The sequence below is a fragment of the Caulobacter sp. FG7 genome (assembly GCF_057808875.1).
The window spans coordinates 55,508-100,215 of record NZ_JBMDIW010000021.1; the positions used below are offsets into that span (position 1 = coordinate 55,508).

The 44,708-nt window shown below is 69.1% G+C and carries 46 protein-coding genes (1 of these 46 cut by a window edge); 28 read left to right on the forward strand and 18 right to left on the reverse strand.

The features are described 5' to 3' along the window. The 10 genes from ACODR1_RS17275 to ACODR1_RS17320 form a co-directional block, all read left to right on the forward strand. Nucleotides 1-36, forward strand: partial view of a 2-hydroxyacid dehydrogenase gene (locus tag ACODR1_RS17275; RefSeq protein ID WP_488881555.1) — the end only. Its footprint begins 924 nt before the window's first position; the window shows 36 of its 960 coding nt (coding positions 925-960); its start codon lies beyond the left edge, outside the window; the stop codon is at nt 34-36. A 23-nt stretch (nt 37-59) separates the two neighbouring features. Next, complete coding sequence (locus tag ACODR1_RS17280; RefSeq protein ID WP_488881556.1) at nt 60-425, forward strand: VOC family protein; 366 nt, start codon at nt 60-62, stop codon at nt 423-425. Between the two features lie 139 nt (nt 426-564). Continuing rightward, the gene (locus ACODR1_RS17285; protein ID WP_488881557.1) at nt 565-1,542 is read left to right on the forward strand and encodes an ArsR/SmtB family transcription factor; all 978 of its coding nucleotides are present in this window, start codon (nt 565-567) and stop codon (nt 1,540-1,542) included. After that, nucleotides 1,539-2,489, forward strand: coding sequence for a methylenetetrahydrofolate reductase [NAD(P)H] (metF, locus tag ACODR1_RS17290; protein ID WP_488881558.1), 951 nt, complete (start codon nt 1,539-1,541; stop codon nt 2,487-2,489). Before ACODR1_RS17285 ends, metF begins: the two co-directional genes overlap by 4 nt. After that, a complete protein-coding gene (gene blaCAU, locus ACODR1_RS17295) occupies nt 2,486-3,346 on the forward strand; it encodes a CAU/MBL1b family subclass B3 metallo-beta-lactamase (protein WP_488881559.1) in 861 nt (286 codons plus the stop codon). Before metF ends, blaCAU begins: the two co-directional genes overlap by 4 nt. Next, the gene (locus ACODR1_RS17300) at nt 3,343-4,419 is read left to right on the forward strand and encodes a homocysteine S-methyltransferase family protein (protein WP_488881560.1); all 1,077 of its coding nucleotides are present in this window, start codon (nt 3,343-3,345) and stop codon (nt 4,417-4,419) included. The genes blaCAU and ACODR1_RS17300 overlap by 4 nt, the downstream gene beginning before the upstream one ends. A 14-nt stretch (nt 4,420-4,433) precedes the next feature. Further along, nucleotides 4,434-5,438 carry a D-alanine--D-alanine ligase family protein gene (locus tag ACODR1_RS17305; RefSeq protein WP_488881561.1) on the forward strand — a complete coding sequence of 335 codons (1,005 nt, stop codon included), beginning with the start codon at nt 4,434-4,436 and terminating at the stop codon, nt 5,436-5,438. A gap of 2 nt (nt 5,439-5,440) precedes the next feature. Next, nucleotides 5,441-5,842 carry a DUF4259 domain-containing protein gene (locus ACODR1_RS17310; RefSeq protein ID WP_488881562.1) on the forward strand — a complete coding sequence of 134 codons (402 nt, stop codon included), beginning with the start codon at nt 5,441-5,443 and terminating at the stop codon, nt 5,840-5,842. Then, nucleotides 5,839-8,514 carry a methionine synthase gene (gene metH / locus ACODR1_RS17315; protein ID WP_488881563.1) on the forward strand — a complete coding sequence of 892 codons (2,676 nt, stop codon included), beginning with the start codon at nt 5,839-5,841 and terminating at the stop codon, nt 8,512-8,514. Before ACODR1_RS17310 ends, metH begins: the two co-directional genes overlap by 4 nt. Nucleotides 8,515-8,619: 105 nt before the next feature. After that, nucleotides 8,620-10,068, forward strand: a complete 1,449-nt coding sequence (locus ACODR1_RS17320) for a GH1 family beta-glucosidase (protein ID WP_488881564.1) — start codon at nt 8,620-8,622, stop codon at nt 10,066-10,068. A 139-nt stretch (nt 10,069-10,207) separates the two neighbouring features. On the opposite strand, the gene ACODR1_RS17325 is transcribed toward ACODR1_RS17320, so the two are convergent. Next, nucleotides 10,208-11,062, reverse strand: a complete 855-nt coding sequence (locus ACODR1_RS17325; protein ID WP_488881565.1) for a hypothetical protein — start codon at nt 11,060-11,062, stop codon at nt 10,208-10,210. Between the two features lie 294 nt (nt 11,063-11,356). On the opposite strand from ACODR1_RS17325, the gene ACODR1_RS17330 reads away from it, so the two are divergent. Continuing rightward, on the forward strand, nt 11,357-12,052 hold the full coding sequence (locus ACODR1_RS17330; protein ID WP_116487518.1) for a J domain-containing protein: 696 nt from the start codon (nt 11,357-11,359) through the stop codon (nt 12,050-12,052). Between the two features lie 124 nt (nt 12,053-12,176). After that, the gene (locus ACODR1_RS17335; protein ID WP_101716627.1) at nt 12,177-12,476 is read left to right on the forward strand and encodes a hypothetical protein; all 300 of its coding nucleotides are present in this window, start codon (nt 12,177-12,179) and stop codon (nt 12,474-12,476) included. A 9-nt stretch (nt 12,477-12,485) separates the two neighbouring features. Here the strand turns inward: ACODR1_RS17335 and ACODR1_RS17340 are convergent, their stop codons facing one another. After that, nucleotides 12,486-12,803, reverse strand: a complete 318-nt coding sequence (locus ACODR1_RS17340; RefSeq protein WP_488881566.1) for a DUF6966 domain-containing protein — start codon at nt 12,801-12,803, stop codon at nt 12,486-12,488. 111 nt (nt 12,804-12,914) lie between these two features. Here ACODR1_RS17340 and ACODR1_RS17345 point away from each other — a divergent pair, with 111 nt between their 5' ends. Continuing rightward, the gene (locus ACODR1_RS17345; RefSeq protein WP_488881567.1) at nt 12,915-13,205 is read left to right on the forward strand and encodes a putative quinol monooxygenase; all 291 of its coding nucleotides are present in this window, start codon (nt 12,915-12,917) and stop codon (nt 13,203-13,205) included. Between the two features lie 126 nt (nt 13,206-13,331). Then, nucleotides 13,332-14,423, forward strand: a complete 1,092-nt coding sequence (locus ACODR1_RS17350; protein ID WP_488881568.1) for an NADH:flavin oxidoreductase — start codon at nt 13,332-13,334, stop codon at nt 14,421-14,423. 205 nt (nt 14,424-14,628) lie between these two features. On the opposite strand, the gene ACODR1_RS17355 is transcribed toward ACODR1_RS17350, so the two are convergent. The 7 genes from ACODR1_RS17355 to ACODR1_RS17385 all read right to left on the reverse strand — a co-directional run bounded on the left by ACODR1_RS17355 (nt 14,629) and on the right by ACODR1_RS17385 (nt 20,379). Then, nucleotides 14,629-15,540: an SMP-30/gluconolactonase/LRE family protein gene (locus ACODR1_RS17355; protein WP_488881569.1), complete on the reverse strand. Its 912-nt coding sequence runs from the start codon at nt 15,538-15,540 to the stop codon at nt 14,629-14,631. A 134-nt stretch (nt 15,541-15,674) separates the two neighbouring features. Next, nucleotides 15,675-16,751 (reverse strand): NAD(P)H-dependent flavin oxidoreductase, encoded by a 1,077-nt coding sequence (locus ACODR1_RS17360; protein WP_488881570.1) that lies wholly within the window; start codon nt 16,749-16,751, stop codon nt 15,675-15,677. A gap of 14 nt (nt 16,752-16,765) precedes the next feature. Next, on the reverse strand, nt 16,766-17,137 hold the full coding sequence (locus ACODR1_RS17365; protein WP_488881571.1) for a hypothetical protein: 372 nt from the start codon (nt 17,135-17,137) through the stop codon (nt 16,766-16,768). Then, nucleotides 17,134-17,652: a dihydrofolate reductase gene (locus ACODR1_RS17370; protein ID WP_488881572.1), complete on the reverse strand. Its 519-nt coding sequence runs from the start codon at nt 17,650-17,652 to the stop codon at nt 17,134-17,136. Before ACODR1_RS17370 ends, ACODR1_RS17365 begins: the two co-directional genes overlap by 4 nt. A 39-nt stretch (nt 17,653-17,691) precedes the next feature. Continuing rightward, on the reverse strand, nt 17,692-18,531 hold the full coding sequence (locus ACODR1_RS17375; RefSeq protein ID WP_488881573.1) for a thymidylate synthase: 840 nt from the start codon (nt 18,529-18,531) through the stop codon (nt 17,692-17,694). 269 nt (nt 18,532-18,800) lie between these two features. After that, entirely contained in the window at nt 18,801-19,745 is a 945-nt protein-coding gene (locus ACODR1_RS17380) for a CsgG/HfaB family protein (protein ID WP_488881574.1), read from the reverse strand. Nucleotides 19,746-19,824: 79 nt separating this feature from the next. Then, nucleotides 19,825-20,379: a DUF924 family protein gene (locus tag ACODR1_RS17385; protein ID WP_488881575.1), complete on the reverse strand. Its 555-nt coding sequence runs from the start codon at nt 20,377-20,379 to the stop codon at nt 19,825-19,827. A gap of 104 nt (nt 20,380-20,483) precedes the next feature. Between ACODR1_RS17385 and ACODR1_RS17390 the strand changes: the two genes are divergently transcribed. Both ACODR1_RS17390 and ilvC read left to right on the forward strand, forming a co-directional pair. Beyond that, nucleotides 20,484-21,464, forward strand: a complete 981-nt coding sequence (locus tag ACODR1_RS17390) for an RcnB family protein (RefSeq protein WP_488881576.1) — start codon at nt 20,484-20,486, stop codon at nt 21,462-21,464. A gap of 243 nt (nt 21,465-21,707) precedes the next feature. After that, nucleotides 21,708-22,727, forward strand: coding sequence for a ketol-acid reductoisomerase (ilvC, locus tag ACODR1_RS17395; RefSeq protein WP_116487528.1), 1,020 nt, complete (start codon nt 21,708-21,710; stop codon nt 22,725-22,727). A 67-nt stretch (nt 22,728-22,794) separates the two neighbouring features. Here the strand turns inward: ilvC and ACODR1_RS17400 are convergent, their stop codons facing one another. Continuing rightward, nucleotides 22,795-23,595, reverse strand: coding sequence for a CAP domain-containing protein (locus ACODR1_RS17400; RefSeq protein WP_488881577.1), 801 nt, complete (start codon nt 23,593-23,595; stop codon nt 22,795-22,797). Between the two features lie 63 nt (nt 23,596-23,658). Here ACODR1_RS17400 and ACODR1_RS17405 point away from each other — a divergent pair, with 63 nt between their 5' ends. Further along, nucleotides 23,659-24,222, forward strand: coding sequence for a nucleoside 2-deoxyribosyltransferase (locus tag ACODR1_RS17405; protein WP_488881578.1), 564 nt, complete (start codon nt 23,659-23,661; stop codon nt 24,220-24,222). Nucleotides 24,223-24,390: 168 nt separating this feature from the next. Continuing rightward, nucleotides 24,391-25,758, forward strand: a complete 1,368-nt coding sequence (locus ACODR1_RS17410; protein WP_488881579.1) for an MATE family efflux transporter — start codon at nt 24,391-24,393, stop codon at nt 25,756-25,758. 117 nt (nt 25,759-25,875) lie between these two features. Here ACODR1_RS17410 and ACODR1_RS17415 read toward each other — a convergent pair whose 3' ends face one another. Both ACODR1_RS17415 and mdoH read right to left on the reverse strand, forming a co-directional pair. After that, nucleotides 25,876-26,772 carry a cobalamin biosynthesis protein CbiG gene (locus ACODR1_RS17415; protein WP_488881580.1) on the reverse strand — a complete coding sequence of 299 codons (897 nt, stop codon included), beginning with the start codon at nt 26,770-26,772 and terminating at the stop codon, nt 25,876-25,878. A 169-nt stretch (nt 26,773-26,941) separates the two neighbouring features. Beyond that, the gene (gene mdoH, locus ACODR1_RS17420; protein WP_488881581.1) at nt 26,942-28,936 is read right to left on the reverse strand and encodes a glucans biosynthesis glucosyltransferase MdoH; all 1,995 of its coding nucleotides are present in this window, start codon (nt 28,934-28,936) and stop codon (nt 26,942-26,944) included. A 304-nt stretch (nt 28,937-29,240) separates the two neighbouring features. On the opposite strand from mdoH, the gene ACODR1_RS17425 reads away from it, so the two are divergent. After that, nucleotides 29,241-29,573: a copper-binding protein gene (locus ACODR1_RS17425; protein WP_488881582.1), complete on the forward strand. Its 333-nt coding sequence runs from the start codon at nt 29,241-29,243 to the stop codon at nt 29,571-29,573. Between the two features lie 197 nt (nt 29,574-29,770). Here ACODR1_RS17425 and ACODR1_RS17430 read toward each other — a convergent pair whose 3' ends face one another. Further along, on the reverse strand, nt 29,771-30,796 hold the full coding sequence (locus tag ACODR1_RS17430; RefSeq protein ID WP_488881583.1) for an NADP-dependent oxidoreductase: 1,026 nt from the start codon (nt 30,794-30,796) through the stop codon (nt 29,771-29,773). Between the two features lie 102 nt (nt 30,797-30,898). On the opposite strand from ACODR1_RS17430, the gene ACODR1_RS17435 reads away from it, so the two are divergent. Continuing rightward, on the forward strand, nt 30,899-31,828 hold the full coding sequence (locus ACODR1_RS17435) for a Gfo/Idh/MocA family protein (RefSeq protein ID WP_488881584.1): 930 nt from the start codon (nt 30,899-30,901) through the stop codon (nt 31,826-31,828). A 174-nt stretch (nt 31,829-32,002) separates the two neighbouring features. Here ACODR1_RS17435 and ACODR1_RS17440 read toward each other — a convergent pair whose 3' ends face one another. Continuing rightward, a complete protein-coding gene (locus ACODR1_RS17440) occupies nt 32,003-33,364 on the reverse strand; it encodes an MFS transporter (protein ID WP_488881585.1) in 1,362 nt (453 codons plus the stop codon). A gap of 98 nt (nt 33,365-33,462) precedes the next feature. Between ACODR1_RS17440 and ACODR1_RS17445 the strand changes: the two genes are divergently transcribed. The 4 genes from ACODR1_RS17445 to ACODR1_RS17460 all read left to right on the forward strand — a co-directional run bounded on the left by ACODR1_RS17445 (nt 33,463) and on the right by ACODR1_RS17460 (nt 37,888). After that, nucleotides 33,463-34,017 (forward strand): sugar O-acetyltransferase, encoded by a 555-nt coding sequence (locus tag ACODR1_RS17445; RefSeq protein ID WP_488881586.1) that lies wholly within the window; start codon nt 33,463-33,465, stop codon nt 34,015-34,017. 91 nt (nt 34,018-34,108) lie between these two features. Then, on the forward strand, nt 34,109-34,516 hold the full coding sequence (locus ACODR1_RS17450) for a VOC family protein (protein ID WP_488881587.1): 408 nt from the start codon (nt 34,109-34,111) through the stop codon (nt 34,514-34,516). Nucleotides 34,517-34,595: 79 nt separating this feature from the next. Continuing rightward, nucleotides 34,596-36,767, forward strand: coding sequence for a TonB-dependent receptor (locus ACODR1_RS17455; RefSeq protein ID WP_488881588.1), 2,172 nt, complete (start codon nt 34,596-34,598; stop codon nt 36,765-36,767). Continuing rightward, on the forward strand, nt 36,767-37,888 hold the full coding sequence (locus ACODR1_RS17460) for a PepSY-associated TM helix domain-containing protein (protein WP_488881589.1): 1,122 nt from the start codon (nt 36,767-36,769) through the stop codon (nt 37,886-37,888). The genes ACODR1_RS17455 and ACODR1_RS17460 overlap by 1 nt, the downstream gene beginning before the upstream one ends. On the opposite strand, the gene ACODR1_RS17465 is transcribed toward ACODR1_RS17460, so the two are convergent. Both ACODR1_RS17465 and ACODR1_RS17470 read right to left on the reverse strand, forming a co-directional pair. Next, complete coding sequence (locus ACODR1_RS17465) at nt 37,885-38,403, reverse strand: MOSC domain-containing protein (protein ID WP_488881590.1); 519 nt, start codon at nt 38,401-38,403, stop codon at nt 37,885-37,887. The two genes, ACODR1_RS17460 and ACODR1_RS17465, sit on opposite strands and share 4 nt — an antisense overlap. Then, nucleotides 38,403-40,820, reverse strand: a complete 2,418-nt coding sequence (locus tag ACODR1_RS17470; RefSeq protein WP_488881591.1) for a DUF3553 domain-containing protein — start codon at nt 40,818-40,820, stop codon at nt 38,403-38,405. The genes ACODR1_RS17465 and ACODR1_RS17470 overlap by 1 nt, the downstream gene beginning before the upstream one ends. 110 nt (nt 40,821-40,930) lie before the next feature. On the opposite strand from ACODR1_RS17470, the gene ACODR1_RS17475 reads away from it, so the two are divergent. Together ACODR1_RS17475 and ACODR1_RS17480 are read left to right on the forward strand one after the other, a co-directional pair. After that, nucleotides 40,931-41,137 (forward strand): hypothetical protein, encoded by a 207-nt coding sequence (locus tag ACODR1_RS17475; RefSeq protein ID WP_488881592.1) that lies wholly within the window; start codon nt 40,931-40,933, stop codon nt 41,135-41,137. Nucleotides 41,138-41,152: 15 nt separating this feature from the next. Beyond that, complete coding sequence (locus ACODR1_RS17480; protein ID WP_488881593.1) at nt 41,153-41,389, forward strand: hypothetical protein; 237 nt, start codon at nt 41,153-41,155, stop codon at nt 41,387-41,389. Nucleotides 41,390-41,502: 113 nt separating this feature from the next. Here ACODR1_RS17480 and ACODR1_RS17485 read toward each other — a convergent pair whose 3' ends face one another. Next, entirely contained in the window at nt 41,503-41,712 is a 210-nt protein-coding gene (locus ACODR1_RS17485) for a ribbon-helix-helix domain-containing protein (protein WP_101716539.1), read from the reverse strand. Between the two features lie 91 nt (nt 41,713-41,803). Here ACODR1_RS17485 and ACODR1_RS17490 point away from each other — a divergent pair, with 91 nt between their 5' ends. Both ACODR1_RS17490 and ACODR1_RS17495 read left to right on the forward strand, forming a co-directional pair. Then, nucleotides 41,804-42,586, forward strand: a complete 783-nt coding sequence (locus ACODR1_RS17490) for a Coq4 family protein (RefSeq protein ID WP_488881594.1) — start codon at nt 41,804-41,806, stop codon at nt 42,584-42,586. A 72-nt stretch (nt 42,587-42,658) separates the two neighbouring features. Further along, entirely contained in the window at nt 42,659-44,467 is a 1,809-nt protein-coding gene (locus ACODR1_RS17495; protein WP_488881595.1) for a vWA domain-containing protein, read from the forward strand. A 4-nt stretch (nt 44,468-44,471) separates the two neighbouring features. On the opposite strand, the gene ACODR1_RS17500 is transcribed toward ACODR1_RS17495, so the two are convergent. Continuing rightward, on the reverse strand, nt 44,472-44,708 hold a 237-nt coding region (locus ACODR1_RS17500), incomplete at its 5' end, for a LysR substrate-binding domain-containing protein (protein ID WP_488881596.1).

Sequence of the window (44,708 nt, forward strand, 5' to 3'; positions counted from 1 at the left end):
CACGGCGAGCCGCTGGCCAGCCCCGTGGCGGCTTGAGATCGGTTCGAGGGGAGGGGCGAATGGCCAAGGTGCTGGGTCTGGGCGGCGTGTTCTTCAAGGCGGAGGACCCCAAGGGGCTGGCCGCCTGGTACGCGCGGGTGCTGGGTATGAAGGTCGAGGACTGGGGCGGGGCGATGTTCCCGCACCCGAAGGTGGGCATGACCAACTGGTCGCCGTTCCCGGCCGACACCCGCTATTTCCAACCATCGACCGCGCCGTTCATGATCAACCTGATCGTCGACGACCTGGACGGCGTGCTGGCCAGGGCCGCGGCCGAGGGCGTCGAGCCGACGGGGCGGCAGGACGAGGAGTACGGCCGCTTCGCCTGGCTGGTGGATCCCGCCGGTTTCAAGGTCGAGCTGTGGCAGCCGGCCGCCGAAGGCTGAGGATTGGAAGATTTGTCCCCGATCCCGTCGCCAGGGTCACGTCGAGGGGCTTTTTTATCTCTGGGCGGCGGGTTATGGAGCGCCCCGCCGTCACAGAATTCGCTTGCCAAATCGGACATAAAGATATCTTTATATCCCTATGGCGCTAGCGAGCGAACAGGTTGTCGACGTACTGCGCGCGGCGGGTGAAAGCACCCGTCTGCGCATCCTCGCGCTGCTGGCCGCCGAGGAGCTTTCGGTGCTTGAGCTGTGCCGGATCCTCGACCAGAGCCAGCCGCGTGTTTCCCGCCATCTGAAGCTTCTGGCCGAGGCAGGGCTGGTCGAGCGCTTTCCTGACGGTGCCTGGGTGTTCTATCGCCTGGCCGGCACGTCCGGCGGCGGGGCGGTGGTCGCCGCGGCCCTGGCGCTGATCCAGGTCGACGACGCGGTGGTGCAGGGCGATGCGAGCCAACTGGCCGCCGTGCGCGCCGAGCGTTCGGCCGGCGCCCAGGCCTATTTCGCGCGCAACGCCGCGCGCTGGAACGAGATCCGCTCGCTCTATGTCGACGAGAAGGAGGTCGAGACGGCCATCCTGCGCGCGACGGGCGAGGGGCCCTTCGACGAGATGGTCGACCTGGGCGCGGGCGCGGGCCGCATGCTGACGCTGCTCGGCGGGCGGGCGTTGAACGCCCTGGGGCTGGACCTGTCGCAGCAGATGCTGAACATCGCCCGTGACGAGGTGGCCAAGGCGGGGCTGACGGCCTGCGAGCTGCGCCACGGCGACATCTTCGACACCGGCCTGCCGGGCGGCTGCGCCGACCTGGTGACGGTGCACCAGGTGCTGCACTACCTGGGCGACCCCGCCGCGGCCGTGGTCGAGGCCGCGCGCCTGGTGGCCCCCGGCGGGCTGCTGCTGATCGCCGACTTCGCCCCGCACGACCACGAGTTCCTGCGCGAGGCCCACCAGCATCGCCGTCTGGGCTTCGCCGACGACGAGATCCTGCCGTGGATCGAGGCCGCGGGCCTGGCGCCCGAAACCAACATCGCCCTGCCGCCGACCACGGCCGAGGGGCTGACCGTCAAGATCTGGACCGCCCGGCGCCCCGGCGCGGCCCTCGCCGAAAGGACTGCCGCATGACCCTGCCGCCCACCCGTCGCGTGATCGGGCCGGTGGCCCGCGCCGGCGAGCGCCCGGTCGGCGCCGCCCGGCCGCGCGTGTCGTTCGAGTTCTTCCCGCCCAAGACCGAAAAGATGGAAGCCAGCCTGTGGGAGGCGATCACCCGCCTGGCCCCGCTGGACCCGGCCTTCGTCTCGGTGACCTACGGCGCCGGCGGCTCGACCCGCGAGCGCACGCACCGCACCGTCAAGCGCATCCTCGACGAGACCAGCCTGAAGCCGGCCGCCCACCTGACCTGCGTCGGCGCCAGCCGCGCCGAGGTCGACGAGGTGATCCACGACTACTGGAACATCGGCGTGCGCCACATCGTGTCGCTGCGCGGCGATCCGCCTCCGGGCGAGGGCGGAATCGGCGGGGTCTATGTGCCGCGCGAGGACGGCTACAAGAACGCCACCGAGCTGACGGCGGCCCTGCGGGGTGTCGCGCCGTTCGAGGTGCTGGTCGGGGTCTATCCCGAAAAGCATCCCGAGAGCCCGTCGCTGGACCACGACATCGACGTGCTGAAGGCCAAGGTCGACGCCGGCGCGACCCTGGGCATCAGCCAGTTCTTCTTCGACATCGACGCCTTCCTGCGCTTCGTCGACAAGGCCCGCGCCGCCGGCATCACCATCCCGATCGTGCCGGGCATCATGCCGGTGACCAACTTCAACGGCCTGAAGAAGATGTCGGCGGCGTGCCAGACCTCGGTGCCGTCGTGGCTGGCCAACCTGTTCGAGGGCCTGGACGAAGACCCCGAGACCCGCCGCCTGATCGCCTGCTCGGTGGCCGCCGAGATGTGCGCCAAGCTGCAGGAGCAGGGCTTCAACGACTTCCACTTCTACACGCTGAACCGCGCCGATCTCGTCTACGCCATCTGCCGGGTGCTGGGCGTGCGCGAGACCGCGCCGGCCCACGAGGCCGCCGCATGAAGGCCCTGGTCTTCGCCCTGGCGCTGGGCCTGGCCTCGACCAGCGTCGTCGCCCGCGCCGACGACAACGCCAACTGGACGCGGCCGATCAAGCCGTACCGGGTGGCGGGCAACATCTACTATGTCGGCTCCGAAGGGCTGTCGGCCTGGCTGATCACGACCTCGGAAGGCCACGTGCTGCTGGACGGCGGTCCGTCGGCCGAGGGCGGCAAGCTGATCGAGCGCAGCATCCAGTCGCTGGGCTTCAAGCTTTCGGACGTGAAGGTGCTGATCAACACCCACGCCCACTACGACCACGCAGGGGGCCTGGCCCAGCTGAAGACCGACACCGGCGCCAAGGTCTGGGCCTCGCGCGCCGACAAGCCGGCCCTGGAGAAGGGCCAGCACTTCGGCGACAACGCCAATGGCGCAACGCCCTTTCCCGCCGTGAAGGTCGACAAGGCCTTCGGTGACGAGCAGAAGCTGAAGATGGGCGGCACGACCTTGATCGCCCACCTGACGCCCGGCCACACCATCGGCTGCACCAGCTGGACCACCCAGGTGGTCGAGAGGGGGCGGCCGCTGAACGTGACCTTCCCATGCTCGCTGTCGGTGGCCGGCAACGTGCTGGTCGGCAACAAGACCCACAAGTCGATCGTGGCCGACTACCGCGCCAGCTTCGCGGCGCTGCGGGCCATCCCGACCGACGTGATGCTGCCCAGCCACGAAGAGCAGGGCGACCTCTTGGCCAAGCGCCAGAAGCAGCTGCGCGGCGACGCCGACGCCTTCATCGATCCGACGGAGCTGACCCGTTTCGTCGACGGCTACGAGACCCGGTTCAACCAGGAACTGGCGCGTCAGCAGGGAGCCGCCAAATGACCGACCTTTCGATCCGCGCCAACCGTGTCGCCGCCCTCAAGGCCGCCGCCAAGCAGCGCATCCTCATTCTCGACGGCTCCTGGGGCGTGATGTTCCAGAAGAAGAAGCTCTCCGAGGCCGACTACCGCGCCGAGCGCTTTGCGAACTTCGACGGCCAGATGAAGGGCAACAACGACATCCTGTGCCTGACCCGGCCTGATCTCGTGGCCGAGCTTCACGACGCCTATTTCGCCGCCGGCGCCGACATCTCCGAGACCAACACCTTCTCGGGCACCACCATCGCCCAGGCCGACTACCGCCTGGGCGAACAGGACGTCTGGGACATCAACCTGGAAGGCGCGAAGATCGGCCGCCAGGTCGCCGACCGCTGGAACGCGGAGAACCCCGACCGCCCGAAGTTCATCGCCGGCTCGATCGGCCCGTTGAACGTGATGCTGTCGATGTCGTCGGACGTGAACGACCCGGGCGCGCGCAAGGTCACCTTCGACCAGGTCTACCAGGCCTACCGCCAGCAGGTGGACGCCCTGTACCAGGGCGGGGTCGACCTGTTCCTGATCGAGACCATCACCGACACCCTCAACTGCAAGGCCGCCATCAAGGCGATCCTCGACTGGCGCGACGAAGGCCACGAGGAACTGCCGATCTGGATCAGCGGCACCATCACCGACCGTTCGGGCCGCACCCTGTCGGGCCAGACGGCCGAGGCGTTCTGGAACTCGATCAAGCACGCCAAGCCGTTCGCCGTCGGGTTCAACTGCGCCCTGGGCGCTGATCTGATGCGCCCGCACATCGCCGAGATGGCCCGCATCGCCGACACCCTGGTCGCGGCCTATCCCAACGCCGGCCTGCCCAACGCCATGGGCGAGTACGACGAGGAGCCGCACGAGACCGGCCACGCCCTGCACGAATGGGCCAAGGACGGTCTGGTCAACATCCTGGGCGGCTGCTGCGGCACCACCCCCGACCACATCCGCCACGTGGCGGACGAGGTGCGCGGCGTCGCGCCTCGCGCTATTCCTGAGCGCCCGAAGGCCATGCGCCTTGCCGGCCTGGAACCCTTCGAACTGGCCTGATCGAGTACGAGACGATGCGCACCACCATCCTTTTCGGCGGCCCCAGTCGCGAGCGTCTCGTGGCCGTGGCCAGCGCCCAGGGCCTGTCACGAACCCTGCCGGAAGCCGACCTTTGGTTCTGGGCTCCGGACGGCTGGGTCTATGTCGCCAGCCAGGGCGCGCTTCTGGGCCATGAGCGTCCTTTCGAACTGGATCTGCCGACCGAAGGCGCGCCTATCGGCGACATCGAGGCGGCGCTGGACGTCGCCGCCCGTGAGGACCGCGTGCTGCTGCTGAGCCTGCACGGCGGTTTCGCCGAGGACGGCGGTTTGCAGGCGCTGTGCGAAGCCAAGGGCGTGGCCTTCACCGGTTCGGGCTCGAAGGCCAGCCGCCTGGCCTTCGGTAAGATCCTGGCCAAGGAAGTCGTCGGCAGGGCAGGCGTCTCGGTTCCCGAGAGCATCTTTCTGGAGGGCGCCGAAGGGGCCCTGGCCGAGTATGGTCGGCTGATCGCCAAGCCGGCCGAGGACGGTTCGAGCTATGGCCTGATCTTCGTCGATGGTCCCGCCGACCTGGCGGCCGTCGCCGAGGCGGCCAAGGAGATGCCCTATGTCATCGAGCCCTTCGTCAAGGGCCTGGAATCGACCTGCGGCGTGCTGGAACTGGCCGGCGGCGAACTGATCGCCCTGCCGCCGGTGGAGATCCGTCCGTCGGCCGGCAAGTTCGACTACAAGTCCAAGTATCTGGCCAAGGACACGGTCGAGATCTGCCCGGCCACCTTCGCGCCGGAGGTCAACGCCGCCCTGCAGGACCAGGCCCTGAAGGCCCACAAGGCTTTGGGTTGCCGCGGCTATTCGCGTTCGGACTTCATCGTCTCCGAGCATGGCCTCGTCTATCTGGAAACCAACACCCTGCCGGGCCTGACGGCCTCGTCGCTTTATCCCAAGGCGCTTAAGGCCCAGGGGATCGAGTTCGGCGAGTTCCTGCGCGGGCAGTTGGCCCTGGCCGAGGCTCGCGCCAAGCAAACCGTGACGGCGGCCTGATCATGGGCGCCTGGGACAACGGACCGTTCGACAACGACGAGGCGGCCGACTTCATCGAAGACCTTGCCGAGGCGCCCGACTGGCGCACCGTGGTGCGCATCCTCGAGCACGTGACCAAGGCCGCGGGCTATCTGGAAGCGCCCGAGGGCGAGATGGCCGTGGCCGCCGCGGCGATCGTCGCGGCCTGCGTCGGCGACGTCGCGGTGCTGCCCGAGGACCAGCGCGGCCTCAGGGACGCCCTGGGCGCGCCGCCCGAGGGCCTCGTTCGCCTGGCCCGCACGGCCCTGGCCCGCGTGGTCGCCCCCGCTTCCGAAATCGACGAACTCTGGCAGGAAGGCGACGCGCACGATGCGTGGCTGACCCACATCGCCAGCCTGCAGACTATCCTGAGCGCATCCCAATGAGACCTGTCTTCGTCAACATCGGCGAGCGGACCAACGTCACCGGTTCGGCCAAGTTCAAGAAGCTGATCGTCGAGGGCAACTTCCCCGAGGCCCTGTCGGTCGCCCGCCAGCAGGTCGAGGCCGGCGCCCAGGTCATCGACGTCAACATGGACGAAGGCCTGCTCGACTCCGAGCAGGCGATGATCACCTTCCTGAACCTGATGGCGGCCGAGCCCGACATCGCCCGCGTGCCGGTGATGATCGACAGCTCCAAGTGGGAGGTGATCGAGGCCGGCCTGAAGTGCGTGCAGGGCAAGGCGATCGTCAACTCGATCTCGATGAAGGAAGGCGAGGCCAAGTTCATCGACCAGGCCAAGCTGTGCCTGCGCTACGGCGCGGCCGTGGTGGTCATGGCCTTCGACGAGGTCGGCCAGGCCGACACCGCCGCCCGCAAGGTCGAGATCTGCACCAAGGCCTACGATATCCTGGTGAACAAGGTCGGCTTCCCGCCGGAAGACATCATCTTCGATCCCAACATCTTCGCCGTGGCGACGGGGATCGAGGAGCACGACAACTACGCCGTCGACTTCATCGAGGGCACGCGCGAGATCAAGGCTCGCTGCCCGCACGCCCGGATCTCGGGCGGGGTGTCGAACGTGTCGTTCAGCTTCCGCGGCAACGAGCCGGTGCGCCGGGCGATCCACTCGGTGTTCCTGTACCACGCCATCAACGCCGGCATGGACATGGGCATCGTCAACGCCGGCGACCTGCCGGTCTATGACGACATCGACCCCGTCCTGCGCGAGGCCGTCGAGGACGTGATCCTCAACCGCCCGCAGCGCACAAATGTCTCCAACACCGAGCGCCTGGTCGACATGGCGCCGGGCTACAAGGGCGAGAAGGGCGCGGCCCAGCAGGTCAATCTGGCCTGGCGCGAGGGCACGGTGGGCGAGCGCATCACCCACGCCCTGGTCAATGGCGTCACCGAGTTCATCGAGGCCGACACCGAGGAGGCGCGCCTGGCGGCCGAACGTCCGCTGCACGTCATCGAAGGCCCGCTGATGGACGGCATGAACGTCGTCGGCGACCTGTTCGGCGCGGGCAAGATGTTCCTGCCCCAGGTGGTCAAGTCGGCCCGCGTCATGAAGCAGGCCGTGGCCTGGCTGATGCCGTTCATGGAAGCCGAGAAGGAAGGCCAGGAGCGCAGGGCCGCCGGCAAGGTGCTGATGGCCACCGTCAAGGGCGACGTCCACGACATCGGCAAGAACATCGTCGGCGTCGTCCTGCAGTGCAACAACTACGAGGTCGTCGACCTGGGCGTCATGGTGCCCGCCGACCGCATCCTCGAAGAGGCGAGAAAGCACGAGGTCGACATGATCGGCCTGTCGGGCCTGATCACCCCGTCGCTGGACGAGATGGTGTTCGTCGCCGCCGAGATGGAGCGCCAGGGCTTCGACATCCCGCTGCTGATCGGCGGCGCCACCACCAGCCGCACCCACACGGCGGTGAAGATCGAGCCGGCCTATCGCCGTGGCCCGACCACCTATGTCGTCGACGCCAGCCGGGCGGTCGGCGTGGTCTCCTCGCTGCTGTCGCCGACCGAGAAGGACCGCGTGACGGCCGACACCCGCGCCGAGTACGTCAAGGTGCGCGAGCAATACGCCCGCGGCCAGACAATCAAGGCCCGCACGGCCATCGGCGAAGCCCGCAAGCGCAAGTACGCCATCGACTGGAAGGGCTACACGCCGCCCAAGCCGCTGTTCACCGGCGCGCGCACCTTCGAGCCGAGCCTGGCCGAGCTGGAGCCGTTCATCGACTGGTCGCCGTTCTTCGCCAGCTGGGAGCTGATCGGCCGCTATCCGCAGATCCTGGAAGACGACGTGGTCGGCGAGGCCGCCCGCGACCTCTATCGCGACGCCCGGGCCATGCTCGACAAGGTCATCGCCGAGAAGTGGTTCGGGGCCAAGGGCGTGATCGGCTTCTGGCCGGCCCAGGCGGTCGAGGACGACGTGGTTCTCTATTCCGACGAGACCCGCACGGTCGAGATCGCCCGCCTGCACACCCTGCGCCAGCAGATCGACAAGGGCCCGGGCGAGGGCAAGGCGAATCTGGCCCTGTCGGACTTCGTCGCCCCGGTGGGCGGTCCGGCCGACTATGTCGGCGGTTTCGCCGTCACCGCCGGCCATGGCGAGGACGAGATCGTCAAGCGGTTCAAGGACGCCGGCGACGACTACAGCGCGATCATGGCTTCCGCGCTCGCGGACCGTCTTGCCGAAGCCTTCGCCGAGTGGCTGCACCACAAGGCGCGCGTCGAGCTGTGGGGCTATGCGCCCGACGAGGGCTTCGACGCCGAGCGCCTGATCGCCGAGAAGTACCAGGGCATTCGCCCGGCCCCCGGCTATCCGGCCCAGCCCGACCACACCGAAAAGGGCACGCTGTTCCGCCTGCTCGACGCCGAGGCCGCCACCGGCATGGCCCTGACCGAGAGCTTCGCCATGAGCCCCGGCGCGGCCGTCTCGGGCCTCTATTTCAGCCATCCGCAAAGCCACTATTTCGGGGTCGGCAAGATCGACTTCGACCAGGTCGAGGACTACGCCCGTCGCAAGGGCTGGGACCTGGCCACGACCGAGCGCTGGCTTTCGCCGATCCTCAACTACGACCCGCTGGCCCGGGCGCGGGGCGAGGCGGCTTAAGGACCGAAATCCTCCCCCTGAAGGGGGAGGATCTGGCTGCTCTGGCCAAGCCCTGCGCTTTCAGGTCATCCTCTCCCCAACGAACGACCCTGGGGGAGTGGGGCGATGGATAAGAGGGGCATGAGCCGCCGTGCGCTGGGCGCACTGGCGGTCGGGGGAACGGCGGCCGGGCTGGCGGGATGCGCCGGGCCCAAGGGCGGCGAGGTGAAACCGAAGTCGCGGGACTTTCCCAAGGACTTCGTCTGGGGCACGGCCAGCGCGGCCTTCCAGACCGAGGGCTCGCCGACGGCCGACGGGCGCGGGCCGAGCGTCTGGGACGTATTCCAGGATCAGCCGGGCAAGATCATCGACGGCTCGACCGCCAAGGTCGCCACCGACAGCTATCGCCGCTGGGCCGAGGATGCCGACCTGGTGGCCGGGGCGGGGATGGGGGCCTATCGCTTCTCGATCTCGTGGTCGCGGGTGCTGCCGACCGGAGCGGGGGCCGTCGCCCAGGCCGGCGTCGACCACTACAGCCGCCTGGTCGACCGACTGCTGGAGAAGGGCGTCACGCCCTACGCCACGCTATTCCACTGGGACCTGCCGCAGGCGATCCAGGATCGCGGCGGCTGGGCCGCGCGCGACAGCGCCAAGGCCTTCGCCGACTACGCCGCCCTGATCGGCGAGCGGCTGGGCGACCGGCTCAAGAAGATCATCGTGCTGAACGAGCCGGCGGTGCACACCGTGTTCGGCCACGTCACCGGCGAGCACGCGCCGGGGCTGAAGGACGTGGCCCTGCTGGGCCCGGTCACGCACCACATGAACCTGGGACAGGGGATGGCGATCCAGGCCCTGCGCGCCGCGCACGGCGACCTGTCGATCGGCACGACCCTGGCGTTGCAGCCCTGCCGGCCGGCCGGCGGCGGCCTGGCGTTCTGGAACCGGCTGGCCTCGGATGGCCTCGACGCGCTGTGGAACCGCGCCTGGCTCGATCCGCTGCTGAAGGGCGAGTATCCCGACCAGATGGACGAGTTCCTGGGCGACCGGGTGCGCTCGGAGGACCTCTCGACCATTCGCCAGCGGGTCGACTTCATGGGCGTGAACTACTACGCGCCGGCCTATATGCGCCTGGCGCCGCTGTCGCCGGGGCGGATCAAGCCGGCCGATCCGCCGCGTGGGGCGGAGCTGGACGCCTTCGGTCGGCACATCGATCCGTCGGGCCTGCTGGAGGTGCTGACGCGCTTACGCACCGAGTATGGCAATCCGCCGGTCTTCGTTACCGAGAACGGCTGCTCGGATCCGTTCGGCGACGGCAGGGCGATCCAGGCCGACACCTTCCGCATCGCCTTCCTGCGTCGTCACCTGCAGGCCGTGAAGGGCGCGATGGAGGCCGGCTCGCCGGTGAAGGGCTTCTTCGCCTGGTGCCTGGTCGACAACTGGGAATGGGCGCTGGGCTATCGCTCGAAGTTCGGCCTAGTCAGCCACGACCGCACGAGCGGTGAGCGCAAGCCCAAGGCCTCTTACGGCTGGTACGCGGGCCTTGCGCGCAGCGGGGTCCTGCCGACTGCGCCGTGAAGACCGCCTGTGAGGACCGCCTGGCGGCGGCCCCCTCAGTCGCTCCGCGACAGCTCCCCCAGAGGGGGAGCATCTTGGTGCTTCAGATCCTCCCCTCTTGGGGGAGGTGGCCCGGAGGGCCGGAGGGGGCCTTCTCCGCTCAGTCCGGCTTGCAGATCAGCACGTCCTTGCCGCCGCGCTTGGCGGGGACGAGGTTGCCGGCGCACGCCTGGGGATTGGCCGGATCGATGATGATCTCGCGGCTGGCCGGCAGCTTGGCCGGGGTCGAGCCGATCGGCGCCAGGGGCTTGGCGGCCGTGGAGGCGGGCTTCGCCGCCGGCTTGGCGACCGGCTTCTGAACGGCGGGCTTGGGCGCGGGGGCGGCCGGGGCCGAGGCCTCGATCTTGGCCGGGGCGGGCGTCTCGGCGGGCGGCGGGGGCGGAGCGGCTTCCGGTTCGGGCGCCGGCGCGGCTTCGGGTTCGACCGGCAGGGCGCTCTTGACGTTGTAGTTCAGGGCCTGGCCCAGCAGGTTGGACTTGGTCTCGAGGGTCTTGGCGCGGGTCTCGCAGTCGCCGGGCGGCGACCAACTCATCCACACCTGCGCCAGGCGGGCCTTGTCGATGGCTTCCGAGCCGCCCCAGATCGAGCGGCCCTTCTTCATGGCGCCGGCGCCGTACTCCGAGATCGGGCGCGGGCTGGCCTTTTCAGCGGCGGTGATAGCCGAGGCGTAGGCCTTCAGGTCCGAGCGCGCCTGGATGCGCATCGCCGGATACTCCTTCAGCGCCGCGGCCGCGCCGTCGGGGCCCGGGAAGGCCTTCTCGATCCGCGTCACCTCGGGCATGACCTTGTCGTACAGGTCGACATAACCGCTGAGCGCGCCGTAGCACCAGGCGATGTAGCCGTACTCGTCGGTCGGCGGCGTGGCGGCCGGCTGGGTGCGCGGGGGAGGGGCGGCGGTGGTCACGGGCGCGTCCTGCGCCATCAGGGCGAGAGCGAAGAGAAGGGCGGTCGCCATACGGCCGGGAATCCTTTTCGGTAGCGTCAGTAGAGCTGACTAGATCATTTCGGGCCGCATTGGGACCTCAGCATGGCGCCGAATGGTCAAAGTCGCGCGCCAAGCTCAGCCATAACGACGCAGACGCCGGATGGCTCCGAAGATGACGGCAATTCTGAACAAGTTTACATGTGCGATGCAGCATTCGCCGGGTGGGTCGCGTGCGATGCGTATGCTAGAAGGCCCTTCCGGTGCGGCATCCTGGCGCTGTCCGGATCCGTATCTTCCGAGACCCGCCGACATTAGAATTCCCGCATGACCTTCTGGCGCAACATCGCAAGCATCGCGGCCCGTCGGCTGGACCTGGCGGAATGCGCTGAATGTCCCCCGGGCCCGCCGGGGCAGGATCCCGCGTTCTCGACCGCCGTCACGGCGCTGGGCGCCAAGCTCGCCAAGGCCGACGGCAGCGCCGACGGCCACGAGTTCGAGGCCTTCTCGCAGGTCTTCCATCCGGACCCGGCCTCCGAGCAGAACATCCATCGCCTGTACGACCTGGCCCGCCAGACCACGCACGGCTTCGAGAGCTACGCCAAGCGGCTGGCCAAGCGCTACCGCTCGTGCCCGCAACTGCTGGAGGACGTGCTCGACGGCCTGTTCCACATCGCCAAGGCCGACGGCGCGGTGACCCAGGACGAGCTCGACTACCTGGAGCGGGTGGCCGAGCTGTTCGGCCTGTCGCCGCTGGCCTTCCGCCGTCTCAGCGCCACCCACCTGGGCGCGGGCGCGGACGATCCCTACGTGATCCTCGACGTGCCGGCCGACGCCGAGGACGAGGTGGTGCGCAAAGCCTGGAAGTCGGCCCTGTCGGACGCCCACCCTGACCGCGCCCGGGCCCGGGGCCTGCCGGCCGAGTTCATCGAGGTGGCCGAGGCCAAGGCTGCGGCGATCAACGCGGCTTTCAGCACCGTCATGCGCGAGCGCCGGGAACTCGGGCTGGCCGCCGCGGGTTGAACGGAAAAGTCTTTGTGATTGAACCCAATGGGTGTTCAGTTGACGTTCAGACCTCCAGAGCCAACCTAAGGGACGAGGACGGAGATTCTGGGCGCCCCGGCGCCGATCGAGGACGACGATGACCATGACCCTGGGCGCGAACATCGGCGCGACGCACTCTTCGGCTTGGCGCGGTCTGGCCGCGGTGGTCGGCGGCGTGGCCACGGCGATCGCGGTCTCGGTGGCCGCCATCGTGGCGGTGGTGTTCGCCGCGACTCTGGTGGTCGTCGGCTTCATGGCCACCGCGCTTCTCGGCCTGGCCGCCTTCGCCCTGCGCGGCCGTCGCCAGGCCCGCGCCAAGGCTTCGGCCGATCCCAACCTGATCGAGGCCCGCAACGTCGGGGGCCACTCCTGGGTCGCCTACGGCTGGAACGAGCGGCGGTAGGCTTCCCGGCTATCGGTCGTGAGGCCGGTCAATGTCGCGCTTGAGGCGTGACGCCCGGGCCGAGGCCTTCGATATCAGTCGCCGCAACCGCGCGTTGGCTCGGGGCAGCCTTCCATCATTCCTCATCAGCACGAGATCGTTCAGCGTCCCAGGCCCTCCAAAGCAGCGGAGGAACCGGTTCAGGCCGTAATAGTCACGTCTCCGCACGCGCTGGGCCATCTCTTGCAAGTCGCTGGCCCAGGACGGCTCTCCATGCGCGCGCAATAGCCGGGCGATCTCGTCTATGCGCGAGGCCAGGCGCTTCCAGCGATCGAAAAACCACAGCATGCGGTCAAGCTCAGGGTCTGGCCCCTTTGTGGGAAAGGGGCGTCAAAACGCTTGCCTTCGCCGCCCGTCGTCGTCCAACCTTACATTCAAACAAATGTTGGGAGGATGAGCATGATCGGCGTGGTAGCGAGCCTGAAGGTGCAGCCGGACAAGACGGCCGAGTTCGAGGCCGTGTTCCTCGACCTTTCGGCCAAGGTGAAAGCCAACGAACCCGGCGCAATCGTCTACCAGCTGACCAGGTCGAAGACCGAGGCGGGCGCCTACAAGGTGCTGGAGCTCTACGCCTCGGCCGACGCCCTCAAGCACCATGGCGGGACCGACTATTTCAAGGCCGCCGGCGCGGCCATGGCGCCGTTCATGGCCGGCCGTCCCGAGATCGAATATCTCGACGCGGTGGAATAGGGGGCGTTTTCAAGTCCCCCGACCTGTGCCGGATAACCGCAACCGTTGCAGTTTTTCTGCATGGCGTCGGGCTGAAAACGACCGTTTAACTTGTCGCCGAAACTTCCCGCCTCCCGGAGCGCCCCCATGGCCCTCGACGCCCTCTTCAAGCCCTTCGAATTCAAGTCGCTGAAGCTGCCCAACCGGGTGGTGATGGCGCCGATGACCCGCTCGTTCTCGCCCGGCGGCGTGGCCACCGACGACGTGGCCGCCTACTACGCCCGCCGCGCGGCGGCCCTGGTCGGGCTGATCGTCACCGAGGGTACGGGCGTGGCCCGGGCCGCTTCGCTCAACGACGCCAACATCCCCCGTTTCCATGGCGAGAAGGAACTGGCGGCCTGGAAGAAGGTCGTCGACGACGTTCACGCCGCCGGCGGCCTGATCGCGCCGCAGCTGTGGCACGTGGGCTCGGCCAAGGGGAAGGACGTGCTGGGCAAGATCGACAGCCCCTCGGGCGTGTCCAAGGCCGGCGGCTCGCCGTTCACCGAACCGATGACCGACGCCGAGATCGCCGACACCATCGCCGCCTTCGCCACGGCCGCAGCCGACGCCAAGCGCCTGGGCTTCGACGCGATCGAACTGCACGGCGCCCACGGCTACCTGATCGATCAGTTCTTCTGGAACGGCACCAACCTGCGCGGTGACGCCTTCGGCGGGCCGACCATCGCCGAGCGCAGCGCCTTCGCCGCCGAGATCCTCAAGGCGGTCCGCGCCGCCGTGGGCCCCGACTATCCGGTGATCATCCGCCTGTCGCAGTGGAAGCAGCAGGACTATGCGGTGAAGAACGCCGAGACGCCGCAGGCCCTGGAAGCCTGGCTGCAGCCGCTGGCCGACGCCGGCGCCGACATCTTCCACTGCTCGCAACGCCGGTTCTGGGAGCCGGAGTTCGAGGGATCCGACCTGAACTTCGCCGGCTGGACCAAGAAGCTGACCGGAGCGCCGACCATCACCGTCGGTTCGGTAGGCCTGTCGGGCGAGTTCATCGCGGCCTTCGGCGGCGAGGGCAGCCAGCCGGCCTCGATCGACGGCCTGCTCGAGCGCCTGGACCGCGGCGAGTTCGACCTGGTCGGCGTGGGTCGCGCGCTGCTGCAGGATCCCGAGTGGGTCGTGAAGATCCGCGAGGGACGGAACGACGAGTTGAAGAGCTTCTCGCGCGAGGCGCTGGGGGTTCTTTACTGAGGGCGATCCCCCTCAGTCGCTTCGCGACAGCTCCCCCAGATGGGGAGCATCTGGTTGGCGAAGGCGTCGGGAAAGATCCTCCCCCTCTGGGGGAGGTGGCCCGGAGGGCCGGAAGGGGGGGGGCGTTTTCAGCTTTCTCGGTGGCTGAAGCGTTCTCGCTTCCCCCTCCGTCGCCTTCGACACCTCCCCCCTCTGGGGGAGGGGCTCATGCATTGAAGTTCAGCTTCAGCCCCGGCCGGTCCCAGCGACCGCGCCACAGCTTGCCCGTACCTGACGCCGTGATCCACACGTCCCGCATGTCGGCCCCGCCGAAGCAGATGTTGGTGGTGATCACGTCCGGCACGGCGACGTGCTCGGTCGAACCGTCCGGCGAAAAGGCCGTGATCCCGCCGTTGATGATCGTCGCCACGCATACCCGTCCGTCGGCTTCGACCGCCAGGCTGTCGAGCAGCTGGTAGCCTGGCAGGTTGCAGATCACCCGGCCGGGCTGCAGCGGCGCCGGCGGGGCCAGTTCGCCGGGCGCGACGACATCGAAGGCCCACAGGCGTCCCAGCATGGTGTCGGCCACATAGACGACGTCCTCGGCCGGAGACAGGCCCACGCCGTTGGGCGAGATCAGGTGGTCGCGCAGGCGCACGATGTGGCTGCCGTCGGCCCTGGCGTAATAGAGCGCCCCGTACCTGCGGCCATCCGGCGTCGAGCAGCCATGGTCGGTGAACCAGAAGCCGCCCTGGCGGTCGAAGACGAGGTCGTTGGGCCCGACCAGGCGCTTGCCGTCGCAGGCTTCGTAAAGCGTGGTCACGGCGCCGCTTGCCAGGTCCACCCGTTGGATCGAGCCGCCCTCGTAGCCGGCGGGGGTGGGGCCGGGGATGTTCAGCCCGCCCATGTCGAAGAACTGGAAGCTGCCGCCGTTGTTGGTGACATAGACCGCGCCGTCCGGGCCGATCGCCGCGCCATTGGGCCCGCCGGGCAGTTCGGCGACCGTCTCGCGCTTTCCGTCCGGCGTGATCCGCGTCAGGGTCTGGCGCTGGATCTCGACCAGCAGCACCGAGCCGTCGGCCATGGCGACCGGGCCCTCGGGAAACTGCAGGCCTTCGGCGACGAGGGTCAGGTCCATGTCGTCTCGCTCCCATTTCCTTGCGCGTGACGGGCGCCGAAACCGCTCACACTTTCGGCTGTCACGCTTGATGGGCGTCTCTCTGGACGCCTGGAGGCGGAGTAAACGATCGTTTGAACTGGTCCGCAACCTGCTCAGGCGTCAGCGAGCAGCCGGGTCAGGTCTTCGGCGCTGAGGCCGCGTGGCGCCAGGCGGGCCGACTGGCCGGCCCAGAGGTTGGTGAAGTCACTGTTCGCGCCGTCCTGGCGCAGGGGAACGAGCGCGCCGCCCGCCAGCGGAAAGGGCGGCACGACCGGGCCACCGATCGGGCCGACCTCGCGCATCAGCCGGTTGGCGACGCCTCGGGCCGGACGGCCGGTGAAGACGTCGGTGATCATGGTGTTGTCGTCGCGGGCCGCGTCGAGCGCCGCGCGATGGGCCGGCGGGATCTTGGCCTCGGGCGTGAAGAGGTAGGCCGTGCCGACCTGCACTCCGGCCGCGCCCAGGGCCCGGGCGGCCGCGACGCCGCGCGCCTCGGCTATGCCGCCTGCGGCGATCACCGGCACCGAGACGGTCGCAACCACCTGCGGCAGCAGGGAAAAGAGCCCGGGCTGGCTGGCGGTGTCCAGGCGGTTGTCGATGGCCTCGCCGTAGCCCGGGAGGAAGGTGGCGCGGTGGCCGCCGGCCTCGGCGCCCATGGCGATGACGGCGTCGACGCCGTTGGCTTCGAGCCAGACGGCCTCGGCGACGGTGGTTGCCGAGGACAGGATCTTCGCGCCGGTGGCCTTGACCCGCGCCAGCAGAGCGGCCTGCGGCAGGCCGAAGTGGAAGCTGACCACCTGCGGCCGCAGGTCCTCGACCAGGGCGCAGAAGGCCTGGTCGAACGGGGCGCGACCGCCTGTCGGCGGCGGCGGGGCGGGGTCGAGGCCGGCCTCGACATAGTAGGGCGCCAGACGCGCCCGCCAGGCCAGCATCCTGGCTGGATCGGCCTCGGGCGGCGTGTGGGCGAAGAAGTTCAGGTTCAGGGGCGCGTCGACGGCGGCGCGGAACTCGGCGATAGCGGCCCGGGCCTGGTCGGGCGTGTATTGGGCGCAGGCCAGCGAACCCAGGCCGCCGCCGCGCGCCGCGCCGATGGCCATGGCCGGGGTGGTGGCGCCGGCCATCGGGGCCTGGAGGACTGGGGCGGCGATCCCCAGCAGGTCGATCAGCCGGCGGTCGGTCCAGGCGCTCATGCGGGGCTCCGCGCTCAGTTCAGGTCGAAGAGGTCGTAGGCGATCAGCTTCAGCCGCTCGTCGAAGAAGGCGCGGCCGTAGCTGGAGCGCTGCAGGGCGGCCTGGTCGACCCCATGCTCTACATCCGAGCCGCTGGCGCCGGGCGCCGAGCAGGGAACCGAGAGCCGAAGATTGCGACCGACCTTCAGCTTCACGCCCGGTTCGGCGCGAACCACGGTGGCAGCCACGAAACAATTGCCGCGCACGCCGCGCGGCACGCCCACGTGCGTGACCTGCAGGACGACGATCTCGGCGGCCTTGTCGCGGGCGTGCTGGCGCGCGTCGGCCGGCGGCGGCGTTGCTGACGCCGCCTGGGCCAGGACGAAGGCGGCCAGCAGGGCGCTCACTTGCGTTCCAGCACGCGGAACACGAACGGGAAGTCGTCGCCTTCGCCGGCGGGGCGCTCCTCGCGGCGCACCTCGGTCCAGGCGCTTTCGTCGAAGGCGGGGAAGGCGACGTCGCCCTGAACTTCCGCCTGCACCTCGGTGACGTAGATGCGCCTGGCGCGGGGCAGGGCGAGCTCGAACAGGGCCGCGCCGCCGATCACGCAGACCTCCTCGACGCCGTCCTCGGCCGCCTGCTCCTTGCCGATCTGCACGGCTTCGGACCAGGTGTCGCAGACCACCGCGCCCTCGGCCTCGAACTTGTGGTCGCGGGTCAGCACGATGTTGAGGCGGCCGGGCAGGGGCTTCCTGGGCAGGCTGTCCCAGGTCTTGCGACCCATGATCACCGGTTTGCCCAGGGTGGCGGCCTTGAACATCTGAAGATCCGACTTCAGTCGCCAGGGCAGGTCGTTGTCGCGGCCGATGACGCCGTTGAGCGAGCGGGCCACTGGGCCGACGGTGAGGATGGGGGCGGTCATGACGGCGAGTCTTAGCGGCCCGCCGTCGCTAGCGGAAGGTCAGACCGAGACCGCCGCCTTGATATGCGGATGAGCCTCGTAGCCTTCCAGCGCGAAGTCCTCGTACTCGAAGGCGAAGAGGTCGGTCTTGTCGGCGATCTTCATCGTCGGGAAGGCATAGGGCTCGCGGGTCAGCTGCTCGCGGGCCTGGTCGAGGTGGTTCAGATAGAGGTGGGCGTCGCCGAAGGTGTGCACGAACTCGCCCGGCTCGAGACCGACGACCTTGGCCACCATCAGGGTCAGCAGGGCGTAGCTGGCGATGTTGAACGGCACGCCCAGAAACACGTCGGCGCTGCGCTGGTAGAGCTGGCAGGATAGTTTTCCATCCGCCACGAAGAACTGGAACAGGCAGTGGCAGGGCGGCAGGGCCATGTCCTCGACGTCGGCCGGGTTCCAGGCCGACACGATATGGCGGCGGCTGTTGGGGTTGGTCTTCAGGCCCTCGACCAGATTGACGATCTGGTCGATCGACTGGCCGTTGGGCGCCGCCCACGAGCGCCACTGCTTGCCGTAGACCGGGCCGAGTTCGCCGTTCTCGTCGGCCCACTCGTCCCAGATGCGCACGCCGTTGTCCTTGAGCCAGGCGATGTTGGTCTCGCCCTTCAGGAACCACAGAAGCTCGATGATGATCGAACGCAGGTGCAGCTTTTTGGTGGTCAGGACCGGGAAGCCCTTGGCCAGATCAAAGCGGATCTGGCGGCCGAAGACGCCCAGGGTGCCGGTGCCGGTGCGATCGCCGCGCTGGACGCCGTTGTCGAGGATGTCCTGGAGGAGATCCAGGTACTGCCACTCGGCGTGGTCGCTAGTATGGTTGTGGCGAAGAGGGGTGTGGATGTTCATGGCGGCACCGCGAAAGCTCGTTCCATCGGTTTGCCGCTGAGTGGTGTCGCGCGCGATAGGCGCTTCAGCGTCATACATGGTGTCCCCCGGATTGCCGCTGGTGATTCACAGTAGTTGCCGAGTCGTAAACAGGGGGTGTGGACTAAATTCAGAATGCCTCGCTGTTCAAGGCAGTTGCGTGATTGTTGGTGCATGCAGCTTCTTGGCACGACGAAAAACGCCCCGCGCGGCGAGCCGGCGGGGCGTTCTCGTTCAGGTGGCGGAGAGCCTTACTTGCCCGGTTCCAGGCCGGTGTTCAGCACCCAGCCGACGTTGTCGTTCTCGTCGGCGACTTCCCACCACAGCTCCTGCTTCTTGCCGGTCGGGTAGACGATCGAACCGGCGGGCAGGGCGCGGATCAGCTTGCCGGCGGCGACCGGGGTGGCGCGCATGTTGACGACGCGGGTGGCCACGAAGGACTTGGTCGGAGCCGCCTGGGCGGCCTGGGCGCTGTCGCCCACCAGGCCCAGTTCGCCGACCATCTTGGAGTAGCTGTTGATGAAGGCCAGGGTGATGATGCGGCCGATCTCGGTGTCTTCGTAGCCGCCGCCAACCGCGCCAGCGAAGCCGATGCCGCCGCCCGCGCCCCAGCCGATGTCGTTCTTCACCGCATAGCCTTCCTGGACGGCCACGGTCTCGGTGGTGCGGACGTTGGTCAGCGACAGGACGGTGTTGGCTTCCAGCTTCTTGGTCTTGATGCCGCCGATCAGGCCGCCGGCGCGACCGCCGATCAGGCCGCCGATGGCGCCGGCCACCGCGCCGCCGCCGGCGTTGCTGTCGCTGGCCTGAACTTCGGCCACCAGCACGTAGTCGGCCGCCTTGATCTGGCCCTGGCCGACGTTGGAGCCGCGCTGCAGGCCGAGGTTGCCGCCGATGTTGCGTTCGATCTGGGCGGCGTTCAGGCCCGCGCCCCGGTCGACCAGGTTGAAGCAACCCGACTTCTGGACGATGGCGCGCAGCAGCTTCTGCGGCGAGGCCAGATTATACTGGGTCCAGCCGCGCGGATCGTCGCCGTCGATGATCGACAGGGTGCCCAGCTTGCGGGTGCAGCGCGGCACTTCGGCCTGGGCCTGGGTCTGCATCTGCTGGGCCTTGGTCGGCTTGGCTTGAGCGAACGCCTCGACCGGAACGGCGACGCAAATCATCGCGCTCGCGGCGAGCATGAGTTTCTTCATCGACATAGACAGCGCCCTCCAGGCCCCTTCGAATTTCGGGCGGACACTACAGTATCGATTGCACGCAAGCCAAGCTCGCCTAGCCGGCGAACCCGCCTTCGTCGAGAAAGGCCTGCTCGGCCGGAGTGGTTTCACGGCCCAACGCTATGTTGCGGTGCGGGAAACGGCCGAACCGGGCGATGATGTCACGATGGATGATGGCCCACTTCATCGCGTCCTCGTCGCCGGTGTCGGCCTGCATGCCGGCGCACAGCTCGATGCACAGCTCCTGGTCGGCCAGGGATTCGGAGTGCTCGAACGGCAGGTAGAAGAAATAGCGCAGCTCGGGGGCGACGGCGGTGTCGTGACCCTTGGCGATGGCGGCGCGGGCCACGGCGCGGGCCTTGCCGTCGGTGGCGAAGGCATGGCCGCTGCGGCGGTAGAGATTGCGGGGGAACTGGTCGAGCACGATGATCAGCGCCAGCGAGCCCTCGGCGGTCTCGACCCAGGCGTCGTAGTCGCCGCGGGCGGCCGCATGATGGGTGGGCTCGTACTTCAGGCGGATGGCCTCGTCGAACGCCCAGTTCTTCTCGAACCACTTCTTGGGGCCAGCTTCGGTCCAGAAGCCGAGGATGTCCTGCGGTCGGGCGGCCATGGCCTTCTCCTGCGGGTTTCGTTCAATTGCGGTTCATGCGCCAAGCGCGACACTGTGATCAAGGGATGAGCTACGGGCCGGCGCAAGGCCCCTTGGAGCAAGAGATGAAACGTCTGATCACCGTCGCGATGATCCTGTCGCTGACGGGCGGCGCGGCGGCCCAGGCCGGCTCCGCCGCGACGGTCCTGGCGATGCAGCAGAACGAGCGCGGCGACCGCGGTGATCGCGGCGACCGTCCGGATCGTGGCCCACGCGCCGACCGTGGCGACCGCCAGGAAGGCGGCTGGCGCGGCGGCGGCGGCCGCGTGAACGATTCCGCTCCCCAGGCGCCGCGCGCCCCCGAGGCCCGTCCGGCGCCGCAAGCGCCTTCGGCTCTGCAGGCCGACCGCGGCGATCGTGGAGATCGCGGCGGCTGGCAGGGCAGGGGCGATCGCCCCGACCGTCCGACCGGCGGCGGCTGGCAAGGCGGCCAGGACCGCAATCCGGGCGGCGCCCGTCCCGATCGCGGCGAGCGTCCGGATCGTGGCGACCGTCCCGATCGTGGCGACAGGCCCGACCGCCCCAGCGGCGGCTGGCAGGGCGGTCAGGATCGCGGCGATCGCGGCCCCGACCGCAATGATCGTCCCAACCGTCCCGGCGGCGAGCGTCCCGACCGTCCGAACGGCGGCTGGCAGGGCGACCGTGGCGATCGGGGTCCCGACCGCGGCCGTCCCGGCGGCGGCTGGCAGGGCGGCGATCGCGACCGGGATCGTCCCGGCGCGCGTCCCGGCGACCAGCGCTGGCGCGACCGCGACAACGGCCGGCCCCAGTACGACCAGCGCCGCTGGCGGCCCAGCTACCGCGCGCCCCAGCGCTATCGCGCCCCGGCCTATCGCTATCCGCGCGGCTGGTACGTGAACCGCTGGAGCTTCGGCGACTACCTGCCGGGCGGCTGGTACGGCAGCTCCTACTACCTCGACTGGTTCCGCTACGGCCTGCCCATGCCGCCGATCGGCTGCGAATGGGTGCGGGTCGGCGGCGACGCCGTCCTGGTGGACGTCTGGTCTGGCCAGGTGCTGAGCGTCTACTACGACCTCTTCTGGTAGGCGGGCGACCGCTCCGGACAAAAGGCCGCGTCTCCTGACCGAGGCGCGGCCTTTTCGTTTTCGGGGCCGGCGACATGCCTTTGGGAGGGCTTTTTCGCCTCACTCGCGGTATTTAAGCGTCGCCGAACGTCGCTCGGGGCGCCCCCCGCCTTGACGAGGCGGCAAAAAAACGCTCAAACGCCCGCCTTTCCCGCTTTCAGATTGCGTGAGGCGGGCAGATTGACCAGTCCTGGAGAAGAAATCATGCGCGTCTACTACGACCGCGACGCCGACCTCGCCCGCATCCTGGACCGGAAGATCGCCATCGTAGGCTATGGCAGCCAGGGCCACGCTCACGCCCTCAACCTTCGTGACAGCGGCGTGCCGAACGTGGCCGTCGCCCTGCGTCCGGGCTCGCCCTCGGCCAAGAAGGCCGAAGCCGAAGGCCTGAAGGTCATGTCGGTGGCCGAAGCCGCCGCCTGGGCCGACCTGATCATGATCCTGGCGCCGGACGAGCATCAGGCCGCGATCTACAAGAACGACATCGCCCCCAACATCCGTGACGGCGCGGCCCTGCTGTTCGCCCACGGTCTGAACGTCCACTTCGGCCTGATCGAGCCGAAGGACACCATCGACGTGCTGATGGTCGCCCCGAAGGGCCCGGGCCACACGGTCCGCGGCGAATACCAGAAGGGCGGCGGCGTGCCCTGCCTGATCGCGGTGCACCACAACGCCACCGGCAACGCGCTGGACCTCGGCCTGGCCTACGCCTCGGCCATTGGCGGCGGCCGCTCGGGCATCATCGAGACCAACTTCCGCGAGGAATGCGAAACCGACCTGTTCGGCGAGCAGGCCGTCCTCTGCGGCGGCACGGTCGAGCTGATCCGCGCCGGCTTCGAAGTGCTGGTCGAGGCCGGCTACGCGCCGGAAATGGCCTACTTCGAGTGCCTGCACGAGCTGAAGCTGATCGTGGACCTGATCTACGAAGGCGGCATCGCCAACATGAACTACTCGATCTCGAACACCGCCGAGTACGGCGAGTACGTCACCGGCCCGCGCGTCGTGACCGCCGAGACCAAGGCCGAGATGAAGCGCGTTCTGGAAGACATCCAGTCGGGCAAGTTCGTCCGTGACTTCATGCTGGAAAACGCCGTCGGCCAGCCGTCCTTCAAGGCGACCCGCCGTCGCGCTTCCGAGCACCAGATCGAGGAAGTCGGCGCGCGCCTGCGCGGCATGATGCCGTGGATCGCCAAGAACAAGCTGGTGGACGTCACCAAGAACTAAGCTTTCGCCTCAGGGCGGAACGGACGACGGCGGGCTCGCAAGGGCCCGCCGTTTTTCGTTCTGGGCGTCATCCCAGCACGAACACCGGGCCCCAGGCGACTTGGTACTTGTGCGTCCCGCTCGACAGATGCGGGCGCAATTGCCAGGCGCCGGGCGGGATGCTGACCGGCTGCGGGCGTTCTACATAGGTCTGGGTCAGGACGTCGCCGCCGGGTTCGGACAGCGAGAACTGGTCGATGCGCGGACTGGCGCGCGACAGGGCCGCGGCGATGGCCTCGACGCTCTGGGCCCGAAGCGGGGCAGGAACGGCCAGGCGCGCGGAGACCTCGGCATAGACGCCCACGGCGATCACCTGCGGGCCTTCGCGGAGGGCGGCGTAGGCCACGTGGGTGAAGCCCGGCGCCAGCAGGTTGGCGCGGTGGCCGGGGCTGGTCTTCCACTGGCCCATGATCTGGTCGGGACGCACCTGGCCGGCGGCGTTGCGGCGCATGGCGATGTTCTCGGCCGGGGCGCCGACGAGGTCGCGGGCCAGGAGACCCACGCGAGCGGCGGGGCCGAAGCCCTCGCGGGTCATGTGGTCGTAGATCTGGCTGCGGGCGATGTCGGCGGCGTGGGCGCGGGCGGCCAGGGCCAGGCCGGGATCGAAGCGCAGGGGCGACAGGCCCCGGGCTTCCCGGAAAGCGTCGCCCTGATCGAGCAATTCGCGCTCGAAATCGGCGTCGTAATCGCCCCGGCGCGCGGCCATCTGCTCGCGCAGGCGGCGCTCGTAGGCGAGGAAGGTCTGGGCGGAAGCGGCGGCCGCCAGGCCCGGCATGGTCAGGGCGGCGGCGCCCAGGGCCAGGGCGGAGCGGCGGGAGAGGGCGGTCATCGGGGACGGGTTCTGGCTCCAAGACGGTTGACAGGGCGACCCGGTCGTCCGCTCTAAGGCCGGATGCGACCTGTCCGTTCCCTTTGGCTGGCCGGCCCCGAAGCCTGGCTCCCTGACGCCCAAGCTCAAGACCTGCGCCGCAAGGCCCTGTGCCTGGACGCGGGCTTCACGCCGTTCTCGGGCGGGCAGGCCGCGCCGGGCGACGATTTCAGTTCCGAAATCCAGGCCCGCGAACTCTACATGGACCGCATGGCCCAATTGCGTCAGGTCGATGCGGCGATCGTCAACCTGACCCCCTGGCGCGGGCCGTCCTGCGACACGGGCGTGGCCTTCGAGGCTGGGGTGCTGGCGGGCCTGGGCAAGCCGGTCTTCGCCTATCTCAACGTCGAGGACGAAAGCCTGGCCGAATATGTCGACCGCGTGGGCGTGCTGGTCGGCGCTGAGCACGGCGAGGACGGGGCCTGGCGCGACGAGAACGGCTGTGTGGTCGAGGATCTGGGCCTGCCCGAGAGCGTGATGCTGTGGGCCGAGGCGAGGCGGCTCTTCGTCATCGTCACGCCCGAACCGCTGCACGACCTGACGGGCCTGGAAATGTGCCTGCAGGCGTTGAGGCTCTACGCGGAATAGGGCCCCCTCAGTCGCTCCGCGACAGCTCCCCCGGAGGGGGAGCATCTTGGCGCTTCAGATCCTCCCCTTCTGGGGGAGGTGGCCCGAAGGGCCGGAGGGGGTGAGGCGCCTCTTGCCCAATCGGTGGGCATCAGCCACCTTCCGGCCCCGTTTCGAAAGGCCCACACCATGTCGCGTCCCGCGGCCGCGCCGGCTTCCGGGAAGCCGCGCGGCGTCATCGTCACAGACCTGATCGAACTGCTGCGCCTGGCCGGGCCGGTGGTGCTGTCGCGCCTGGGCATCATGGTCATGGGCCTGACCGACGCCATCGTCGTGGGCCACTTCTCGGCCCAGCAACTGGGCTTCCACGCCATGGCCTGGGCTCCGACCTCGGTGTTCGTCACCGTGACCGTCGGCCTGCTGGTCGGGACCCAGGTGATGGGCTCGCGCGCCATGGGGGCGGGCAAGCCTCAGGAGGCCGGCGCGGTGCTGCGGCGGGGCGTGGTCTACGCCTTCTGGCTGGGCCTGGCCGGTTCGGCCCTGCTGGCGGTCGCCGCGCCGCCGCTGCTGCATCACGTGGGCATCGAGAAGGCCCTGGCGGACGGGGCGACCGCGCCGCTGATCGTGTTCTCGCTGTCGCTGACCCCCTATGCGCTGAGCGTGGCCTTGAGCTTCTGGCTCGAGGGGCTGGGACGGCCGGGCCTGGTGACGGTCAACATGTGGATCGCCAACCTGATCAACCTGGCCGTCAACCTGCTGCTGGTGCCCGGCGTCATGGGTCTCCCCGCCCTGGGCGCCGTGGGCGCGGCCTGGGCCACCTTCGTCGCCCGCACGGCCTTCACCGTCATGCTGGCGGTGGTGATCTGGCGCCTGAAGGACGCCCGGGCCATGGGCGTGTTCGACAAGCCCGTCCGCGACCGTGCCGCCGAGAAGGAGCAGCGTCGGGTCGGCTACGGCGCGGGCAGCTCCAACCTGTTCGAGGTCTCGGCCTTCGCCGGCATGAGCCTGGTGGCCGGCTGGCTGGGCGGGCTGAACGTCGCGGCCTGGGCCGTGGTGCTGAACGTGGCCGGGGTGATCTTCATGGTCCCGCTGGGCCTGGCGACGGCCACCGCCGTGCAGGTGGCTCGCGCCCATGGCGCGCGCGATCCGGCGGGCATGAGCCGGGCGGGCTGGATCTCGTTCGCGGTCACGGCGGTCTTCGCCCTGGTCGTGGCGCTGCTGCTCTATCCGCTGCGTCACCTGGTGGCCGGCGCCTATACCGTCGATCCAGCCGCCATCGCCCTGATCGCCCCGGCGCTGGTGCTGACCTGCCTGTTCCTCGTGCCCGACGCCGTGCAGGTGGTCTGCGCCCAGGCCCTGCGGGCCCGTGGCGAGGTCTGGATCCCCGCCGGCACCCACATGGTCGCCTACGCCCTGATCATGGGTCCGCTGGCCTGGTGGCTGGCCCTGCCGATGAAGATGGGCCTGGACGGCATCGTCTGGTCGGTGATCGTCACCAGCTTCGCGGCGGCGGCGATGCTGCTGGGGCGGTATCGGATGCTGGATCGGCGGGGGTAGGACCCCCTCAGTCGGCTTTGCCGACAGCTCCCCCAGAGGGGGAGCATCTCGTGCTCGCAAATCCTCCCCCCTCTGGGGGAGGTGGCCCGGAGGGCCGGAGGGGGTGACGCGAAGCGGCTAGGCCCCCAGGATCCAGCCTTCCTGGGTTTGCACGTCCTCGACCAGCTCGGCCGGCGCGTCCTTGCCCGGCCCGAACTGGGCGGCCAGCTTGCCGGCCTCGTCGAGCTTGGCGAAGTGTTCGGCCAGGCCGCGCACCTGGGCCAGGTCCTTGATCTCGCCGGGGCCGGGGACGGCCTTTATCAGCGACGGATAGACCTCGGCGACCACGGCCTCGACGCCGTCGAGATCGGCCTCGGCCAGGGTCTTGAAGCCGGTCTCGAATGGCCAGATCCGCACGGCCTCGCCGCGGGCGTCCTTCAGGCGGCGCACCGCCGGGATGCCCATGATCGCCTGGCCGCCGACCGAACCGTTGTAATAGAGCTTCCAGATCGAGTGCGCGCCTTTGGCGGCGACATCGGCATGGCGGAACTCCGGCAGATCGTCCGGGCCATGCTCGCGGGTCCGCTTGGGCTGCAGCGTGGTCAGGGCGTCCTTGGGCGGGCAGCCCCAGAACGGGAAAGGCCCGCCGGTCAGGCGGCGGTTGATCTCCGAGCCCACGCCGAAGCGGTTGTTGGTGTTGTCGGCCTTGTCCTTGACCATCTTGTTCAGCTGGTCCCAGACCGCGCGCCAGGGCGTCTCGCCCGGCAGGTTCAGGGCCTGGGAGAAGCCGCGCGGGAAGCCCAGCGGGAAGTCGAAGCCGACCAGCGCGCGCTCGCCGCGCTTCTTCAGGTCGTCGAGGATCACGGCCAGCTTGGCCTCGGCCTCGTTGCGGGTGGCCGGATTGTAGCTCTCGAAGGTCAGGCGGAAGCGCACGTCGCGCTTGAGCACGCCGATCCATACGGAGTCGGCCCCGGTGGTCGGCTTGGCCGCCGCGCTCCAGTCGACGATCACATAGGCGCTGAAAAGCCGCGACACGGCGGAGGCTCCGTCAAATCCAAACGAAGCGCGCTTCTACTCCCCCAAAGGGCGAGCCGCCAGCCGTTGCGAAGCTTGAGTAGGTGTTTCTGCGCCACCCTTATCGACGGCCAACAAAAAACCCCGCCCGGGAAGGGGCGGGGTTCTTCGAGGGGTGATGATCGGGCGATCAGGCCGCGGTCTGTTCGGCGGGCGCCAGGGCGGGGGCCTTGGTCTTGCCGACGTTCCAGCGGACCGGCGGCTCGCAGACCGGGCCGAGGGCGGCGCGGACGATGGCTGGCGGCGTACGCTCGTCGGGGGTCATGAACAGGCCGTTGGCCTTGATCGCCAGGCCCGCGGCCTTGCTGGCGCCCAGCATGGTCAGCGGCACGGCCAGGATCAGGCCGGCCAGGATCGGGGCCGTGGCGGTCAGCAGGTCCGGCGTGAACCAGAACAGGCCGGCCAGGATCAGGCCCGTGGCGCTGATCCAGCCCATGGCCGCGCAGGCTTCCTTGAAGGCGACCTTGTCGGCGTCGCGGCGCTGGGCGCTCCAGCCGCCGACGCGGCCGGCCAGGATCTCGACCACGGCGCGGGTCTGGGTGAACATCAGCATCGGGGCGACCAGGGCCGAGAGCAGCATCTCGACGCCCAGGCCGGCCACCACGCGGCGACGGCCGCCGAAGCCCTTCAGCTCGTGCTTGCGCATGAAGATCAGGGCGGCGCCCATGATCTTGGGGCCGAACAGCAGCACGAAGGTGATGATCATCGCCCAGGCGGTGGCCTGGATCTCGCGCCAGTCGATCAGGGCGTGGGCGGCGGCCTGCAGGTCGGCCATCGTGAAGGCGGCCTTCTTCACCTCGGGCATCAGGGCCCGCGAGATGACGCCGGCCGACAGGGCGACGAACCAGATCGGCGACAGGGCGTAGCTGAGCACGCCGATGACGAGGTGCAGGCGGCTCATCCAGTGCAGGCCCGGCAGGCCGATCAGCGGCACGTGCTGGACGTTGCCCCGGCACCAGCGGCGGTCGCGGGTGGCGAAGTCGAGCAGGTTGGAGGGGCTCTCTTCGTACGAGCCTTCCAGGTAGGGGGCCAGGTGCACGGCCCAGCCGCCGCGGCGCAGCAGGGCGCTTTCCAGGGCGTCGTGGCTCATCACCTCGCCGCCGAAGGGCTTGGGACCGGCCAGCGAGGGCAGGCCGCAGGTCTGTGCGAAGGCCTTGGTGCGGATGATGGCGTTGTGGCCCCAGAACGAGCTTTCCGAACCCGACCACCAGGCCAGACCCGTCCAGGCCACGCGGCCGTAGAGCTTGGTGGCGAACTGCAGGGTGCGGGCGAAGATCGTCTGGCCGTTGATGATGGTCGGCATGGTCTGGATCAGACCCACGCCAGGGTGACGCTCCATGGCGTCGGCCAGGCGCACCATGGCGTCGCCGGTCATCAGGCTGTCGGCGTCGAGCACCAGCATGTGCTCGTAGTCGCCGCCCCAGCGGGCGACCCAGTCGGCGACGTTGCCGGCCTTGCGACCGGTGTTGTCGGCGCGGCGGCGATAGAAGACGTGGCTGGAGGCCTCGCGGCGGAAGCGGGCGAAGCAGGCCTGTTCGGCCAGCGCCACGGCGGCGTCGCGGGTGTCGGAGATGATGAAGATGTCGAAGGCGCGGCTGTTGCCGGTCTCGGCGATCGAGGCGTCCATGGCCCGCAGGCGGGCGAACACCGCCTGGGCGTCCTCGTTGTAGACGGGCATCAGGATCGCCGTGCGGGCGCGCGGCTTGGGCATGGGCTTTGAGCTGTCGATGCCCAGCGGATCCTTCGGCGTGCGCAGCAGCACCACGAATCCGGCGACGGCGGTGACGAACCACAGGGCCAGGGCCAGGAACAGCGGGGCCAGCAGCGTCAGGCAGACGGCTTCCAAGCGGGTGACGCCGCCGAGCGCAACGGTGTCGAACGTGGCCTTCCAGCCGGCCGCGCCCATGATCGCCGTGGCGATGAAGATCACCCAGCGGCGCATGACCGTTTCCGATCCGGGGCCGCGCACGGCGCGCGCCGCGCCCTGCCAGAAGCCAAGCGGCTGCACCGGCATGGCCAGGGGAGCTTCGGTCGGGATCTCGACCCGATCGCGCGGGGCGATCACGGTTTCGAAGGCCACCGGGGAGGAGGTGGCCAGGTCGAAGAAGGCGCCGCGTTCGGTCATCGGGTCCGTCTCGGTGATCCGACCGTGGTCGGACGAAATGCAGAGCTTCGATTTCGCGCCGAACGCCTTCACGGGACGCCTCCGGTCCGCTAGGGATCGGTCGCGTTCAGCAAGGGGTCTGGCGTTGAGCGAAGTCCGGCGGAGGAAAACCGCCGACGCACCTAGGGTAAAACTTTGATCACGAAATCGCTATCGAAAATGTGATCCATTTCGCAGGTGCGATGAAAAATCTGTGCAAATGCGCAAAGATGGGCTGCGGGGAGCCCGCCGGAGACAGGTCAAGATTATGAAATTCAAGACGGTTTTGGCATTTCTCGCGGTTGCGGGCCTGGTCGGCTGCGGTCCGGGCGGGAAGAGCGAGGGCTCGAAATCGCCCGCCGCCCAGCCCGCGCCGCCGATCTCGACGGCGCCGCAGCATGAGACTCAGGGCGTGATCGCCAGCGTCGAAGGCCAGGTGCTCACGCTCGATCACGACGGCGCGAGCGCCGCCCCGCTGGCTGCCGGCCGCACCGTCTTCCAGGCCTATGGCGACGTCCTGGCCGAGGCCCCGCTTAAGCCCGGCGCCCGCGTGACCTTCAAGTTCCGCAAGGTCGCCGTCGGCGAAGGCTGGGAACTGACGGAGATGCGGGGGCGGTAGAAAGATGCTCCCCCTGAAGGGGGAGCTGTCGCGAAGCGACTGAGGGGGAAGTGACTGCCGACACGGCGGCAGCTGAAAACGTCCCCCCTCCGGCCCTCCGGGCCACCTCCCCCAGCGGGGGAGGATTTACGCGGAATAGATCCTCCCCCTCTGGGGGAGCTGTCGCGGAGCGACTGAGGGGGTCTCTCCCCCTATCTTTACAGCTTCACCAGCATCTTCCCGAGGTTCTCGCCCGAGAACAGCTTGATGAAGGCCTCGGGGGCGCGGTCGACGCCTTCGACCACGGTCTCCTTCCAGGTCAGCTTCCCGGAATTGATCCAGTCGGCCATGTCGCGGACGAAGGCCGGGAACAGGTCGTAGTGGTTGGAGACGATGAAGCCCTCCAGTCGCAGGCTCTTGCCCACCGCCTGGATGATGTTGGCCGGGCCGGTCGGGCGGCCGGTCTCGTTGTATTGCGAGATCATTCCGCACAGGGCGAAGCGGCCGAACGGCCGGGCCGCGTTCAACGCGGCCTCCAGGTGCACGCCGCCGACATTCTCGAAATAGACGTCGATGCCCTTGGGGGCGACCTTGGCCAGTTCGGCGCTCACGTCGGGGGTGGCCTTGTAGTCGATCACGTGGTCGACGCCGATCTCCTTGAGGAAAGCGACCTTCTCGGGGCCGCCGGCCGAGCCGATGACGGTGTGGCCCTTGATCTTGGCGATCTGGCAGACGACCGAGCCCACCGCTCCGGCGGCGGCCGAGACGAAGACGATGTCGCCCTCCTTCAGGGCGGCCACGCGCAACAGGCCGGCATAGGCGGTCATGCCGGGCATACCGGCCACGCCCAGGAACGCCTGGGGCGGCATGCCGTGGGTGGAGAGCTTCATGATACCGCCCATCGGCCCGGCGGCGGCCAGCGCCTTGGGATTGGCGTTGTAGGCCTCGCGCCAGCCGAACATCGAGCTGACGATGTCGCCGACCTTGAAGTCAGGATCGTTGGAGGCGGTGACCTCGCCGACGGCGCCGCCCTGCAGCGCCTTGCCCAGTTCGAACGGCGGCACGTAGCTCTTCCGGTCGGTCATGCGGCCGCGCATGTAGGGGTCGACCGACATCCAGAGGTTCCTGACCTGGATCTCGCCGTCGCCGGGCGGCGGCAACTCGACGCTGGCCAGTTCGAAGTTGTCGGCGGCCGGCACCCCGACGGGGCGGCTCTTGAGGCGGATCTCACGCGACGTGGTCATGGCGACCTCCCTTTATGTTCTCGTTCAAACGAATGTTTAGCCCTGGCGCGCGCCGGCCGCCAAAGCTTTTCGCAAGGCGCCGAAGCGGCTAGAGACGGGCCCATGACCCAAGAAGCGCAAGTCCAAGTTCTGAAAGCGGGTGTCGTCGGCGCCGGCGTGTTCGGCGGCTATCACGCCAAGAAGTATGTCGAACTGCCGGGCGTCGAGCTCGTGGCGGTGTTCGACATCGATCTGTCGCGCGCCCAGGCCCTGGCCGGGCCGCTGGGCGCCAAGGCCTATGACGACATGGACGCCTTCCTGGCCGCGGTCGACGTCGTCACCGTCGCCACCCCCGCCGTGCACCACGCCAAGGCCGCCCTGGCGGCGCTGAAGGCCGGCAAGCCGGTCTATTCGGAAAAGCCGCTGGCCGTTTCGCCCGAGGACGCCGACGCCCTGATCGCCGCTGCGGCCAAGGCCGGCGTGCCGCTGGCCTGCGGCCACCAGGAGCGGGTGGTGTTCCAGGCCATGGGCCTGCTCGACATTCCCGAACAGCCCACGCGCCTGGAAGCGGTGCGACGCGGCACGCCGTCGGATCGCAATCTCGACGTTTCGGTGGTGCTGGACCTGATGATCCACGACATCGACCTGGCCCTGGCGCTGTGCGCCGCCGACCCGGTGGCCGTGGAAGGCGAGGGTGAGGCCGATCGCGGCTACGGCCTGGACTGGGTGAAGGTCGAAGCCACTTTCGCGAACGGCTTCACGGCCGTGTTCGACAGCTCGCGCGTGGCGCAGGCCCGCGAGCGGACCATGAAGCTCGTCTATCCTTCCGGCGAGGTCGAGATCGACTTCCTGGCCCGCACCTTCCGCAACACCACGCCGTTCCCGCTGATCGAGGACTTCACCGAGACCCCGGCCGGCAAGGATCCGCTGGGCCAGAGCGTCGCCGGTTTCCTGAAGGCCGTCCGCGGCGAGGCCCCGCGTCCGGTGGTGACGGGGCAAGAGGCCGCCCGGGCGCTCGACCTGGCGCTGGCGGTCGAGCACTCGACCGAGTGAGGCGCCTTTTCACCGTCATCCCGGCCGAAGCGCGTAGCGCGTAGAGCCGGGATCCAGGTGTCGCCGCAATGGGTCGGCTACCGCGATGGTGAGTTGTGATCCGTCGAGCCAGTCCCCCTGGGGCCCGGATAACGGCTGCGCCGTTTCCGGGATGACGAAGTAGGGGAGGCGGCCTCAGCGCCGCCGCTTCAGGCTCGCCACCTGCAGCACGGTGGCGATGGCCGCCAGGCCTGCGCCCATCAGGGCCACGCTGCTCCAGCCGCCCAGGTTCCAGGCCGCCGCGGCGGCGGCCGAACCGGCCGCGCCGCCGAGGAACATGCCGCCCATGAACAGGGTGTTGAGGCGCGCCCGGGCCTGCGGCCGCAGGGCGTAGACCAGGTGCTGGTTCGAGACCAGCGAGCCCTGCACCGCGAAGTCCAGCAGCACCACGCCGACGAGCATGCCGGCGATCGAGATCCAGGTTCCGAACAGGATCCACGAGGCCAGGGTCAGCACCGCGCCCAGCGCGATGGTCAGGTGCGGACCGCGCTTGTCGGCGATGCGGCCCGCGACCGGGGCGGCCAGCACGCCGACCACCCCGACGACCCCGAACAGGCCGGCGACGTCAGCGCCCAGCGAGAAGCGCTGCTGCAACTGCAGGGCCAGGATGGTCCAGAAGGCGGTGAAGGCGGCGAACAGGCTGGCCTGGGTCAGGGCGGCCAGGCGCAGCTCAGGGAACTCGCGCCACAGCTTGCCCAGCGAGGCCAGCAGCTCGGTATAGGAAAGGTCGGTGTCGGGCTTGCTGCGCGGCAGGGCCAGCGCCATCAGAGCGGCCGCGGCCAGGGCGATCGGCGCGCCCAGCCAGAACATCGCCCGCCAGCCGCCGTGGGTGGCGACGAAGCCGGCCAGGGTGCGCGACAGCAGGATGCCGCACAGCAGGCCCGACATCACCGTGCCGACCGTCGCTCCGCGCTTCTCGGGGGCCGAGAGGTGGGCGGCGAAGGGCACGATCTGCTGAGCCACCGTCGCTCCGGCCCCAACCAGCAGCGAAGCCAGCAGCAGGAGGCCGGTGCTGGGGGCCAGGGCGGCGGCGACCAGGGCGATAGCCAGCACCAGGAACTGGCCGACGATCAGGCTCTTGCGCTCCATGCGGTCGCCCAGCGGCGTCAGCAGGAACAGGCCGGCGGCGTAGCCCAGCTGTGTCGCGGTCGGCACGAAGGCCGTCAGCGGACCGGGCAGGTCGTGCTCGATCAGGCCCAGCATCGGCTGGTTGTAATAGATGTTGGCCACGGCCAGGCCGGCGGCGGCGGCCATGGCGAAGGTCAGGCCCCGGCCCAGGGCGGGCGAGGCGCCGGTGTCGTTGGGGGATGATAGGGCGGCGGTGCTCATGATCGGCTCCAGGCCGCCCGAGGTGGGGGGGGCGGCGTTCCGTGTCAGTCGCCGAGCTATATAGAGCATCCCGTCACCGTTTATAGTATGGCCTTGCGGTAGGCTGGCGTAACGGAATTCGATGGAATTGGCCTCGCCGGCGTCGGCGTCCTTGTGGATGCGGCTCATGCCGGCGACCTGAACGGCCGGCCCAAGCGTGACATTTTCATTGTTTGCAGGCGCCCCCGGGTCCAATCCCGGGGCTCTTGTTGCCCACGGAGACCGGCTTGACCGACAATCGCACCCACAAAGAGCGCATGCTGGCCGGCGACCTCTATGATCCGATGGACGCCGAGATCGTCGCCGACCAGGAGCAGGCCCTGGCCTGGATGGAGCGCTACAACGCTCCGGGCCAGACCATCGCCCAGCGCCAGGCGCTGCTGGCCGAGCGGTTCGCCAGTGTCGGCAAGGGCGCCAACATCCGCGCGCCGTTCCACTGCGACTACGGCTACAACATCACCCTGGGCGACGGGGTGTTCATGAACTTCGGCTGCGTGATCCTGGACGTGGTGGCCGTGACCATCGGCGACCGCACGATGATCGGCCCGCACGTGAAGATCTTCGCCGCCGATCATCCTCGCGACCCAGAAACCCGCAAGACCGGGCTGGAATTCGGCCGGCCGGTGGTCATCGGCAAGGACGTCTGGATCGGCGGCGGGGCGATCATCGTGCCGGGCGTCACCATCGGCGACGGCGCGGTGATCGGGGCCGGCGCGGTGGTCACTCGCGACGTGCCGGCCGGCGCCACGGCGGTCGGCAACCCGGCCCGCGTGAAGGCCTGACGGAAAGTCCGACAAAAAGTTCGGACAGGGTGTCGGGACGAGGTCGCGGTCAGCGTCCTTGGCCCGACAATCACACTAGGGAGCCGCCATCATGCGCATGATCTTCGTCAACCTGCCGGTCGCCGACCTCGACCGTTCCAAGGCCTTCTTCGAGGCCCTGGGCTTCTCGATCAATCCGCAGTTCAGCGACGAGACCGCCGCCTGCGTGGTGGTGTCCGAGACGATCTTCGTGATGCTGCTGACCCACGACAAGTTCCGCCAGTTCATCACCGGCGAGATCGGCGACGCCCATGCCGCCACCGAGGTGCTGACCTGCCTTTCGGCGGAAAGCCGGGAAGAGGTCGACGACTTGCTGGCCAGGGCCCTGGCCAACGGAGGCAAGGCCTGGAAGCCGATCATGGACATGGGTCCGATGTACGGCGCCAGCTTCCAGGACCCCGACGGCCACGTCTGGGAGTTGATGTTCATGGACATGGCCGCCATGCAGCAGGGCGGCTGATCGCCTGTCGGACAGATTTCAGGATTGAAACTCAGTCGCAGTTGCGCCTATAGCCGCCGTCTCTTTTCTGGGGATGGTCATGCGACTCCGTTTCTCGCGCGCCGCCGCTCGGCGCGCCCTGTTCTCGACGCTCAGCCTGGCGGCGCTCTCGACGGGCGCCGCCGCTCACGCCCAGGCTCCTCAGGGCCAGGCCGACGACGTCGAGCGCGTGGTCGTCACCGCCGCCCGCACCAAGCTTCCGGTCACGGCCCTGCCGCTGACGGTGGACGTGATCGACAGCCAGGCGCTGGACCAGCAGCTGGCCGTCAGCGGCTCGGTGGTCGACGCCATCTCCAACCTGTCGGCCTCGTTCTCGCCGACCCGCGAGAAGCTGTCGGGCTCGGGCGAGAGCCTGCGTGGCCGCTCGCCCCTGTTCGCCATCAACGGCATCCCGCAGTCGACCCCGATCCGTGACGGTTCGCGCGACGGCTACACCATCGATCCGTTCTTCATCGACCGCGTCGAGCTGATCTACGGCTCGAACGCCCTGCAGGGCATCGGCGCCACCGGCGGCGTCGTCAACCAGGTGACGGTCGGCCCGCCCAAGCGCGACGGCGTCTCGGGCAAGGTCCTGACCCAGACCACCATCGGCCACGACATGGGCGACAGCATCGGGGCCAAGGTCGGCGGCCTGGTCGCCTGGCGGCAGGGCGCTTTCGACGCCACCGCCGGCGTCGCCTGGGAAAAGCGCGGCGCCTTCTATGACGCTGACGGCCGCCGCATCGGCATGGACAACACCCAGGGCGACGTCCAGGATTCCAAGGCCCTGTCGTTCTTCGGCCGCTTCGGCTGGCAGCTGAATGAGACCGTCCGCCTCGATGTCGTCGCCAACCGCTTCGAGCTGAAGGGCGACGGCGACTACGTGACGATCACCGGCACGGCGCCCGCGGTCACCGACGGCAACCGCGCCAGGCGCCTGCCGACTACCTCGATCCATGGCGACGTGCCCGGCGTGCCGGCGGCAAATCGCGTCGAGACCGTGTCGGCGCAACTGAGCGACAGCGACCTGCTGGGTGGCGATTTCACCGCACAGGTCTTCTATAACCGCTCGCGCGACACCTTCGGCGGTGACATCAGCGCCACCTTCCAGGACGTGCGCATCGCGCCAGTGGGCACGCTGTTCGACCAGTCGACGAACCGCTCGCGCAAGCTGGGCGCGCGGATGAACTACGAGCGCTCGGTGCCGGGCATCGAGAACCTCACCGCCACGGTCGGCCTCGACGCCATGAGCGACCGCACCGAACAGATGCTGATCGCCACTGGCCGCGCCTGGGTGCCGCCGACCAAATTCCAGAGCCTCGCGCCGTTCATCCAGGGCAACTACGCCCTGCTGGACGGCAAGCTGCGCCTGGCCGGCGGCGTGCGCTTCGAGAACGTCGAGCTGAAGGTCGACGACTTCGAGACCCTGGCTTCCTACGGTTCGCGCAAGGTCGCCGGCGGCAATCCCGACTTCAAGGCCACCCTGGCCAACGGCGGGGTGGTGCTGGAGCCGACCGACGGCCTGCGCCTCTACGCCAGCTACGCCGAGGGCTATACCGTGCCGGACGTGGGCCGGATCCTGCGGTCGATCAATGTCGCCAACGTCGACGTCGACACCTATCTCAGCATCGAGCCGATCGTGTCGAACAACCGCGAGATCGGCGGCGAGTGGAAGCGCGGCCCGATCGACGCCAGCATCGCCTATTTCTGGTCGTCGTCGAAGCTGGGCCAACTGCTGGTCAAGAACTCCGGCGGCATCTTCGACGTGCAGCGCCAGAAGGTCGCCATCGAAGGTCTCGAGGTCAATGTGAAGACCCGGACTTCGGTCGAGGGGCTGGACCTGTCGGCCGGCTACGCCCGCCTGCGTGGCCAGACCGACGCCAACGGCGACGGCAGCCTCGACACCGATCTCGACGGCGCCAACATCTCGCCCGACCGCATCAACCTGGCGGCCGATTACGCCACTGGCAAATGGGCCCTGCGCCTGCAGGTGCGGGCCTATCTGCAGCGCAACATGAGCAACGCCTTGGTGAAGGACGACTTCGAGGGCTACACCCTGACCGACGCCTTCGTCCGCTATCAGCTGCCGGTGGGCGACCTGTCGCTGGGCGTGCTGAACCTGTTGAACAAGCAATACATCACCTACAACTCCGATACCGTCGCTCCGGCCAAGGACAAGTTCTACGCCGGCCGCGGTCGCACTGCGACGCTCGGCTGGACGGCGCGCTTCTGATGAAGATCCTGCGGCTCCTGCACCGCTGGTCGGGCGGTCTGATCGGCCTTCTGCTGGCGGTGCTGGGGCTGACCGGCGCGCTGCTGGTGCACGAGGACGCCTTCCTGCGCGCCACCGTGCCCCATGCCGCCGACGCCCAGCGGCAGGATACGGCCACCCTGGCGGCCGCCGCGACGCGGATCTTCGCCGCGCAGGAACGTCCGCGCTCGATCGTGCTGGCGACCGAGCGTAAGGGGCTGCACAAGCTGTCCTATCCCGGCGAGACGCAGAAGGGCGCCTATGCCGACCAGGACGGCGCCATAGTCCAGGCCTGGACCAGCAACTGGGCCCGGCCCGAGATCTGGCTGTTCGACCTGCACCACCACCTGTTCGCCGGCGACGTGGGCGATATCGTCGGCGGGATCGCCGGTCTGGCGGGCCTGGCCTTCGTGGTCACCGGCCTGATCCTGTGGTGGCCGACCCGGCGGATGTTCCACCTGCGCGCCTGGCCGCGGATGATGAAGCGGGCGGCCATCGTCCACCACCATCGCGACCTTGGGGTGCTGGTGGCGCCGCTGCTGATCCTGTCGCTGACGACGGGTGCGACCATGAACCTGAAATGGTTCTCTCAGGTCCTGCGCGCGCCGTTCTCCTCGCCCGCGGTCATGGAAAAGGCCTCGGCCGCGCCGAAGGTCAAGGGCGGCAAGCTGGCCGCCGACCTCGACTGGGCCAAGGTGATCGGCCAGGCCCAGTCCCGCTTCCCGGGCGCGGAGGTGCGCACCATCGGCTTGCCGGCCAAGACCGGCGGCCTAGTCGCGATCCGGCTGCGCCAGCAGGCCGAGTGGCTGCCCAACGGCCGGACCATGGCCTGGTTCGACCCTGCCACCGGCAAGATGGTCGCCGCCCGCGACGCGCAAGGCATGCCGCTGGGCTCGCGTATCACCAACGCGGACTTCCCGCTGCACGCGGCCAAGGTCGGCGGATTGGCCTACCGGCTGGTCATGACGGTGTCGGGCCTGGCCCTGACCTTGCTGGGCACGCTGGCGGTGGTGACCTTCTGGGGCAATCCGTCAGGCCTGCCCAAGCGGCGGAAGAAGGCGACCGCCAAGGCCAAGCCCCAGCCCGCGCCGGCGGCAGCCTAACCCTCCACCGCCACCGCATCCCCCACCGCGACCTCGCCGCCCTCGATGACCCGGGCGGTGAGGCCGCCGCGGCCGCGCACGGCGTTGTAGCCGCCCTGGCCGAGGATGTCGTTCATGCGGCTGCATGGGTGGCAGCCGCCGGTGGCTTCCAGCAACGCGCCGCCGACCCGGAAGCGTTTGTCCGACAGGCCCAGAAGGTTGATCCCCGCCACCACAAGATTGCGACGCAGGTCGAAGGGGGAGGCGGGTTCGTCGCGGCCAAGAAAGCCGGCGATGGCGGCGAGGTCCTCGGCCTGGATCAGGGTCACCTGGCGCGGGCCGCCGGGACGGCCGGCATAGTGGTCGCCCACGAGGCCGGCCTCGACCGTGATCTGCGCGCGCTCGACCGACACCGGGGCTGCCCGACGGGCCGGGCGCAGGCCGATCCAGACCAGGCGGCCGGGCCGCATGGGTCCGGCGATCAGCCGGGCCAAGGGGCTGTCGGGATTGATCCCGCGCTTTGCCCCCGTCGCCATCAGGCCTTCTCGACGAAGCTGTCGATGACCTTCTTCTCGCCGGCCTTGTCGAAGTTGACGGTCAGCTTGTTGCCCTCGATCGAGGCTACCTGGCCGTAGCCGAACTTGACGTGGAACACCCGGTCGCCGCGGCTGTAGGCGCTGTTGGTGGGCGCCGAGACGGCCACCAGCCGGCCTTCGCCCTCGATCGGCTTGGACCGCGCGGCCGAGCCGCCGCCGCGCCAGGCCGCGTGGCCGCCGCCCTTTTCGGCGAAGCCGCGCGCGGTCTGCTGCACCCGGTCCTGCGCCCGCTTCCAGCCGGGGCTGTCGTAGCTGCCGCTCTGGAAGGCGCTGACGCCCGGATCGTCCCAGCGTGAGGAGACCGTCTGCTGCATGCCCGGACCGCCGCCGTAATAGCCGGTCTCCGATCCCGCATCGACGTGCTCCAGCGGCAGTTCGTCGACGAAGCGGCTGGGCAGCTGGCTGGTCCAGCGGCCATAGACCTGCCGGTTGGCCACGAAGCTGATGCGGGCCTCCTCGCGGGCGCGGGTGATGCCCACATAGGCCAGCCGCCGCTCTTCCTCGAGGCCCTTCTCGCCCTTGTCGTCCATGCTGCGTTGGCTGGGGAACACGCCTTCCTCCCAGCCGGGCAGGAACACCAGCGGGAACTCCAGGCCCTTGGCCGAGTGCAGGGTCATGATCCAGACGGCGTCGCCGGTGGCCTCGCGGTCGAGGTCCATGACCAGCGACACGTGCTCCAGATAGGCCTCCAGGCTGTCGAACTGGCCCATCGACTGGACCAGTTCCTTGAGGTTTTCCAGACGCGTCTGGCTCTGCGGGCCTTTGTCCAGGCGCAGGGCGTCGGTGTAGCCGCTTTCCTCCAGCACCATCTCCAGCACCCGCTGGTGGTGCATGCTTCCGATCTGGGCGCGCCAGCGGTCGAGATCGCGGATGAAGTTGCTCAGCGCGGTGCGGGTGCGGGCCGGCAGGTCGTCGCTGCCGATAATCACCCGCGCCGCCTCGACGGTGGAGATCCCCTCGAGGCGGGCGATCTGCAGCAGCTTCTGCACCGAGGTGTCGCCGATGCCGCGCTTGGGCGTGTTGACGATGCGCTCGAAGGCCAGGTCGTCGTCGGGCGACTGGATCAGGCGCAGATAGGCGTGGGCGTCGCGGATTTCCGCCCGCTCGAAGAAGCGCGGGCCGCCGACCACCTTGTAGGGGATCTGCAGCATCACGAAGCGTTCTTCGAAGGCGCGCATCTGGAAGGACGCGCGGACGAGAATGGCCATCTGGTTGTAGCGACGGCCGGCCCGCTTGGCCTTCTCGATCTCGTCGGCGACCATCCGGCTTTCGGCCTCGCCATCCCAGACGCCCGAAACCTTGACCTTCTCGCCGCCGGTTTCCTCGGTCCACAGGGTCTTGCCCAGGCGGCCCTTGTTGGCGGTGATCAGGGTCGAGGCGGCGGCCAGGATGTGCTCGGTCGAGCGATAGTTGCGCTCCAGCCGCACCACCTTGGCGCCGGGGAAATCGCGCTCGAAGCGCAGGATGTTGTCGACCTCCGCCCCGCGCCAGCCGTAGATCGACTGGTCGTCGTCGCCCACGCAGCAGACGTTCTGGCGGCCCTGGGCCAGCAGGCGCAGCCACAGGTACTGGGCGACGTTGGTGTCCTGGTACTCGTCGACCATCACGTACTGGAAGCGCCGCTGGAAGTCGGCCAGCACGTCCGGATTGCCGGTGAAGATGGTGATGTTGTGCAGCAGCAAGTCGCCGAAATCGCAGGCGTTCAGGATGCGCAGGCGCTCCTGGTACTGGTGATAGAGGCTGATGCCCTTGCCGCCCGCGAACTCGCCGGCTTCTGACGGCGGCACCTTGTCGGGCGTCCATCCGCGGTTCTTCCAGGCGTCGATCAGGCCCGACAGGATGCGCGGCGTCCAGCGCTTGGCGTCGATGTTGGCCGCTTCGATCAACTGCTTGAGCAGGCGCTCGTTATCGTCGGTGTCGATGATCGTGTAGTTCGACTTCAGCCCCACCAGTTCGGCGTGGCGGCGCAGGATCTGGGCGGCCACCGAGTGGAAGGTGCCCAGCCACCGCAGGCCCTCGGCTTCCGGACCGATGATGTGGGTGATCCGCTCGCGCATCTCGCGCGCGGCCTTGTTGGTGAAGGTGACCGCCAGGATCTCCCACGGCCGGGCGCGGCCGGTGGCGAGGATGTGGGCCAGGCGCGTGGTCAGCACGCGGGTCTTGCCGGTGCCGGCGCCGGCCAGCACCAGGACCGGGCCCTCGGTGGTGACGACGGCTTCGTGCTGCTCGGTGTTGAGCCCGCTCAGATAGTCGGGCGCAGGCCCGCCGCCGCCGGGAGCCTGGGGGCGGGCGAGGTCGGAGATGCGCGGAGCGGGAAGGTCGCCGAACGGGTCGGTCGAGTCGTAACCGGAAGACATGGGAACATATGTAGCACAAACTTCCCCAGGCTTAAGCCCCGGAGGCGGCTTTGCGGAACCCTGGCCGCGGCCCTCCCGTTGATCGGCAGGGACGAAGCAGGAGCAGGAACATGGTGGAAGAATCCAAATCGGGCGGGGGCAACAGCGGCCTGGCCTTCATCGTCGGCGCCCTGGTGGTCGTCGTCGCGGTGCTGGCCTTCATGATGTTCTCCGGCGGCTTCACCCAGAAGAAGTCGGTCGACGTCGACATCACGGCGACCGCGCCGAAGCTGCCGGACGCGCCCAAGCTGCCCGAAGCGCCGAAGTCGCCGGGCTGACGAAAGGAGGCGGGCATGGCTCGCCATCACGAACATCATCACGAAGGGCCCCATCACGAAGGGGCCTGGAGCGGCGCCGCGCTGCTGGCGGTTCTGGTTCTTGTCGCCCTGCTGGTCTACGCCGTCTGGCGTTCGGGCCTGCTGGTCGTTCGACCCGACATCGCCGACCTGAGGCTGCCCAACCTGGCGCCGCCGACCATGCCGACGCCCAACCCCGAGCCGCTGCCGTCGCCGGTTCCGCGGCCGGGATAGGGGCAACCCCCTCCGGCCCTCCCGGCCACCTCCCCCAAAGGGGGAGGATCTAATTGGCGTTAGATGCTCCCCCTCTGGGGGAGCTGTCGCGGAGCGACTGAGGGGGGGGCGGGTCAGCCCCCCGCCCGCTGCAGGGCATACACCCGGCACGCCGAGGCCAGCGGGCGCTCGCCGCGGCCCACGTCGATGCGCTGGATCAGGGCGGCGATGCTGACGGCGTCCTGCTTGGCGATACGGTCGAGCGCCGCCCAGAACTCGGGCTCGAGGGCCAGCGAGGTGGCGTGGCCCGCCAGGTTCACCGATCGCTTCTTCAAACTGCCCATCGGCGCAACTCTCCGGCGGAACGACGGTTCGGCTCTTGATTAAAAATGACGGCGTGTCATCTTTAGTGACGCCACGCCGGGAGCATGCCTGATGAGCACAGCCGCGCAAGTCCTTGACGCTACTTCCGCGCGTCCTCCGCTGGGCGCCCGCGATGCGAGCTTCCGTCTGCAGCCTTTGCGGGCGTTTCGCGCCGTCCGTCGGTTGATCGCCGACAAGGAAGACACGGCCCAGGTGTTCGAGGTCATGCGGGCCCTGTCGGGCCGCGCGATCCCGAACGGCTATGCCCGCCTGTTGAAGACGCCGCAAGGCGGGGCGATCGCCTATCGCCGCGAGGAGTTCGCCGATTGGCTGTCGGACGAGGCCTGGCTGGCGCAGTTCCAGCCGGGGACGGTGGGCGCGGCCTACCGCGACTTCATCGCCCCGCGCGGCCTCACCGCCGAGGGCCTGGCCGAAGAAAGCCGCAAGGTCGCCGACGCCGACATGGACGCGGCTCACCCGCTGCTCTGGTACGCCCGCCGCCTGCGCGACGTGCACGACGTCTGGCACGTGCTGACCGGCTACGGCACGGACGCGCTGGGCGAGGTCTGCGTGGTGGCCTTTTCCTACGCCCAGACCCGCAGCCTGGGTTTCGCCCTGATCGCCTTCGCCGGGGCCCAGGAGTTCCGCCGCCTCAAGGACGGTCAGCCCTACAGCAAGGCCGTGCGCGAGGCCTGGCGGGCCGGGCGCAAGGCCGCCTGGCTGCCCGAGGTGGACTATCCGGCCCTGTTCGCCATGCCGTTGGACGAGGCCCGCCGGGCCCTGGGGATCACGCCCCCCGCCACCTACCAGGTCATTCCGCAGGACCTGCGCGAACACTACCAGCGGGCCGCCTGAACCTTAGCAATTTCGCTTGTTCTCCTTGAGCGCGCGGCGTTAGCCTTCCTGCAATCAAAACGGGAGGTTTCGATGTCGCGTCGCCTTTGGTCCGCCGCCTCCGTCCTGGCGCTGGCGCTCGTTTCGGCTCCAGCCTGGTCCCAGGTCCAGCCGCCGCCCGACGACGAGATCATCATCGACGAGATGGTCGTCGTCACCGGCATGCGGGTGCGCCAGGGCGGCGCCCAGGACATCAACCACTTCCGTGGCCAGTCCGAGGCCGGCCAGATTCCGATGCCCGACACCCTGACGCCCGAGGGACTGATGGGCGGCTACGACCTGCAGATCCCCGGCGAGGCCTGCGTGCGGGTGCTGTGCGTCACCGGCGAGGCCATGCGCGCCAACCTGCCGCTGTCGCCGGCCGACAAGATCCTGGTGGGCGTGGGCTTCAACTCCAGCATCGACGCGGCGACCTGGAAGCGCGAGCCGCTGAACCTGGTGGCCGTGGTCGACAAGTCGGGCTCCATGAACGGCGAGCCGCTGGACCAGGTCCGCGAGAGCCTGCGCCAGATCCTCGACCAGCTGCGCCCGGGCGACCAGTTCAGCATCGTGCTCTACGGCGACCGCTCGCACCGCCACCTGGAGCCGACGCCGGTGGCCGGCGGCAAGGCGGTGATCCGCAAGGCCATCGACGCCATCCAGAGCGAAGGCTCGACCAACATGGAGGAGGGGCTGCGGGTCGGCTACGACACCGCCTTCGCCAGCCAGCCGGGCTTCAAGGGCGTCACGCGGGTGATGCTGTTCACCGACGAGCAGCCCAATGTCGGGGCGACCGACGCCGACAGCTTCATGGGCATGGCCAGGGAGGCCTCGGGGCGCGGGATCGGCCTGACCACCATCGGCGTCGGCGAACAGTTCGACGCGCCGCTGGCCACCGAGATTTCCAGTGTTCGCGGCGGCAACCTGTTCTTCCTGCGCGACCAGAGCGACATCAAGGCGGTGTTCACCGGCAAGCTCGACACCATGGTCTCGGAGCTGGCCTACGACCTGAACCTCAGCGTCAAGGCGCGGCCCGGCTACCGGATCACCGGCGTCTACGGCGTGCCCGAGGACGGCCTCAAGCGTGGCGAGGACGGGGCCGTGTCGATCTCGGTGCCGACGGCCTTCCTGTCCACCGAGGGCGGCGGGCTGATGATCGGCCTGGCCAAGGCCGAGGGCGCGACCTACCTGCCCGAACCGGCCCTGGCGGCGAGTGAGAAGCTGCTGGACGTCGACCTGACCTATGTCGATCGCGGCGGGGCGGGGCACGCCCAGCAACTGGCGGTCGCCGCGCCGGCGCAGTCGCCCTCGGCCGGTCTGCGCCTGGGCCACCTGCTGATCGACGAGTTCCAGTCGCTGCACAAGGTCGCGACCCTCTATCACGAGGACAGCGACGAGGAGGGGGCCTACCAGACGCTCAGGCGCTTCGACGAGCGGCTGCGCGCCGAGACCGATCCCAAGCTGGCGCCCGAGCGCAAGCTGGTCGGCCAGCTGCTGACCCGCACGGCCCTGCTGTCGGGCCATGCCGGCGAGGTGCCGGCGATGGGCCCCGCCGGCCTGGTGGGGGCCTGGACGATCGCCAGGATCGAGGGCGACGGCCAGATCGACCTCAAGCGCGGCGATCGCCTGACCTTCGGCGACGAGGAACTCACCGTCGAGCGTCGCAAGGGCGGGGCCTTCGAGGAGGATCCGTCGGAAACCTACCTGGTCAACGACACCCAGCTGTCGCTGGAGGATTCCGAGCTGGTGTTCGACTACCGCCTCGCCGACAGCGACGCCTTGGTGCTGACCCACAAGGCGCTGGATCTGCGGCTGGTGCTGAGGCGCGCGCCGCAGCCGGTGGCGACCGCGTCGGTGGGCTGAGGGCTCAGTCGGTCCGTTCGTCGGCCGCGGTGTAGCGGGCAATGGACGGGTCGGCGGCCACGGCCTCAAGGATCCAGTCGCGGAAGGCGGCGATCTTGCGCACGCGCCGGCGCTCCTGCGGATAGACCAGCCAGTAGCCGCCGCCGTAATGCGGCGCGATTTCGAACGGCTGGACCAGGCGCCCCGACGCGATCTCGGCGGCGAAGAAGATCGGCGAGCCCACGGCCAGGGCCCGGGCCCC

What these genes read in the sequence shown, in the direction of transcription:
- ACODR1_RS17280 (WP_488881556.1), top strand. Translation starts at nt 60, where the DNA reads ATGGCCAAGGTGCTGGGTCTGGGCGGCGTGTTCTTCAAGGCGGAGGAC.
- ACODR1_RS17285 (WP_488881557.1), top strand. Translation starts at nt 565, where the DNA reads ATGGCGCTAGCGAGCGAACAGGTTGTCGACGTACTGCGCGCGGCGGGT.
- metF (WP_488881558.1), top strand. Translation starts at nt 1,539, where the DNA reads ATGACCCTGCCGCCCACCCGTCGCGTGATCGGGCCGGTGGCCCGCGCC.
- blaCAU (WP_488881559.1), top strand. Translation starts at nt 2,486, where the DNA reads ATGAAGGCCCTGGTCTTCGCCCTGGCGCTGGGCCTGGCCTCGACCAGC.
- ACODR1_RS17300 (WP_488881560.1), top strand. Translation starts at nt 3,343, where the DNA reads ATGACCGACCTTTCGATCCGCGCCAACCGTGTCGCCGCCCTCAAGGCC.
- ACODR1_RS17305 (WP_488881561.1), top strand. Translation starts at nt 4,434, where the DNA reads ATGCGCACCACCATCCTTTTCGGCGGCCCCAGTCGCGAGCGTCTCGTG.
- ACODR1_RS17310 (WP_488881562.1), top strand. Translation starts at nt 5,441, where the DNA reads ATGGGCGCCTGGGACAACGGACCGTTCGACAACGACGAGGCGGCCGAC.
- metH (WP_488881563.1), top strand. Translation starts at nt 5,839, where the DNA reads ATGAGACCTGTCTTCGTCAACATCGGCGAGCGGACCAACGTCACCGGT.
- ACODR1_RS17320 (WP_488881564.1), top strand. Translation starts at nt 8,620, where the DNA reads ATGGATAAGAGGGGCATGAGCCGCCGTGCGCTGGGCGCACTGGCGGTC.
- ACODR1_RS17325 (WP_488881565.1), bottom strand. Translation starts at nt 11,062, where the DNA reads ATGGCGACCGCCCTTCTCTTCGCTCTCGCCCTGATGGCGCAGGACGCG.
- ACODR1_RS17330 (WP_116487518.1), top strand. Translation starts at nt 11,357, where the DNA reads ATGACCTTCTGGCGCAACATCGCAAGCATCGCGGCCCGTCGGCTGGAC.
- ACODR1_RS17335 (WP_101716627.1), top strand. Translation starts at nt 12,177, where the DNA reads ATGACCCTGGGCGCGAACATCGGCGCGACGCACTCTTCGGCTTGGCGC.
- ACODR1_RS17340 (WP_488881566.1), bottom strand. Translation starts at nt 12,803, where the DNA reads ATGCTGTGGTTTTTCGATCGCTGGAAGCGCCTGGCCTCGCGCATAGAC.
- ACODR1_RS17345 (WP_488881567.1), top strand. Translation starts at nt 12,915, where the DNA reads ATGATCGGCGTGGTAGCGAGCCTGAAGGTGCAGCCGGACAAGACGGCC.
- ACODR1_RS17350 (WP_488881568.1), top strand. Translation starts at nt 13,332, where the DNA reads ATGGCCCTCGACGCCCTCTTCAAGCCCTTCGAATTCAAGTCGCTGAAG.
- ACODR1_RS17355 (WP_488881569.1), bottom strand. Translation starts at nt 15,540, where the DNA reads ATGGACCTGACCCTCGTCGCCGAAGGCCTGCAGTTTCCCGAGGGCCCG.
- ACODR1_RS17360 (WP_488881570.1), bottom strand. Translation starts at nt 16,751, where the DNA reads ATGAGCGCCTGGACCGACCGCCGGCTGATCGACCTGCTGGGGATCGCC.
- ACODR1_RS17370 (WP_488881572.1), bottom strand. Translation starts at nt 17,652, where the DNA reads ATGACCGCCCCCATCCTCACCGTCGGCCCAGTGGCCCGCTCGCTCAAC.
- ACODR1_RS17375 (WP_488881573.1), bottom strand. Translation starts at nt 18,531, where the DNA reads ATGAACATCCACACCCCTCTTCGCCACAACCATACTAGCGACCACGCC.
- ACODR1_RS17380 (WP_488881574.1), bottom strand. Translation starts at nt 19,745, where the DNA reads ATGAAGAAACTCATGCTCGCCGCGAGCGCGATGATTTGCGTCGCCGTT.
- ACODR1_RS17385 (WP_488881575.1), bottom strand. Translation starts at nt 20,379, where the DNA reads ATGGCCGCCCGACCGCAGGACATCCTCGGCTTCTGGACCGAAGCTGGC.
- ACODR1_RS17390 (WP_488881576.1), top strand. Translation starts at nt 20,484, where the DNA reads ATGAAACGTCTGATCACCGTCGCGATGATCCTGTCGCTGACGGGCGGC.
- ilvC (WP_116487528.1), top strand. Translation starts at nt 21,708, where the DNA reads ATGCGCGTCTACTACGACCGCGACGCCGACCTCGCCCGCATCCTGGAC.
- ACODR1_RS17400 (WP_488881577.1), bottom strand. Translation starts at nt 23,595, where the DNA reads ATGACCGCCCTCTCCCGCCGCTCCGCCCTGGCCCTGGGCGCCGCCGCC.
- ACODR1_RS17405 (WP_488881578.1), top strand. Translation starts at nt 23,659, where the DNA reads ATGCGACCTGTCCGTTCCCTTTGGCTGGCCGGCCCCGAAGCCTGGCTC.
- ACODR1_RS17410 (WP_488881579.1), top strand. Translation starts at nt 24,391, where the DNA reads ATGTCGCGTCCCGCGGCCGCGCCGGCTTCCGGGAAGCCGCGCGGCGTC.
- mdoH (WP_488881581.1), bottom strand. Translation starts at nt 28,936, where the DNA reads ATGACCGAACGCGGCGCCTTCTTCGACCTGGCCACCTCCTCCCCGGTG.
- ACODR1_RS17430 (WP_488881583.1), bottom strand. Translation starts at nt 30,796, where the DNA reads ATGACCACGTCGCGTGAGATCCGCCTCAAGAGCCGCCCCGTCGGGGTG.
- ACODR1_RS17435 (WP_488881584.1), top strand. Translation starts at nt 30,899, where the DNA reads ATGACCCAAGAAGCGCAAGTCCAAGTTCTGAAAGCGGGTGTCGTCGGC.
- ACODR1_RS17440 (WP_488881585.1), bottom strand. Translation starts at nt 33,364, where the DNA reads ATGAGCCGCATCCACAAGGACGCCGACGCCGGCGAGGCCAATTCCATC.
- ACODR1_RS17450 (WP_488881587.1), top strand. Translation starts at nt 34,109, where the DNA reads ATGCGCATGATCTTCGTCAACCTGCCGGTCGCCGACCTCGACCGTTCC.
- ACODR1_RS17455 (WP_488881588.1), top strand. Translation starts at nt 34,596, where the DNA reads ATGCGACTCCGTTTCTCGCGCGCCGCCGCTCGGCGCGCCCTGTTCTCG.
- ACODR1_RS17460 (WP_488881589.1), top strand. Translation starts at nt 36,767, where the DNA reads ATGAAGATCCTGCGGCTCCTGCACCGCTGGTCGGGCGGTCTGATCGGC.
- ACODR1_RS17465 (WP_488881590.1), bottom strand. Translation starts at nt 38,403, where the DNA reads ATGGCGACGGGGGCAAAGCGCGGGATCAATCCCGACAGCCCCTTGGCC.
- ACODR1_RS17470 (WP_488881591.1), bottom strand. Translation starts at nt 40,820, where the DNA reads ATGTCTTCCGGTTACGACTCGACCGACCCGTTCGGCGACCTTCCCGCT.
- ACODR1_RS17475 (WP_488881592.1), top strand. Translation starts at nt 40,931, where the DNA reads ATGGTGGAAGAATCCAAATCGGGCGGGGGCAACAGCGGCCTGGCCTTC.
- ACODR1_RS17480 (WP_488881593.1), top strand. Translation starts at nt 41,153, where the DNA reads ATGGCTCGCCATCACGAACATCATCACGAAGGGCCCCATCACGAAGGG.
- ACODR1_RS17485 (WP_101716539.1), bottom strand. Translation starts at nt 41,712, where the DNA reads ATGGGCAGTTTGAAGAAGCGATCGGTGAACCTGGCGGGCCACGCCACC.
- ACODR1_RS17490 (WP_488881594.1), top strand. Translation starts at nt 41,804, where the DNA reads ATGAGCACAGCCGCGCAAGTCCTTGACGCTACTTCCGCGCGTCCTCCG.
- ACODR1_RS17495 (WP_488881595.1), top strand. Translation starts at nt 42,659, where the DNA reads ATGTCGCGTCGCCTTTGGTCCGCCGCCTCCGTCCTGGCGCTGGCGCTC.